Origin of the sequence: Vibrio sp. L3-7 (assembly GCF_963898195.1) — a bacterium.
GTDB lineage: Bacteria > Pseudomonadota > Gammaproteobacteria > Enterobacterales > Vibrionaceae > Vibrio > Vibrio echinoideorum.
Window position 1 is genome coordinate 115,343 of the sequence record NZ_CAWQUW010000006.1, and the last position, 57,671, is coordinate 173,013.

The 57,671-nt window shown below is 44.7% G+C and carries 29 protein-coding genes and 2 tRNA genes (1 of these 31 cut by a window edge); 7 read left to right on the forward strand and 24 right to left on the reverse strand.

What is annotated here, in order from left to right; genetic code table 11:
- Nucleotides 1–96: 96 nt before the first annotated feature.
- The gene (locus tag AACW75_RS06715; protein ID WP_017058966.1) at nt 97–1,260 is read right to left on the reverse strand and encodes a threonine/serine exporter family protein; all 1,164 of its coding nucleotides are present in this window, start codon (nt 1,258–1,260) and stop codon (nt 97–99) included.
- A gap of 520 nt (nt 1,261–1,780) precedes the next feature.
- On the opposite strand from AACW75_RS06715, the gene AACW75_RS06720 reads away from it, so the two are divergent.
- Nucleotides 1,781–1,855 (forward strand) — tRNA-Gly (locus AACW75_RS06720).
- 38 nt (nt 1,856–1,893) lie between these two features.
- Nucleotides 1,894–1,968 (forward strand) — tRNA-Gly (locus AACW75_RS06725).
- 170 nt (nt 1,969–2,138) lie between these two features.
- Here AACW75_RS06725 and AACW75_RS06730 read toward each other — a convergent pair.
- Entirely contained in the window at nt 2,139–4,424 is a 2,286-nt protein-coding gene (locus AACW75_RS06730; RefSeq protein ID WP_145570819.1) for a glycoside hydrolase family 9 protein, read from the reverse strand.
- Nucleotides 4,425–4,723: 299 nt separating this feature from the next.
- Between AACW75_RS06730 and AACW75_RS06735 the strand changes: the two genes are divergently transcribed.
- Nucleotides 4,724–4,981, forward strand: coding sequence for a hypothetical protein (locus AACW75_RS06735; RefSeq protein WP_016788617.1), 258 nt, complete (start codon nt 4,724–4,726; stop codon nt 4,979–4,981).
- Nucleotides 4,982–5,108: 127 nt separating this feature from the next.
- Here AACW75_RS06735 and copI read toward each other — a convergent pair whose 3' ends face one another.
- The 5 genes from copI to AACW75_RS06760 all read right to left on the reverse strand — a co-directional run bounded on the left by copI (nt 5,109) and on the right by AACW75_RS06760 (nt 12,658).
- Nucleotides 5,109–5,669 (reverse strand): copper-resistant cuproprotein CopI, encoded by a 561-nt coding sequence (copI, locus tag AACW75_RS06740; protein WP_145570703.1) that lies wholly within the window; start codon nt 5,667–5,669, stop codon nt 5,109–5,111.
- Between the two features lie 103 nt (nt 5,670–5,772).
- A complete protein-coding gene (locus AACW75_RS06745) occupies nt 5,773–8,916 on the reverse strand; it encodes an efflux RND transporter permease subunit (protein ID WP_145570701.1) in 3,144 nt (1,047 codons plus the stop codon).
- Nucleotides 8,913–10,640, reverse strand: a complete 1,728-nt coding sequence (locus AACW75_RS06750) for an efflux RND transporter periplasmic adaptor subunit (RefSeq protein WP_145570699.1) — start codon at nt 10,638–10,640, stop codon at nt 8,913–8,915. Before AACW75_RS06750 ends, AACW75_RS06745 begins: the two co-directional genes overlap by 4 nt.
- A gap of 11 nt (nt 10,641–10,651) precedes the next feature.
- Nucleotides 10,652–12,094 (reverse strand): TolC family protein, encoded by a 1,443-nt coding sequence (locus tag AACW75_RS06755; RefSeq protein ID WP_145570818.1) that lies wholly within the window; start codon nt 12,092–12,094, stop codon nt 10,652–10,654.
- 99 nt (nt 12,095–12,193) lie between these two features.
- Complete coding sequence (locus AACW75_RS06760; protein WP_145570697.1) at nt 12,194–12,658, reverse strand: hypothetical protein; 465 nt, start codon at nt 12,656–12,658, stop codon at nt 12,194–12,196.
- 233 nt (nt 12,659–12,891) lie between these two features.
- On the opposite strand from AACW75_RS06760, the gene AACW75_RS06765 reads away from it, so the two are divergent.
- Complete coding sequence (locus AACW75_RS06765; RefSeq protein WP_145570695.1) at nt 12,892–29,412, forward strand: VCBS domain-containing protein; 16,521 nt, start codon at nt 12,892–12,894, stop codon at nt 29,410–29,412.
- A 224-nt stretch (nt 29,413–29,636) separates the two neighbouring features.
- Here AACW75_RS06765 and AACW75_RS06770 read toward each other — a convergent pair whose 3' ends face one another.
- The 10 genes from AACW75_RS06770 to AACW75_RS06815 all read right to left on the reverse strand — a co-directional run bounded on the left by AACW75_RS06770 (nt 29,637) and on the right by AACW75_RS06815 (nt 44,455).
- Nucleotides 29,637–30,950: an HlyD family type I secretion periplasmic adaptor subunit gene (locus AACW75_RS06770; protein WP_048614198.1), complete on the reverse strand. Its 1,314-nt coding sequence runs from the start codon at nt 30,948–30,950 to the stop codon at nt 29,637–29,639.
- Entirely contained in the window at nt 30,943–33,195 is a 2,253-nt protein-coding gene (locus tag AACW75_RS06775; protein ID WP_145570693.1) for an ABC transporter transmembrane domain-containing protein, read from the reverse strand. The genes AACW75_RS06770 and AACW75_RS06775 overlap by 8 nt, the downstream gene beginning before the upstream one ends.
- Nucleotides 33,192–34,838, reverse strand: a complete 1,647-nt coding sequence (locus AACW75_RS06780; RefSeq protein ID WP_145570691.1) for an ABC transporter transmembrane domain-containing protein — start codon at nt 34,836–34,838, stop codon at nt 33,192–33,194. The genes AACW75_RS06775 and AACW75_RS06780 overlap by 4 nt, the downstream gene beginning before the upstream one ends.
- A gap of 139 nt (nt 34,839–34,977) precedes the next feature.
- Nucleotides 34,978–35,613: a CatB-related O-acetyltransferase gene (locus tag AACW75_RS06785; RefSeq protein ID WP_145570689.1), complete on the reverse strand. Its 636-nt coding sequence runs from the start codon at nt 35,611–35,613 to the stop codon at nt 34,978–34,980.
- A gap of 419 nt (nt 35,614–36,032) precedes the next feature.
- Nucleotides 36,033–37,145, reverse strand: a complete 1,113-nt coding sequence (locus tag AACW75_RS06790; RefSeq protein WP_145570687.1) for an NADH:flavin oxidoreductase — start codon at nt 37,143–37,145, stop codon at nt 36,033–36,035.
- A 263-nt stretch (nt 37,146–37,408) separates the two neighbouring features.
- On the reverse strand, nt 37,409–38,044 hold the full coding sequence (locus tag AACW75_RS06795; RefSeq protein WP_145570685.1) for an SDR family NAD(P)-dependent oxidoreductase: 636 nt from the start codon (nt 38,042–38,044) through the stop codon (nt 37,409–37,411).
- Nucleotides 38,045–38,283: 239 nt separating this feature from the next.
- Nucleotides 38,284–39,306, reverse strand: a complete 1,023-nt coding sequence (locus AACW75_RS06800; protein ID WP_237297694.1) for a phospholipase A — start codon at nt 39,304–39,306, stop codon at nt 38,284–38,286.
- A gap of 76 nt (nt 39,307–39,382) precedes the next feature.
- Nucleotides 39,383–40,063, reverse strand: coding sequence for a DUF3313 family protein (locus tag AACW75_RS06805; RefSeq protein WP_145570681.1), 681 nt, complete (start codon nt 40,061–40,063; stop codon nt 39,383–39,385).
- Between the two features lie 144 nt (nt 40,064–40,207).
- Complete coding sequence (locus AACW75_RS06810) at nt 40,208–43,255, reverse strand: efflux RND transporter permease subunit (RefSeq protein ID WP_145570679.1); 3,048 nt, start codon at nt 43,253–43,255, stop codon at nt 40,208–40,210.
- A gap of 9 nt (nt 43,256–43,264) precedes the next feature.
- Nucleotides 43,265–44,455 (reverse strand): efflux RND transporter periplasmic adaptor subunit, encoded by a 1,191-nt coding sequence (locus AACW75_RS06815; RefSeq protein WP_145570677.1) that lies wholly within the window; start codon nt 44,453–44,455, stop codon nt 43,265–43,267.
- A 245-nt stretch (nt 44,456–44,700) separates the two neighbouring features.
- On the opposite strand from AACW75_RS06815, the gene AACW75_RS06820 reads away from it, so the two are divergent.
- The 3 genes from AACW75_RS06820 to AACW75_RS06830 all read left to right on the forward strand — a co-directional run bounded on the left by AACW75_RS06820 (nt 44,701) and on the right by AACW75_RS06830 (nt 48,512).
- The gene (locus AACW75_RS06820; protein ID WP_145570675.1) at nt 44,701–44,973 is read left to right on the forward strand and encodes a hypothetical protein; all 273 of its coding nucleotides are present in this window, start codon (nt 44,701–44,703) and stop codon (nt 44,971–44,973) included.
- A gap of 94 nt (nt 44,974–45,067) precedes the next feature.
- Entirely contained in the window at nt 45,068–46,786 is a 1,719-nt protein-coding gene (gene aspT, locus AACW75_RS06825; protein ID WP_145570673.1) for an aspartate-alanine antiporter, read from the forward strand.
- Between the two features lie 127 nt (nt 46,787–46,913).
- The gene (locus tag AACW75_RS06830; RefSeq protein ID WP_145570671.1) at nt 46,914–48,512 is read left to right on the forward strand and encodes a bifunctional aspartate transaminase/aspartate 4-decarboxylase; all 1,599 of its coding nucleotides are present in this window, start codon (nt 46,914–46,916) and stop codon (nt 48,510–48,512) included.
- Nucleotides 48,513–48,624: 112 nt separating this feature from the next.
- On the opposite strand, the gene AACW75_RS06835 is transcribed toward AACW75_RS06830, so the two are convergent.
- The 7 genes from AACW75_RS06835 to AACW75_RS06865 all read right to left on the reverse strand — a co-directional run.
- Nucleotides 48,625–49,314, reverse strand: coding sequence for a hypothetical protein (locus tag AACW75_RS06835; RefSeq protein WP_145570669.1), 690 nt, complete (start codon nt 49,312–49,314; stop codon nt 48,625–48,627).
- The gene (locus tag AACW75_RS06840; protein WP_145570667.1) at nt 49,314–50,486 is read right to left on the reverse strand and encodes an OmpP1/FadL family transporter; all 1,173 of its coding nucleotides are present in this window, start codon (nt 50,484–50,486) and stop codon (nt 49,314–49,316) included. The genes AACW75_RS06835 and AACW75_RS06840 overlap by 1 nt, the downstream gene beginning before the upstream one ends.
- A gap of 93 nt (nt 50,487–50,579) precedes the next feature.
- Nucleotides 50,580–51,392 (reverse strand): crotonase/enoyl-CoA hydratase family protein, encoded by an 813-nt coding sequence (locus AACW75_RS06845; protein WP_145570663.1) that lies wholly within the window; start codon nt 51,390–51,392, stop codon nt 50,580–50,582.
- Between the two features lie 240 nt (nt 51,393–51,632).
- Nucleotides 51,633–53,627 carry a Fe(3+)-hydroxamate ABC transporter permease FhuB gene (gene fhuB / locus AACW75_RS06850; protein ID WP_145570662.1) on the reverse strand — a complete coding sequence of 665 codons (1,995 nt, stop codon included), beginning with the start codon at nt 53,625–53,627 and terminating at the stop codon, nt 51,633–51,635.
- Nucleotides 53,627–54,580: an iron-siderophore ABC transporter substrate-binding protein gene (locus AACW75_RS06855; protein WP_145570660.1), complete on the reverse strand. Its 954-nt coding sequence runs from the start codon at nt 54,578–54,580 to the stop codon at nt 53,627–53,629. Before AACW75_RS06855 ends, fhuB begins: the two co-directional genes overlap by 1 nt.
- A 90-nt stretch (nt 54,581–54,670) precedes the next feature.
- On the reverse strand, nt 54,671–56,794 hold the full coding sequence (locus tag AACW75_RS06860; RefSeq protein WP_145570657.1) for a TonB-dependent siderophore receptor: 2,124 nt from the start codon (nt 56,792–56,794) through the stop codon (nt 54,671–54,673).
- Nucleotides 56,795–56,999: 205 nt separating this feature from the next.
- Nucleotides 57,000–57,671: the 3' portion of an AraC family transcriptional regulator gene (locus AACW75_RS06865; RefSeq protein WP_017075458.1), read on the reverse strand. The gene runs 237 nt beyond the window's last position; the window shows 672 of its 909 coding nt (coding positions 238–909); the start codon falls outside the window, past its right edge; it ends in the stop codon at nt 57,000–57,002.

The window sequence follows — 57,671 nt, forward strand, 5'->3', positions numbered from 1 at the left end:
TTTAAGATGAATCTAACGAAGAAATGTGCAGCTCCCAAAACAAACAAACACAGCCATTAAGCTGTGTTTGTTTAAAGATTTGAGAACCGGACCGGATTAACGCTCTACTTTTGGCGAGTAAATCGAGTAAGCGGTGATTTGCCCTGCCACAATCGCGGAGAACATAAACAACGCAGATAAACCGATGCTAGGGATCGGCAAGATAGACTGCTCGAACACAGACTGACTGGCACTCACCAGCACGCGGCTACCCGGAACCAAAATGATGATCCCTTGCACGATATAAATAGAGCCTGTGAGCTCCATCTTCTTGGCAATCCAAGTTCCGTACAAAGTAATAAGAACCGTGGTTACCCAAGTACCCACAACCCAACCACTATCAAAACCGAGATAGAACGGCCCCCACATACCCAGAACCGCAACTGGCAAGCCAAGTAAGATGTCTTTAGGACGCGCATTGAACATCACACCGATAGATACAGAGATCAGCACCAAGCCAGATATGTGCATCCACATAGGTACCGCATTGGTATAGTCGATGGAGACCGCTTGTCCCCATATCGCTTCACCAATATTGAGCCCCATGATAATCCCAACAAATAGCTTAATCAGGGTTAAGGCACTCTGCCCTAGCAAGCTGGTACCAGAAACCAAGTCATTAAACGCCAAACATTCTAATGCGTTGGCTATGGATAACCCGGGGACAAACAAGACAATCGAGGCGATACACAATGCCCACACAGGGATCGGCAAACCTGTACTTGCCAAAAACGCCACGAAGATACCCGTTAACAATGCCGAGATGAACTCAACCGCGATAGCGCGACGTGAATGAAGAACTTGCTGGCATACCCAAACCATCAAACCCAGTAACGCAGAAAAGCCAACCGCTTCCAACGTACTGCCTACTAGCATCAAATACGCAGGCGGAATACCCATGTTGGCAAGTGCAGTCACAAACTTAGAATAACCGACAGGCTCTGGTACGGGCTCACTACTCGGTTGGTTAATACGAATGATCGTATTGGCCAACAAACTCAGGTTAATTGAAGCAGGCTTTAGACGCTTAAGAATCACAGCGTTGTTATCGTCTGGAAACTGATAATTGATCGCGGTTGGCGTTGCTTGGATCATCACATCCACACCATGCTTTTTAGCATAATATTGTGTATATTTTTCAAGCTTATACGGAGCGCAACCACTGCGGTGAAGAGTATCACCAATTTCAACAATTTTGTTAATTCGGAACTGAGAAGGCATGGGTATTTTAGCGGAGACAAAATGTGCGGCAAATGTACCAAACGATAGACGGAATGACGAGACTTTTGCGCGAATTATCAACTGAACTCGTTACTTTTTTCTGCAAAGGCTTAGAAGTCTCTATAACTCTACTCATTTGGGATTAGTTTACTGAATAATACGAATCGTTCGTAAGTTAAATCTATGCATCCCTATTGTTATCGAATTACTTGGATAGTCGGCTTAGATCACGATTGTATTAACACGTACAGTCGTAGATTTTGCTTACGTTTGTGGGGTAATAGCACTCTGTATTCGTATATAAATTCACCCGACGCACCTCTCCAAAAATAATAAATCAAATGTTACTTTGAATCGTGAGCTTAACGAGAGTTTAGTCACATTTTATTCACTCTAAAAACGCCAGATATGATTGAAAAACTAGCGGAGTGGTGGTTATGCGAGCACTTAGAATAAAAATGAAAGAAAAAGGTTTCGTTTTCAGTTAGATGTGGCATTATCAAACTCGTTAAGACGATGTGCGTACATCGTATAATGGCTATTACCTCAGCCTTCCAAGCTGATGATGCGGGTTCGATTCCCGCTGTACGCTCCAGTCTTCTTGATGCCTCAGTCTTACTCTTAAGACAGTGTGCGTGCATCGTATAATGGCTATTACCTCAGCCTTCCAAGCTGATGATGCGGGTTCGATTCCCGCTGCACGCTCCAACTTCTGTTTAGTTTCAAATTCTCTTTAGTTACAATACCCCCTTAGATGCACCATCTCCTCTTAGCTTCAAAACCTAAAACTGCGCACTTCATTGTGTGATTTTTTGTATTAAAAAAGAGCAATACCAAATGATATTACTCTTTGAATATTCTTAATTTAATTGATTACCTCAATCAAGCTTTCCTTCATCTAAAGCAGACGCGACCCAGACAAGCGGCGCATTCCAGTTGATGGTTATCTCGTTCAACGTCCAAGCTCCAATATTATCGCTGTAACACGTTTGTCCAACACACTTGCCTTTCATCACAGCGGCAATAGGATCACTAAAGCTTACAGAGTTCGGTCCTCCAATTAACGCGCCCGGTGCTGGTTTTGGTGAACTTTCATCAGCAGCGTAAGCCCAGAATCGATGATGAGGGTTCTCAGCAGGTTTCGTTCCATAACCAGTAACATAAGAGATATTCATCGGGTTACCTCCGAGGATATAATCCATCGCACTAGCCGCCGCTTTGATGTATCGAACATCATTAGAAAAATCGTGAGCGTAAATCAAAAAGATACTTCGGTTTACAAGGTTGGAGTTTGAGCCCCACGAGTACTCTTCGACGGTATAAGGAATGTTATAACCTTCATTGGCAACTTGCTTGGTATAAGATTCTGCCGTTTTAATGATGTTCTTACGTGCTTGTTCAATAACTTGGTTGTCTAATGAATTAGGTACCACGGCTAAACTCACGGTGCCCGCAGGCGCTATATACTGCCAATACATGTCACCATCTGCATTGATGTTCCCCTTCGGTACTTCAAGATAGTGCGGGGAATCAATCAATACTTTTTTGTAAACCTCATCATTGGTTGTGATAAAGAGCTCGGCCGCAGCCCAGTATCGCTCATCACTCAATTCGATATCATCATACGGCCCAGAACCGGTGAAGTTGTCGTAAGCATAGATATCTTGATGTTGATTTGCGGCGTTCCATGCTTTGGTCGCTGAATCCAAACATAACTGTGAGAAGTCGCTGTCGATATCTTTCCAAATACGTGCGCACTGAGCACCAATGGCGGCCAAATTCAATGAGGCCGCTGTCGTAGGGTAACCAACATAGCGTTTCTGAGTATCTTTGTGCGGTGGTAATGGCATGCCAGTCCAAGACTCATCTGCGATCTTGTGGAATGCCAGCCCTCTCGCGTTAATTTCGGTAAGTTTGAGGTTTTTACTCGCAGACTGATTACCAACAGGAACGGCGATAGGCGTGTCAGAATCAACTTGCATCGCTAACATGAACTCTATGTTCCAGCGAGCTTCAGACAACAGCGGGTTAACGCCATTGGTTGCTTCAGGGATTTTTACTTTGCTCTCTAAAAAAGGAAGCGATTTGTTTTCTAGGAACTGGCTTCGCTCGTATAAGTTCAGAAGTGTCCATGTTGAGATGCCACTGTTCACCGTATATTTACCATGATCGCCTGCATCATACCAACCACCAGTCGCATCAATCGTCAGGTCGCAGCCAGGCCATTTATTTCCCCAACTATCGACTTTATCAAAGCATGTTGCAGTATCGGACATGTGGCCACCGGGCCTCGCAAGATCCTCACGTTGAACGAACTCTGGCTTTATTTCAATGCCGCTACGATTTTGATAGAAGTAAGACAACGCATCGAGCTTCAACTTACTATAAACATCGTTTCGAATATCGAATGGATAGCTGACATCGTCGTCGACCTTGACCGTTAAACCTTTCATCGTGTCTGTATATTTTGAAAGGTTAACTCGGTGAATGTGCTCACCCGACGCTTTATTCAAACCGAATACTTCTGTTTTACCGAGATCAAGGCTGATCCCGGAATGAGATACTAATGTCCATTTCAAAGGTGTCGTCGACGTATTTTCAACGAAGATAAATTTATCGGATTGAGGTAAGAAGCCAACTTGATTAGCTCGAATTGGCATCTTAGTCGCTACTTTTACAAATGGCTTACCTACAACAGAAACGTTATCAATACAGATGACCCCCGTTTTCTGTGCGCCTAATTGAAACTGGAATTCTGTATCGGCGTCACTATCAAGTGCTTGTACAAAATCAAACGTATAGCTTTGCTTGTCTGTTGATACACCCACGTCACTTAGAAAATAATGCGTATAAGGAGGCCCTTCATGTTGGATCAAGGCTTTCATCTCAGTATCAATATTTGCATATGCATCGAACGATACCTGATATTTCTGACCTTGCTCTAAGCCAATACCGCTATGGCCTAAAATAATATCCCAAGAATTTTTCCCTGGGTTTTTAATATCAATACACGCTTCATTACTTTCTGTTGCTATGTTGGCGCCAGCATTCCACCAACCATCCATATTGCCTTTAAAGTGACTATTCCTAATCTGCTCTTCTGCATAAGTTACTCCAGAAGATAAAATCATGACAACCGCGAGAGATAACGTTCCTTTTTGCATCATTATTCCTTAAAGATGTTTCATATCTCCAAGGAAACTAGCGAAATAGATTCAATAATAGAGAGTTAACATTCGCAAAAAATAGACTCGTAAAAATAAATATTATGATTTCTTGTCATGTTTAACACTAAGGAACAAGCTCATGAATCAATTGCATGGATAGACAAAACGATATTGTGCTAGTGCTTCTCAATTAAACTCAGATTTCATAAAAGTGTGGGTTTAATAATCTTGGTCAATATCCGAAAAAACAGTTGTGTTAATGTGCGCGCATTAGCAACAACCAAAAATAATTAAAAATGTTTAAAAGCAATGAGTTAACAATAAACATCGAAGCAATCAATGTCGCACTGTCAAAAGTCGAAAATGCGAACAAAATTCAGCTTAATACGTTGAAAGGTTATGTGAGCAGCGAACCAGAACAGGCCGTGCTTGCGTTTCGTTCTTTGAATGAAGTGGAATCGATCGACGACAAACTTAAGAAAATCATGTCAGAGTTACCGCATCTGAGCGGCGAAGCTCACCATCTGCTGGAAACTTCTATCTTGCTACAGTGACTATGAATAAAGATAAGCCTCAACGAATCCCTCTCAGCAAAGCGCTTTGGGCATAAGTTAAGACTTATCTTTAATTTTCTTGCCCCCATTGAATTATCTAATTCAACAAAGCGCTATTAATTAACGTCTAAAGCGTTAACGACTTCACCATACCCGCTTCAGCGTGACCAGGAATATTGCACGCGAACTCTACGTTATTATCACCATGGAAATGCCAAAGCATCTGTTTCGCTTTGCCCGGCTTAACTGTCACTGTGCTGCCCGAGTCATGAGCGTGATTACCCATGTTTTTCATCATTTCACGGTGATCTAGCTGCTCTGAGGCAGAACCAATCGAGAATTCGTGGTCAATCTTGCCTGTGTTCATCACAACAAACTGCACTACGTCGTTTGGCTCAATATCGACCTTGTTCTTAAAGGTGATTTTCATGTCATCGCTCAGTAGGACATGAACCACTTTATCCGGTTTTGCGCCTTGAGCTGGCATCCCAACTTCTGACATACCTTCCATGTCCATCATTCCATCCATATTCATCATCTTCGAATGGTCCATCTTTCCACCCTTCATCATGCTGTGATTCATTTTTGAATGATCCATCTCTCCATTTTTCATCATTGAGTGATCCATTTCAGCAAAAGCCGTTGCAGTGGTCAGTGTTAGAGCGATAGCAATTAGTGTCTTTTTCATGGTCGTTCCTTAGATTAATTCTGTTTTATGTTAGTTTCACATATTCATGTGGTGCGCCCTTACCTACTCCTGTCTCGCAAGTAAGGGCTTCATAGTCAGTGCGTTATTTACTTGTCTCGTTTTGACTCTGAGTAATCTCTCGCTGTTTCCAGAGCTTAAAGATTGCAGGCAACACTAATAGGGTGAGCAACAGCGCAGAAGCCATACCGCCTATCATTGGTGCTGCGATTCGTTGCATCACTTCTGAGCCCGTACCCTCGCCATACATGATTGGAATTAGGCCGATAATCACCGTAAGTACCGTCATCATCACAGGGCGAACACGCAGTCCTGCGCCCTCACGGATCGCATCCGTTAAGTCTTCACTCTGAAGTGCTTGCTGGTTCTGCTCCGCATCCAATTTTTTGTAGTGCCATGCTTGGTTTAGGTAGACCAACATGATCACACCTATCTCAACAGCAACCCCGGCAAGCGCGATGAAGCCCACACCCACCGCAATGGAGAAGTTGTAATTGAGGACATGCATCAGCCATAGGCCGCCAACCATCGCGAGTGGCAATGTCAGCATGATCATCATCACCTCACCGACACGGCGGAAGCTCAGATAGAGCAACAACATGATGATGGCGATGGTGATTGGCACAACGACACTTAAACGGTCTTTGGCGCGCTCCATGTATTCGTATTGACCAGACCATGCCAGTGAATAACCAGCAGGCAAGACGATTTGATCGGTGACGACTTTTTGCGCCTCTGCCACGTAAGAACCAAGGTCGCGCCCTTCGATATCAACGAACACCCAACCATTAGGACGAGCGTTCTCCGTTTTAATCATCGGAGGGCCATCTTCATAACGAATATCAGCTACGTCCGATAGAGCGATACGAGCTCCGTTTGGTGTGACTAACGGTAGGTTCTGCAACTTAACGACAGAATCACGATAGCTTTGTGGATAACGAACATTGATTGGATAACGCTCTAACCCCTCAACGGTTTCGCCCACATTCATGCCACCAACCGCAGTAGAGATAACCTGTTGCACTTCTTTAATGCTCAAGCCATATCGCGCAGCCGAGCGACGTTTAATGTCTATCGTCACATAACGACCGCCCGCAACACGCTCGGCGTAGACAGAAGCCGTACCACTCACGCTGTTGAGGATGGGTTCAAGTTGAGAGCCAATATCCTCAATCACGCTCAGATCTGGGCCTGCGATTTTGATACCAATTGGCGTTTTGATACCGGTCGCTAACATGTCGATACGAGTTTTGATTGGCATAACCCACGCATTGGTTAAACCTGGGAACTGAATCAGATCATCAAACTCTTTACGCAGAGACTCCGTAGTGACACCGTCACGCCACTGCTCTCGCGGTTTAAGCTGAATCACGGTTTCAATCATGGTTAACGGTGCAGGATCGGTTGCTGTCTCTGCTCGACCAATTTTGCCCCACGTGGTTTCGACTTCTGGAATGGTTTTGATGAGCTTGTTGGTTTGTTGCAACAACTCACGAGCCTTACCTATTGAGATGCCCGGATACGTGGTTGGCATGTACATCAAATCCCCTTCGTCCAAAGGAGGGATGAACTCGCTGCCAAGCTTACTGGTTGGGTAATAAGCAGACGCCATTAAGCCAAGTGCGATAACAATCATCACCTTTGGATATTTTAGGCTGAGGTTCAGAAGCGGTTTGTACATCGCTACTAGGCTGCGGTTTACTGGGTTTTTGTGTTCAGGTAGCACGTTGCCGCGAATGAAGTAACCCATTAGCACAGGCACAAGCGTGATAGCCAAACCCGCCGCTGCCGCCATCGCATACGTCTTGGTAAACGCAAGTGGCGAGAACATCTTGCCCTCTTGCCCTTCTAGCGCGAACACAGGCACAAAACTCAAGGTAATGATAATCAGAGAGAAGAACAGCGGTGCGCCGACTTCTTCTGCTGCCTTACCAATCACCTGCCAACGGTTTTTGTCAGTGAGCGGAGTCCTTTCAATGTGTTTATGAACGTTCTCAATCATCACGATGGCACCATCCACCATGGCGCCAATCGCAATCGCGATCCCGCCAAGGGACATGATGTTGGCGTTAATACCCTGCCAATGCATCACGATGAATGCGCCTAAGATACCAACAGGTAAGCTTAATGCGATAACCAACGACGAGCGGATATGGAACAGGAACAGCGCACACACGATCGCAACCACGATGAACTCTTCAGCCAGCTTCTTCCAAAGGTTTTCAACGGCTGAATCAATCAAAGTCGAACGGTCATAAGTCGCGACAATCTCGACACCATCAGGTAGGCCAGCTTGCAGTTCAGCGAGCTTGGATTTGACCGAGTCGATCACTTCACTGGCATTTTCACCAAAGCGCATCACGATAACGCCGCCAACCGCCTCGCCCTCACCGTTGAGTTCCGAGATACCACGACGCATTTGTGGACCAAGGTTAATGTCAGCAATGTCGCCGAGCAGCAGTGGAGTCCCTTTGTCGGTCACTTTTAGCGGCAAAGATTGAATATCTTCGATGCTTGTCAGGTAACCGGTGGTACGAACCATGTGCTCGGCTTCGGCAATCTCAACAACAGACGCACCGGTTTCTTGGTTACCATCTTGGATTGCCTTATTGACTTGCTGAAGCGTTAAGTCGTAAGCACGTAACTTGGCAGGATCAATCTGTACTTGGTACTGCTTCACCATGCCGCCAACGGTCGCCACTTCAGACACGCCTTCTACGGTTTGCAATTCATACTTCAAGAACCAATCTTGCAAACTACGAAGTTCCGCTAAGTCGTGCTGACCGGTTTTATCTTGCAACACGTAGCTGTAAACCCAGCCCACACCGGTTGCATCTGGCCCTAGTGTTGGTTTGGCACTCGATGGCAAGTTAGGTGCAACTTGGCTTAAGTACTCCAACACTCGTGAACGCGCCCAGTACATATCAGTATCGTCATTGAAGATGATATAGACATAGGAATCACCAAAAAACGAGTAACCACGAACCGTTTCAGCTCCTGGTACGGCTAACATGGCGGTGGTCAATGGATAAGTCACCTGATCCTCAACCACTTGTGGCGCTTGCCCCGGATAACTGGTTTTGATGATCACCTGAACATCTGACAGATCTGGAATGGCATCGACAGGTGTATTTTTAACGCTGTATAAGCCGCCAAATACGATGGCTACAGTAGCAATCAGCACTAAGAAGCGGTTGCTAATAGACCAGCGAATGATTGCATTGATCATAGTTCACCCTCACCCACTTCTAAAGATTTGAGCACATAATCAGAACCCTGCTTCGCCACTAGAAACCGAATGGTTTGACCCTCGGCAAACTCCGATAAATCAAGGTCATCACTAGCTTGGAAATTCATTTCACCTGCTTTCCAATTCCACTCAGGGACTGGCTGATGTTTTACGGTGATCATGCCAAAATCTGCCATCAACATTGTAATGTCACCCGTTACCCAAATTTCGCCGGCGATCTTGTGTTTGTTGACCTTGTAGTCAACAACCTCGTACTGCCCTGACTCTGTCTTTCTCATCTCAAAATCAATCGCCTTACCACGTTGCACGTCACTCATGTCCAAGCCTTCCGCAAAGGTGAAATTCATCACCATGCCCGGCCAATCCCATTCTGGAACAGGCTGATGGTTAATCGTCACCATGCGACTGCCTTGCATAACATCGGAAATTTCACCGTTCGCCCATACGGTTTCAGCTTCTTCTTCAACACCATTGATGCGTGACAGATCAGCTGATTGGCTCGATTCAGAATCCAACATGAAGTGCGCAGAAGTGACAATGTTCTCACCTTGCTCTAGCCCTTGAAGCACCTCTATTTTTTCGCCAGCTTCACGACCAACCTCAATACGAGCAGAGCGATACTTGCCAGAACCTTCTGACATCACCACTCGAGTCATACCACCGGAGTGAATCACCGAAGATCTTGGGATAGTAAGAACAGCTGCATCACTGATGGGTTTCAGCGCAATATTGGCAAACATATTTGGCTTAAGCTCGCCATTTGGATTGGAGAACTTCAAACGAACGCGCAAAGTTCGAGTTTTTGGGTCAAGGATTGGGTAAACGTAATCGACATTACCCAACCACTCTTTGCCAGGAATGGCATCTAGCGTCATCACTGCATTGCTGCCTGACGAGATCCAGTGCGCTTGACGCTCAAACACCTCAGCATCAACCCATACTTCGCCTAATGGGCCTGCACTGATCACCGCTTGTGCAGGCGAAAGATAACCACCCTCACGAATATTGAGGCTAGCGATAACGCCATCTGCGGGTGCTTTAATTTTTATGGTTTGCGAGGCTTTACCTCGGCGAGTGATCGAACGAATCTGATCTTTATCGACACCCAAGGTGATCAAGCGTTCAGTGGATCCCTTGACCAACCCTTTGCGACCCGTTTTATAAGCACTAAGTAACTCTTCTTGTGCCTTAACCAGCTCTGGAGAATAAAGTGTGAACAACACATCGCCCTTATTCACCTTCTCACCGACAGCATTGATATAAAGCTTCTCAACCCAACCAGCTGCTCTTACGTTGGTTTGCCACAATGTACTTTCATCGAACGCCACATAACCCACGGTTTCAATCCGAGGAGATAGTGCTTCGAACTTAACTTTCGCTGTTTTGACACCCAGATTATTTTCTACCGACGAATCAATGAACACGGTACCGGGCTCATCTTTAACACCACTTGAGTCATCCGCGTAAACAGGGATTAAATCCATCCCCATAGGTGACTGACCCGGCTTGTCTCGCTGATAATTTGGATCCATCGGAGCCACCCAATACAGAGGTTCATCCTTGGCCTGTTTACTTACTTCGGCATCTGTACTCGTTGCCATTGCTGACATGTCATGTGCTGGATTAATTAGAAAATGGTTCACACCAAAACCCAATGCACCACCGACCAATAAAGCGATTGTTGCTACTTTTACTGTACTCATTGTCTATTCCCTTATTGATTGGCTGTGTGTTTAGTTGCGCTTGAGTTGAGTTGTGGTTGGTTTACTTGGTATTCAAAGCCACTGACTAACGCTGCCAGTTTGCTGTTAACGATGTTGAGATCGGTGATCAAACGTTGTTGCTCTAACTTAAGCGCCAGCTCATCGGTCGTTGCTAAAATGACATCGTTAAACTGAGCGGTATTGTTTTGATAGCCCCTCTCAACCGCGCTGATTCGCGCTGCGGTTTGAGGAAGCAAGGACGTTTGATAGCGATCTAATCGCTGGATCAGATTTGATCTGTCCACCAGCAATGCGTTGACTTGCGCGTTCATTTGGGAAAGTAAGGTGTCTTTTTGAGATTTAGCCGCACCAACTTGATACTGAGCAGCCGATAAGTTTTTATCTTGTCGGCTCCCTGTAAACAGCGGGATGTCGACTGTCAGATAAGCACTCACAAGATCAGAAGCTGGTTCACCCGCCATGTTATTGGCTTGACGGTGTGCATACATCACTTCCACCCCAAACTGCGGGGTATAAGCTTGCTCGGCTAACTCAACCTGAGTTTGATTGGAGGAAATACTGACATCGGAGATCTTAACCAAAGGATGGTCAGTCAGTAGCTGGTAGTGCTTAGTTGAATCGATATTGGTCGCTAATTTGCTTTCCAACAACGACCAATCGATTTGGTTAGTTGCATTCAGTGTGCCCTGAGAATCAAGAACCTGAGAGCCTAGCCAATCAGAACCCAACCATTCAGAAAGCTGAGAGATTAAGCGGCGCTGAACCTGCTGGTTTGCCTGAAGTTTCTCATCAAGCTTGCTCACTTGGAGCTGAGCATTAAGCAGATCTTGCGCTTCACTTTTACCAATCGAGTAGTTGGTTTGTACATAGTTTTCAAGCTCAACCAACAAACGACGATTTTGACGAATCACCGACTCAGCCTTTTGCTGATAACCTAACTCAAGCCAAAGCTGCGTCATGCTATTCGCAACCGTCAATTCTCTTGCTTGCACCTGCAAAGCTAAAGCATCTGCCTGTTGGCCTGCCTTTTTCTGTTGGAGGTTAAGCGTATCGCCACGCTCAAACTGCTGCATCAACCCTACCGATATATTGGTCATCGGGTCTTCGTCGAATTGAAAGCTATCGACAGGCAAACCGCCAAATCCAACTTTCAATTTCGGGTCCATTAAGGTCGAGCTGGCAATGCCCGTTTCTCGTATCGCTTGAGACTGAGCAAAGTACTGTTTGCGATTTCCATCTTCGCTTAAAGCAATCTCAATCAGTGTATTGAGTTGCTGCGTCGAGCTTGCTTGGTCATGTGCTGAAATGTGTTGAGCATTTGAAGCTGACGCCGTGTTAGCCGCGAGCGTAGCACTTGAAAACAAGGCCATAGGCAAGGTAGCAGCAACCACTAAGCTCGTGTTCATGACAAACACAGAGGTTGTTGGTTTCATATTCACAATGAATGTCCATATCTAGCGCTAATTAGCGCATAAAAAAGAATGGCTTATCAGATTTATCTAACTGATATAGCTGTATTTTTAGATATAGATTTATGCGGAAGGTGGGCGTAGCAAAGATTGTGCACGTGCGACTTTCTGGCCAATCGTGACCGATTGAAAACGAGCTAATGAAAAGGAAAGTTGATCAACGGCTTGAACAGCCTGAATTGGATAGGGACTTGCAGAACACATTGAGGCACAGCAATCGGCACTCGAACAATGGTTACCCATCATCGGACTGCCGTCTTCGCTCATTGAAGACATATCGAATTGAGCCATCAAAGAATGGGCACTCATGTTAGAGTCTTCAGCGTGTACTTCTTCACTCATCACATGACACCCTGCCATTGAATCATTAACCGAAGTATCGCTGTGGTAACAAGCCGACTTGCTCGACCCCATTTCCATCATCATTACTTCAGTCATCAAGGCTGAGGAGCTTGAGGCATAGCTAGACATCAACATCGCAATGATGCTGAAAACAATAATCCAAGTTTTTCGGAATGTGTTTGTCATAGCTTACCTTTGAATTTACAACGCAACTATAAACGTTCCCCTTAGGGTAAGGTCAATCCCATTGTGCCGATATTTACCTGACCGTTGAAAAAGTATTCATCCTCTCTTTCATCAAAATGAGATAATTCTTCGACTTTGCAGTTTTTTCTTTAAAAATTATCCAATTAGCTAGCGAAACCTCTATCTGTGTATTTTACTTAAGACAGTGCAACCACGATTCACGGATGAGAAAAATGGCTAACAAAAAAAACGTCGAAGCAAACAAGAAAAATACAGAAATCAAAAATAAGAAAAGTAACGAGCTAAAACAAAAGAAACCAACACAAAAAAAGAAGCGCAGACTGCATTCACATCTAAAAGTGAATATCCCACTTTTTCAGTCACTCATGATGATTTTGCCATCATTGGCTAAACACGCTGCAGCAGAAAGTATAGACAATTCCAGCGACGCTGCAGATCAAGTAACCGCAAATAACGGGACCGAAAAAGATGTCACCGATGACCATAGTAAGGCGGACTCATCAGCGGTTGTTCATCAAGAAGCTCAGACGAGTGACAGCGACGTAAACTCAACCTTAAGTGCAAGTCATGCCGCCCATGGTTCGAGCTCTCACTTGGTTCCTTCTCATCATTTATCGACGCTTTCTCACCCGCAAGTCCATTACATTCCTTCGGTATCGATGCCGACTATCTCCTCAGGGAGTAACGGTCAGCCGACTCATTCGAATGCGCCTACGACGCCCGCTTTACCCGTCACCTTTATGCCAGAAGTCATAAAAGGTACGTACGGAGAGCTTCATGTTGATGCAAATGGTCAATACACATTCGTATTGAATCCAAATTCTCCTCAATACATCCTGTTAAATCAGCACCAACCAGGTACTGACCATTTTGCATTACATCTATCTAATGGCTCGAGCATCATTGTCCAGATACCAGTAACAGGTAAGCAAGACACACCAAGTATTTCTGGAGACTTAACAGGTGTCGTAACAGAAGATCACAATATTGATTCACAAGGCTTGTTACATGCCAACGGCAAAATCGATGTCATAGACCCTGACCAAAATGAAAGTTCGGTTACACCGGAAGTTATCTCAGGTAAATATGGTTCATTAACTATCGATGCTGATGGACATTGGCAGTATCAAGTTGATAACTCGCTCTCTAATGTTCAAGCTTTAACCGCAGCCACTTCATTGCACGAAAGCTTCACTATTCACACCAAAGACGGCACACCGCAAACCATCGATATGACGATTGGTGGGAACGACGACAACGCCGTTATCACAGGTGTGGATACTGGCACGTTAACTGAAGATTTAACGACACAAGTTCAAGGGCAGCTTTCGGTAACAGATTCAGATCTTGGAGAAGATCATTTTCAGGCATCACAAGTAACTAGTAATTTCGGTACGCTAAGCATCACCAAAGACGGTGCGTGGACATACAATTTAGACAACAATAACCCAGTAGTTCAGGGACTTGGCCAAGGTTCGACTGCGACAGACATCGTCACTGTTCACTCTGCCGATGGCACAGCACATCAAGTTACGGTTACGATTAATGGCACCAACGACCATGCGGTAATCACGAGTAGTACAGCAAATTCACCAAGTTCGTTTTTCGCTATCGGGACAAGTAATGGCTCAAGCCAAGTTACTGAAGATAAAGATCTAACGGTTTCAGGCCAACTCAACATCACCGATATCGACTCAAAAGAGGCGCATTTTTCTAATTCCGACCTCAAGGGGACACTGGGTACTTTACACCTTAAAGACAATGGCGATTGGACCTACGATCTAGATAATAAAAATCCACAAGTTCAGGCTCTTGGTCAAGGTTCTTCGACAACAGATATCATAACCATCCATTCCGCCGACGGCACTCCTCATCAAATCACTATTACCGTTAACGGCACCAATGATAAAGCCGTGATAAGCGGAACCAGTGCCGGCGTGGTAACCGAAGAGTCCCAACTTCAGACCTCGGGCACACTTGCGGTAACGGATGTAGATACTGGCGAAGCGCATTTCTCTAATACCGATATCGTAGGCTCGTTTGGTACGCTACATCTAACCGATTCGGGTTCTTGGACGTACGATCTTGATAATAAAAACCCTGCCGTTCAAGCATTAGGTAAAGGAGCAACCGCTACCGACACCATTACAATTAGTTCTGCTGACGGTACACCGCACCAAGTGACTATCACAGTAAATGGCACCAATGATAAAGCTACTGTCAGCAGTGCGACCGTCGCCATTGATGAAACCGACAAAGCAGTAACTACCTCAGGCACGTTGACCAGTACCGATGTTGATAATCCAGACAATACCTTCACGCCAGATTCTATTTCAGGCACCAACGGTGACCTGACTATTGATGCCAATGGTCACTGGAGCTTCACCGCCAACAGCGCATTTAATCAATTAAATGTCGGCGATAAGGTCGAAGAAACCTTTACCGTCTCTTCCGTTGATGGTACATCGTCGACCATCAAAGTGACGATTAATGGCACCAATGACGCCGCTACTGTCAGCAGTGTAACCGTTGCTATCGATGAAACTAACAAAGCGGTCACTACCTCAGGTACGCTAACCAGTACTGACGTGGATAATCCAGATAACACTTTCACACCGGATTCTATTTCAGGCACCAATGGCGACCTTATTATTGATGCCAATGGTCACTGGAGCTTCACTGCCAACAGCGCATTTAATCAATTAAACGTCGGCGATAAGGTCGAAGAGACCTTTACGGTATCGTCCATCGATGGCACCCCTTCGACGGTCAAGGTCACGATTAATGGCACTAACGATGCAGCGACAGTCAGTACCGCAACAGTCAGTGTGGATGAGACTGATAAAGCGGTAACGACATCAGGAACGTTGACCAGTACTGACGTGGATAATCCAGATAATGCATTTACACCGGATTCCATTAGAGGCACCAACGGTAACCTGACTATTGACACTAATGGTCATTGGACATTCACCGCCAACAGCGCATTTAATCAATTAAACGTCGGCGATAAAGTTGAAGAGACCTTTACGGTATCGTCTGTTGATGGCACACCATCAACCATCAAGGTGACGATTAATGGCACTAACGACAAAGCCACTGTTAGCAGTGCGACCGTCGCCATCGATGAAACCGACAAAGCGGTCACTACTTCAGGAACATTGACCAGTATCGATGTTGATAATCCAGATAACGCATTTACGCCAGAATCCATTATTGGATCTAATGGTGATCTCGCCATTGATGCCAATGGCCACTGGGTATTCACCGCCAACAGCGCGTTTAATCAACTGAACGTTGGCGACAAAGTCGAAGAAACCTTTACGGTGTCGTCTGTTGATGGCACACCGTCGACCATCAAGGTAACGATTAACGGTACTAACGACACCGCTACTGTCAGCAGTGCGACCGTCGCCATCGATGAAACCGACAAAGCAGTAACGACATCAGGTACGCTAACCAGTACTGACGTGGATAACCCAGACAATACCTTCACACCCGACTCGATTACTGGATCTAACGGCGACCTGACTATTGATGCTAATGGCCAATGGACCTTCACCGCCAACAGCGCGTTTAATCAACTAAACGTTGGCGATAAAGTAGAAGAAACATTCACTGTGTCGTCTGTTGATGGCACACCGTCGACCATCAAGGTGACGATTAACGGCACTAATGACGCCGCTACTGTCAGCAGTGCGACCGTCGCCATCGATGAGACTGACAAAGCAGTAACGACATCAGGAACATTGACCAGTACCGATGTAGACAACCCAGACAATACGTTTACTCCGGATTCGATTGTTGGAGCTAATGGTGACCTGACTATTGATGCTAATGGCCAATGGACCTTCACCGCCAACAGCGCGTTTAATCAATTGAACGTCGGCGATAAAGTCGAAGAGACCTTCACTGTCTCGTCTATTGATGGCACACCTTCCACCATAAAAGTCACGATTAACGGTACTAACGACACCGCTACTGTCAGCAGTGCGACCGTTGCTATCGATGAGACCGACAAAGCGGTAACGACATCAGGAACGTTGACAAGTACTGACGTGGATAATCCAGATAATGCATTTACGCCGGATTCTATTTCAGGCACCAACGGTGACCTGACTATTGATGCTAATGGTCATTGGACATTCACCGCCAACAGCGCATTTAATCAATTAAACGTCGGCGATAAAGTCGAAGAAACCTTCACTGTATCGTCGATTGATGGCACACCCTCGACCATCAAGGTCACGATTAACGGCACTAACGACGCCGCTACTGTCAGCAGTGCGACCGTTGCCATCGATGAAACCGACAAAGCGGTAACGACATCAGGAACATTGACCAGTATCGACGTCGATAACCCAGATAACGCATTCACACCGGATTCGATTACTGGCACCAACGGCAACCTCACCATTGGTGCTAATGGCCAATGGACCTTCACCGCCAACAGCGTGTTTAATCAACTAAACGTTGGCGATAAAGTAGAAGAAACATTCACTGTGTCGTCTGTTGATGGCACACCGTCGACCATCAAGGTGACGATTAACGGCACTAACGACGACGCTACTATCAGCAGTGCGACCGTCGCCATCGATGAAACCGACAAAGCAGTCACGACATCAGGAACCTTGACCAGCACCGATGTCGATAATCCAGACAATGCGTTCACGCCGGATTCTATTTCAGGCACCAACGGTGACCTGACTATTGATACTAATGGTCATTGGGTCTTCACCGCCAACAGCGCGTTTAATCAATTGAACGTCGGCGATAAAGTCGAAGAGACCTTCACTGTCTCGTCTATTGATGGCACAGCGTCAACGATCAAAGTCACGATTAATGGCACTAACGATGCCGCTTCTGTCAGCAGTGCGACCGTTGCCATCGATGAGACTGACAAAGCAGTAACGACATCAGGAACGTTGACCAGTACCGATGTAGACAACCCAGACAATGCGTTCACACCAGATTCGATTACTGGCACCAACGGCAACCTGACTATTGACGCTAATGGTCATTGGACATTCACTGCCGACAGCGCGTTTAATCAATTGAACGTCGGCGATAAGGTCGAAGAGATCTTCACGGTGTCGTCCATCGATGGCACCCCTTCGACGATCAAGGTCACGATTAATGGCACTAACGATGCAGCGACAGTCAGTACCGCAACAGTCAGTGTGGATGAGACTGATAAAGCGGTAACGACATCAGGAACGTTGACCAGTACTGACGTGGATAACCCTGACAACACATTCACTCCGGTTTCGCTCACAGGAACCCACGGCAGCTTAACCATTGATGCCAATGGTCACTGGAGCTTCACTGCCAACAGCGCATTTAATCAATTAAACGTCGGCGATAAGGTCGAAGAGACCTTTACGGTATCGTCCATCGATGGCACCCCTTCGACGGTCAAGGTCACGATTAATGGCACTAACGATGCAGCGACAGTCAGTACCGCAACAGTCAGTGTGGATGAGACTGATAAAGCGGTAACGACATCAGGAACGTTGACCAGTACTGACGTGGATAATCCAGATAATGCATTTACACCGGATTCCATTAGAGGCACAAATGGCGACCTGACTATTGATGCTAATGGGCATTGGGTGTTCACCGCCAACAGTGTGTTTAATCAATTGAACGTCGGCGATAAAGTCGAAGAGACCTTCACTGTATCGTCTATTGATGGCACACCGTCCACCATCAAAGTGACGATTAATGGCACCAATGATAAAGCGACAGTCAGTACCGCAACGGTAAGTGTGGACGAGACTGACAAAGCGGCAACCACATCAGGCACGCTAACCAGTACCGATGTTGATAATCCAGATAATGCATTTACACCGGATTCCATTGCAGGCACCAACGGTAACCTGACTATTGACACTAATGGTCATTGGACATTCACAGCAAACAGCGCGTTTAACCAATTAAACGTCGGCGATAAGGTCGAAGAGACTTTCACAGTGTCCTCTGTTGATGGCACACCGTCCAATATCAAGGTGACGATTAACGGTACTAACGACACCGCTACTGTCAGCAGTGCGACCGTCGCCATCGATGAGACTGACAAAGCAGTAACAACCTCAGGCACCCTAACCAGTATCGACGTCGATAATCCAGACAATGCGTTTACGCCGGATTCTATTTCAGGCACCAACGGTGACCTGACTATTGATGCTAATGGTCATTGGGCGTTCACCGCGAACAGTGCGTTTAACCAATTAAACGTCGGCGATAAGGTCGAAGAAACCTTCACGGTGTCGTCCGTTGATGGCACACCCTCGACCATAAAAGTCACGATTAATGGCACCAATGATGCTGCAACGGTGAGCTCAGCTACTGTTGCAGTAGATGAAACCGATACGGCTATTTCAACCTCGGGCACGCTCACTAGTACCGATGTGGATAATACCGATAATGCGTTTACGCCAAATAGTGTTGCAGGCGCTAACGGCGACTTTAACATTGATGCAAACGGTCATTGGACGTTTACCGCGAACAGTGCGTTTAACAGTTTAAATGTCGGCGATAAAGTCGAAGAGACCTTCACTGTATCGTCAGTAGACGGCACGCAATCAACCGTCAAAGTGACCATCAATGGCACTAATGACAGTGCAACGGTGAGTTCAGCTACTGTTGCGGTAGATGAAACCGATACGGCTATTTCAACCTCGGGTACGCTCACTAGTACCGATGTGGATAATACCGATAATGCGTTTACGCCAAGTAGTGTTGCAGGCGCTAACGGCGACTTTAACATTGATGCAAACGGTCATTGGACGTTTACCGCGAACAGTGCGTTTAACAGTTTAAATGTCGGCGATAAAGTCGAAGAGACCTTCACTGTATCGTCAGTAGACGGCACGCAATCAACCGTCAAAGTGACCATCAATGGCACTAATGACAGTGCAACGGTGAGTTCAGCTACTGTTGCGGTAGATGAAACCGATACGGCTATTTCAACCTCGGGTACGCTGACTAGTACCGATGTCGATAATACTGATAATGCGTTTACGCTAAGCACAATCTCAGGCACCAATGGTGACTTTAACATTGATGCAAACGGCCATTGGACGTTTACCGCGAACAGCGCCTTTAACAGTTTAAATGTCGGCGATAAAGTCACTGAAACATTTAATGTTACCTCAACAGATGGTACGCCATCGACGGTAACGGTCACCATTAACGGGACTAATGACAGTGCAACGGTGAGCTCTGCAAGCGTTGCAGTTGATGAAACCGATGCGGCTATTTCAACCTCGGGCACACTCACTAGTACCGATGTCGATAATACTGATAATGCGTTTACGCTAAGCACAATCTCAGGCACCAATGGTGACTTTAACATTGATGTAAACGGCCATTGGACGTTTACCGCGAACAGCGCCTTTAACAGTTTAAATGTCGGCGATAAAGTCACTGAAACGTTTAATGTTACCTCAACAGATGGCACGCCTTCGACGGTGACGGTCACCATCAACGGTACTAATGATAAAGCCGTTATTGGTGGGACAAGCGCTGGACAAGTAACAGAAGAATCAAATCTTCAAACATCAGGCAAGTTGACGGTCACGGACGTAGATACTGGCGAGCAACACTTTTCAAATACAGATATCGTGGGTACTTTAGGAACTTTGCACCTAACCGATAAAGGCGATTGGACTTACGATTTAGACAATACCAATCCAACCGTGCAAGCATTAGGTAAAGGCGCAACAGCAACTGATAATGTCACAGTTCACTCTGCAGATGGTACGCCACATCAAGTCTCGATTACAGTTAACGGCACCAATGATAAAGCGATTATTGCAGGAACAAACACAGGCCAAGTGACTGAAGAATCAGCCCTTCAAACATCCGGTAAATTGACGGTTACTGATATCGATACGGGCGAGCAACATTTCTCCAATACCGATATTGTGGGCACATTGGGTACTTTACATCTTACCGATTCAGGAAGTTGGACTTACGATTTAGACAATACTAATCCGACAGTGCAAGCATTAGGACAAGGTTCAAATACCACTGATATTATTACCGTTAATTCTGCAGATGGTACGCCTCATCAGATTTCTATTACTATAAATGGCACTGATGACAAAGCCGTTATAGCAGGTACTTCAACAGCGAGTATCACCGAGGATAAAGACATTCATGCAGGATTGCTTCGCGTAGATGGTTCACTAACGGTTACCGACGTTGATAATGGTCAGGCACAATTTCAAGGCGAATCGTTGCAAGGTCAATTTGGTACTTTATCCATTAATCACCAAGGTCATTGGACGTATACCGCTGATAACTCACAGCCGATGATTCAAGGGTTAAAAACAGGTGAATCCGTTACCGATACTGTATTAGTTCACTCTGTTGATGGGACTTCACAACAAGTATCAGTAACTATTAATGGTACCGATGACAAAGCTATCATCGGCGGTGTTGATACTGGCGATATTACTGAAAATTCAGCAGGCATCAATATGTCGCCCGACCAGGCTCATGCAGGCATGGCAACCCTAAGGCAAAAAGTATTATATGCTTCGGGTCAACTAACAATATTTGACCCTGATAAAGACGAATCTGAATTTGGCGGGCAAAGTTCAAGCGGATATAACTATCATGGTAGCTATGGCGATCTCATTCTCAACAAAGATGGAAGTTGGAATTATCATGCCGATCTAGGTCATGTTAGCCACATCGGCGGCCGACCAACCACTCGCGGTACTGCCATTGATAAACTTGGCGAGGGACAAAGCCTTACCGACACTATCACAATTCATTCTAAAGATGGCACCACCCATGACATAGTTATTACCATTCATGGTAGTAATGACCGCCCATATTGTTCGTCTGAAGTACAGCTTAATTCAGGAAAAGAAGATACAGCACAAACGTTAACCACTTCCGATTTACTAACGAATACGGTTGATGTGGACGCTAATGATGCCGGTAAACTTACTATTGAAAACTTAGTTTCCGACCATGGATCACTCTTAGATAACAAAGACGGCACATTCACTTTCACACCTGAAAAAGACTACAACGGTGCTGTTCACTTTGATTATGATGTTAAAGATGCTCATAGTGGCGTAACACATACCGGTGCAACCACCACACTATCGGCTGTTAATGATGCGGCAATAGTCAGCGGAGACGTCACTGGCGATGTTTTCGAAGATCATAATATTTATTCTCAAAATCATATTGAAGTAACAGGCCATCTGCTTGTTACCGACCCTGACGCAGGGCAACAAGGCTTCCAATATACTCGTTCCACCACCGTAAGTGATCCCTTTGGCGGATCTTTGCACATAAGTGCTTCAGGTAATTGGGTCTATGACGTAGATAACGCCAAGCTTCAGCATTTAGGGGCTAATCAGGAGGTATTGGTTACTCATCGTGTTTATACGACCGACGGCATAGCACAAGATATCATTATTAAAGTAACAGGTACCAATGATGCACCCGAAGTTTCATCTGAAGTGGTATTACAAACAGGTACTGAAGACACCGATATTATTTTCACTCAGGCTCAATTATTAGCCAACTCGACTGATGTAGATGACAATGATGTAAACCAAATGCATGTCGATTCAGTGATAGCCAATCATGGTTTAGTGACAAAAAATGCCGACGGATCATTCACTTTCACACCAGAGAAAGACTATAACGGTGCTGTTCATTTTAGTTATGATGTTAAAGACGCCCATGGTGGCGTAACACATACAGGTGCAACTACCACACTGTCAGCAGTGAATGACAACCCAGATACACAACCAGTTATTGATAGCATTACAGAAGATACCGATACACATCATGCGGTTAATTTATTAAGTGGTGCTACCGACGTTGACGGTGACTCACTGTCAATAAGCCAAGTGCAAGTTAGTTTTGAAGGAAAAACAGGTCCATTACCAAAAGGGGTCAGTTTTGCAAGTGATGGCCATACCCTCGTTATAGATAGTCACAACCCTACTTTCCAACACCTTAGTGCAGGTCAAAATTCTGATATTGTTGTGCATTACATGGTAGATGATAACCATGGTGGACAAACTGCGGCTGTAGCAACCATCACCATGGTCGGTACGGACGATAAAGCCACCCTCGCTTCCAACATCATTCAGATGACTGAAACACAAGCGATTGATAGCCAACATAATACATTCAGAGGAACACTTCAGCTTATCGACCCAGATAGTGGCGATAACACACAATTTCTCCATAGTGGTAAATATTTGGGTCAAGGTTTTTCTCCAGGTTATTTTGATGTTTTTCCAGACGGTTCTTATCAATTTAGTTTACAAGGAGCCAACAATCGCTATGCGGATGATCGCATTGCTAGTTTGCGAACTGGCGAATCGATGCAGATCCCCTATGAAGTTGAAACCAGTGACGGTCAGAAGCTGACAATAATGGTTAAAGTGATTGGAGAAGATAACCAAGCAAGAATTGAAGTTGCCCCCGGCTCAAGTTTCACTGAACATGCCTTTGAAGATCGCACTTCAGTAAGCACTCCTAATCAAATATGGAGTGGCGGAAATTTACATGTGATCGATCCCGACCATGATCAAGCAGGTTTTATTGCACAAAATATAGCGACACCAGAAGGAGGGAATTTTTACATCAACCCTCGCGGTAACTGGGCTTACACTATCGACAACGCAAAAGTTCAGCATTTGGGCCAAGGCGAATCTTACCAAAAAACATTTTCTGTTGAGTCTATCGACGGCAGCGCACATCAAGATATTACCGTAACGGTACATGGCACCAATGATGTGCCAGTTGTTTCCGCCGAAGTACGCATAGCTTTGGGCATTGAAGACACTAGCATGCAATTGAGCACTGTTGAGTTACTCGCCAACGCAACTGATGTTGACCACAATGATATTGGCCAATTAAGTATTGCAAATTTAGTCGCTGATCACGGCGTCATTATTGACAATAATGACGGCACCTTTAGCTTCAGCCCTGAGAAAGATTATAACGGCCAAGTACATTTCAGCTATGACGTAAAAGATGCACATGGCGGTGTTACGCATACTGGCGCAACGACCACATTAAGCGCAGTTCAAGATAACGCAGTCATTACAGGACAAGATTCAGGCGCTGTGACTGAAGATTTAAACGTTCATTCCGGCAACTTACTCACTCAGGGAACACTGCAAAGCACTGATGTTGATAATCCTGATAATAGTTTTAGTGCTGAAAATATCCATCAACTGGCCGATGGTTCTACCGCACAAGGACAGCTGATGATTGGCGCCGATGGACGTTGGGTCTATCGTATTGATAACGCTTCTGTTCAACATCTTGGCAGTGGTGCAACCCTAACCGAAACGTTTACAGTGCATAGTATCGATGGCACAGAACAGGCAATTGCAGTCACGGTGGTCGGCACCAATGACGCACCAACGTTAAGCGTACAATTATCAGGTCATAGTGCGGGGCAATTACACGGCAGTGATATTGATACTGGTGATCAGATGCAGTACGACACCTTGCAACCTCACGGGCAGTTTGGTCAACTACAGGTTGATTCAACAACAGGGGCATTTAGCTATCAGCAAGCAGCTTCTGTCACGGGCATGAACTTTGACTCAACAACGGGCACTTATAGCGCTAAAGAAGTGTTTGAAGTACGAGTGTCTGATGGCCATGGTGGAGAGTCTCATCAGTTTGTTAGCTTTGATGTCACGGCAACCGTATCTTCGCCAGCAATCACAGGTGGAGTCCCAACGATTACTACACAAATAGCTAACGTTCCGGTCGTCACCGCCACCCAACCTCAACAAATATCCACGACGCCACCGGTTAATAATGTAAACCTCACATTAGCGACAAGTAGCGATAGTGGCACTTCTAGTACTGATCATATTACTAACGATAATACACCTATGGTAACGGGTACGACCGATATTCCATTTTCACAGGTGACGATTTACGAAGGTTCGACGCCGGTTGGGCATGCAATATCTGATGCTAATGGCGATTACAACACTGACCTGACAACCCTGACAGACGGTTTACATAATTTATCAGCAAAAGCGTTGGCGCCTTCATCTGTGTTACCCGCTGTATCGGGGGTGTTAAGTGTAAATGTCGATACAGACACCGTTGCACCTTCTGTTGATTTAGCAGCAACCTCTGATTCTGGTATTTCTAACCATGATGACTTAACCAATCAACATACGCCTGTTATTACAGGTCTTGCAGAAGCAAATGCTGCGATAAGTATTACCGATGAACACGGTAACGTCGTTGCATCAGGAACAACGAACGCAAGCGGGCTGTATCAATTAACCACCAGCAATTTAGCGGAAGGGGATCATACCTTAACCGTTGAAGCAACGGACACTGCTGGTAACCAGCAATCAGCTACGCTGGCGCTGCAAGTCGATTACACTGCACCGACGATATCCAATGTGTATTTATCGACATCCACCACACACCAAACGACTTTTGCGGGCAGTGTCGATATTGATACCGCTCAAGTTGATATTGTCATCAAGCATGGCAACCAAATAGTGGAAACTCTACACGCCACCTTGGATGGAAAAGGCGGTTATAGTGTTGACGCGACTAACTTGCCTGACCAAACGTATACCGCTTATATTCAAGCAACGGATAAAGCCGGTAATCAAACCCCTAGCAAGTTTGATCGCTTTAGCGTTGATACAAAAGCCGATGCCCCGAGTATTAGTTTTGAAAGTACCGGCAGTGATAACCAATATAACGCTGCAGAAGTAGCCGTTGGTGGCGCGGGCACAATCACCGCAATGATTAACATACCCGCTGATGCTGACAAAAGTGATACGTTGTTTATTAATGGCCAAGCGCATGTGATAACCGATGCAGAAATATTAGCAAAACATGTGCTAGTAGAAATAGCACCGGGAGCACAAATCAGCGCTAGCATTACCGACGCTAATGGCAATGCATCAACATTGGCACAGGCAATAGCGCCAACTGCTGACTTAAGTGCAGCCCCATTAACAATCTCACTGGCGCATGATACGGGTGTAGCTAACGATCTGATCACGAACGATGGGCTACTCACCATCAATGGACAAGAAACCGGTGCAACTATTGAGTACTCAATCGATAATGGGAAAACATGGGCATCAAGCTTTACGCCACAACAAGGTAGCAATACCGTGTCGGTGCGACAAACGGATTTTGCGGGCAATGTGTCACCCTCTACCACAGTAACCTATGTGCTGGACACGCAAATTTCAGCCACTGATGATCATAATACAGCCACGGAAGATCAAAATGCCACAGCAACCTCAGGTAATGTCCTTACCAATGATGCTTCTGGAACAACTGTAACGTCAACTGATGTTGCGGGTACCTATGGAACCTATCACTTTCAAACTGATGGCTCTTATACCTATGAGCTTGATAACAGCAAAGTGCAAGATCTTGCTCAAGGCCAAACTCATGACGATCACGCTCAGTATGAGATTACCGATGCTGCGGGTAACGTAACCCATGCTGAAGTTACGACCATCATTACTGGTACTAATGATGCTGCTATTATTTCAGGTCCAGATTCAGGAAGTGTTACGGAAGATGTGACGAATCCACAAGGAAAAATGGTCACTCAAGGCATCTTGACAAGCCAAGATGTAGACAATCAAGACAACAGCTTTCAGTTAGGTGTGATTCATACTCAATCAGATGGAACTCCTAGCTGGGGAGGGCTCTTAATCTCTAAGGGGGGGCATTGGGCCTTTACTGCAGATAATGCTCAAGCACAATCCTTAGGAGCGAATGAAACTCGTGTAGAGCATTTTACGGTACACAGTGAAGATGGAACCGCTCATGATATTGAAATTACCATTAAGGGAACCAATGATGCCCCTGTTGTTTCATCCTCTGTTACGCTTACTGCAGGAACCGAGGATACAGATGTCACCATTCAAGCGACAGACCTTCTCGCAAACACTACCGATATTGATCATAACGATGCCGGGCAGTTAACAATAGGCACAATTACCGCTGACCACGGAACGATTACAGATAATAACGATGGGACCTATACGCTCCATCCCGACGCCAATTATAATGGACAGGTAGCACTTACATATAATGTGGTTGATGGTCATGGTGGCTCAACGGCGACGGGTGCTAATATTAATTTAGCGGCCACTAGTGATAGTGCTACATTTACCGGAACTGATACGGGAGCTATTACAGAAGATATACATGTTTCATCAAGTAATTCTCTCAGTGTCTCTGGAACTATGAGGGTTGTCGACCCCGACGCCGGTGAAAATCACTTTCAATACAGTCAATTTGGTGAGACCCCTATATCTGATCCCTTTTCTGGTACACTGAGAATATCTAGTGTCGGTTCTTGGGGCTATAGTGTTGATAATGCGAATCCTGCATTACAAGCACTGGGAGCAGGAGAGACAAAAGATGTTATCTATGAGGTTCGCTCAGTAGATGGTACCACGCATCAAATAACGATTACTGTTCACGGCACTAACGATACTCCAACACTTTCAGCTCAAACTCAAGCGGTGACAGAAGATGGTTCAGCTCTTCATGGACAGATGGCTGCTACTGATGTAGATCACGGTGCGAAACTTACTTTTTCAGCGCCTAGCTCCGTTGATGGCTTAACTTTCAACCAAGATGGTAGTTACTCCTTTGATCCTTCCCACGCATCGTATCAGGCGCTTGGAGCAGGTCAAGATCAGACATTAACAGTTCCAATCACCGTGACAGATGAACAGGGTGCACATAGTACGCAAGATTTGACTATCGTTGTTCATGGAACCGATGATGGAGCTGTGATTGCCGGTCAAGATAAAGCTAGTATCGTAGAGGATACTAATACTAATTTACAAGATGCAATTGTTGTTTCGGGTAAGCTTACAGTTTCTGATCCTGACACTGGTGAAGATCATTTTCAGTATCATGGATTTAATAGAACAGCCCTTACAGGTACATACGGAAAATTGAATATTGATGCCGATGGCACGTGGGGGTATACCACTGATAATGCGCAACTGCAGTCGTTGTCAGAAGGTGAGCATGTAACGGATAGGATAACAGTTCACAGTGCTGATGGAACAGCTCACGATATCGTTATAGAAATCGAGGGAACCAATGATGCCCCTGTTGTTTCATCCTCTGTTACGCTTACTGCAGGAACCGAGGATACAGATGTCATCATTCAAGCGACAGACCTTCTCGCAAACGCTACTGATATTGATCATAACAATGCCGGGCAGTTAACAATAGGCACAATTACCGCTGACCACGGAACGATTACCGATAATCACGATGGCACCTATACCCTTCATTCCGATGCGAACTATAATGGCCAGGTGTCACTTTCCTATGATATTCAAGATGCTCACTCTGGTTCAGTGACAACTTCGGCTTCTGTGACCTTAGCCGCAGTGACACCACAACTCACTATTGCCCTTGCCAATGATACGGGTTCAAGTAGTTCGGACCACGTTACACAGGATGGTACCCTTGTTATTGGGGGGCAAGAAGCGGGATCTAGTGTTGAGTACTCTATTGATGCTGGCCAGAATTGGACAAACTCCTTTGCTCCTCAAGAGGGAAGTAATATGGTGACGGTACGACAAACCGACAGCCATGGCAATAGTTCAATACCCAGTACACTCTTCTTTACGCTTGATACTCACGCCGGTAATCCTACGGTTTCCTTTGAATCGTCCGGAGCAGATCACCTCTACAGTCAATCAGAAATTGGAGCCGACGGTACCATTACCGGCACTATTGATCTTCCCACAACCGCGAAGATTGGTGATACGCTACACATTAATGGTGTTGATCATGTCATCTCACAAACTGACTTGACCGCAGGTAAGGTAGACCATGAAGTGCACCCCGGTGACCCTCTTATGGTAATCCTTACCGATACTGCTGGTAATAGCTCTCACTTTCTTGCGTTAAGCGCCGATGGTGAAATGCAAACCAGTGTTCCCTCGTCACCTATTGGAACAGGAACAGGTACAGTGCCTATGTCTCCGGTGGTGCAAGCTCAGCATGTCTCTGGTAGTAATGGAGTGACTATTCATTCCACAGATACTCACGGAGGATTTGCCCTCACCCAATATGGTGGAGCGGATATCCGTTCACCCTATGGAACAGCTCATATTGACCCGCAATCAGGGCACGTTGGTTTTCAGCCCATAGGAACAGGAAACCCCCATACCGCTCATCAAGGACATTTTGAGATCTTCCAACATGGACAACATGTAGCTGATGTGGATGTGACCAGTTATAACCACAATCACCAACCATCGCAGATTCAAGTCACGCCAGTAGTCGCACCACCGCCTCCACCACCTGTACCAGTGCAGCATGATGAACCTGATTTCAGCCATGATACCAATGCAGACTTATCTTTCACCGTTGATGATCATAGTATTGTTGTATCCGATAGTTTGCATCAACAAGCGAGTGAACATGTTCATCAACCTACCGGTGCAGCCGCTTACCTGGATGCATTGGGCATTAAACCCGATGCGACATCGACAACGGTTCACGATCAACCTGCGGATATGGATATCGTACTAGCGCAAGTTGACCATCAAGATGCAACGACACATGACCAAGCGCACTTGGATATGTCAGACGCGCTGGAACACCATGATGCAAACATCAACCATAACCAAGATGATGAGCATCACCACCACGATATAGATGGGTTACCGGACATAGATCCTAACTCATAACTTCAAGTGTAAGGTGCCTAATGCTTAGTGCCTAGTGCTAGTGCTAGTAACTTACCACTTAAACTCTAGGCAAACACAATCGGGAGCATTAATTGCTCCCGATTGTTTCTCTCTAAAGAACATAAAAACTTGAAAAAACGACAATCAAAAAGGGAGCACATAATGTGCTCCCTTTTTATTATTTGCTGTTGTTATTCGTTTACTCTCAACACTCTATATAACGATTACCTTTCACCAAATGCGACACTGACATTGGTGTAGATCGGTTTCCATAAATACTGGAAAACGGACTTCTCACCAGTTGTAATATCTACCTCGCCCGTCATACCTGGCAAGATAGAAAAGCTCTCCGGATTATCACGGAAATAAGGAACATCCACCGAGACGACGACTTCATAATAGATCTCGCCACGTTCACTTTGACTTGTGGTCGGTGAAATACTCTCAACCGCCCCTTTTAGCGCCCCAAAGCGGCTGTAATCAAACGCATCAATCTTGATACGAGTCGGCTGCCCTACACTCACAAAACCAATATCTCTTGGTGACAAACGAGCTTTAAAGTCGGCTTTCCCGCCAACAGGAACAATTTCAACCACTGTCCCACCCGGCTGAATAACACCTCCGTTCTGTGTACTTGGCAGGCTTTGCACCAAACCTTGTAGCGGCGACACTAACATGGTGTTGGTCAGTTTCGCTTGGCTTGAACGTACTCTGGCGTTCAGGGCTGACAAGTCAGAGACGGCTTTAGAACGATCATCGCTCACTTTAGCTTTCGCCTCCGCCAGAAGCTGTATAATTTTTTGGTCATTACTGTCAGCTTGTCTAATCAATACCGACTTCTTGCCACGAGCTTCTTCAATTTTCTGCTCAATACTGGCCAGTTTTTGACGCATTTCAAGCACACGTAAGCGTGAAATGTTACCCGACTTATAACCCTTTTCTAGTATGTTCAACTCTTGCTTAGTCGCATTTAACTCTTTCTCATAACTAGGCAAGGCCTTTTCTACGCTACGAAGCTGCTCTGCAATTTGCTCGCTCTCTTTCTCAAGCACCACACGCTTTTGGAAGTAGAGGGCTTTTTGCGCGTTTAGCTGCGCTTTTTGTTGGCTGACGATCTCTGGGTAATCGACCTCAAACTCAGCAAGGTTAGGCTCACGTTGCTCAAGCAGCGCATTCATACGTTCCACACTGGCTAGAAGCGTCACTTGTTGGGACTTTAGCTCTTCAAGGGCGGTACGCTGGAAAGTGGCATCAAACTCAACAAGCGGCTGGCCTTTCTCAACCAACTGCCCTTCTTTAACGAGAATTTGCTTTAACTTCCCGCCAATCGCGCTTTGTAATACTTGCTTCTCGCCTTCTGGAATCACAGCACCTTTGGCTTTGGCGATTTCATCAACTTGAGTGACTACAGACCAAGTGGCAAAAGCAATAACACATAAGGCAACCGACCATGTGGCCAGCGCCAATGTACGAGCCGTATTTTGTGATTCAACAAGTTCACCGTAGCGCTTGCCCTTCTCGATAGATTGTTTAGTCATTAGCGACTCCTTGCTTAGACTCTGATTGTTCTTGTTGGGCTGCATTTTGTTGAGCAGAAGCCTCTTGAGTTGACGGCTGTAGCTCTTGAGATAACGGTTGCTCAGATAACTGCGGTTCTTGAGAAGCTTGAGGCTCTGAAGGCTGTCCCTGCTTCGAAGACTGTTCCGGCTCTAATGGGCCTGCATAAACCACTGCACCTTCATTTAATACCACCACTTTATCGGCAAGCTTGATTAAATCCGGATCGTGGGACGTGTAAATCACCGTTGCTTTTCCTTTTTTCGATTGCACAAACTCACCAAATATACGTTTAGCATTTGGGTGAGCATCAGGCACAGGGTTATCCATTAAGAACATGGGGTAGTCATAAACCAGCGCTTTCGCGTCAATGAGGATCTGAGCGACGCTGCCAGACAACATGTCAAAAAGGCTGTCCGGCTGAATACTGCTGATGGAAGTATCGAGCCCACCGGATAATGTCTCGAACCAACGCTTTCCGCCCACCATTTCAATTGCAGAGATCATTTTCTGATCTTCGACTTTGTGACCGTCGTTTAGCCACTCTCGAATACTCAGCGTAAGCAAATCAGGATATGCGGCTCGAATGAAACACCAGTGGCGATAAAGCTGCGGATCGTATTGAACGAGGTTAACGCCTTCAAGCTCGACCATGCCGTTTTGGATAGGCTGTAAGCCAGACAGCACTTCAATTAATGTTGATTTACCGCTCCCAGAAGGGCCGGTAATCGCGACAATTTCACCGGCTTCAATATCAAAACTCACACCATTCAAGGCCGGGCGACTCTGTTTGGGATAGCGCAGTGTCACTTGCTCTAATTTCAAATTAGGCGCTACCACAGGTAACGGGTGATGCTGGTAACTGAATTCACGCTCAGACGGCTGAGACAAAATACGGTTCACTTGCAGCTTGGATTGATTAAAGCTATTAAAACGCATCGCACTGTTTGCCAACACCTGAGCAGGACCCGTCACCTTAGATATCAACATCATTGAAGCAATCAAACCACCAGGGGTCATCACTTGTTCAAAAATAAGTCCTATTCCTAACCCCATCACGGCGAGTGTCGAGCCCACACCAATGAAATAGTAAATCGAGGTGTACCGACTCTGGAGAACCGATTGATTAAAGGTCACTGTTGAAGCAAGAAGATTGGCCTTTTTGAAGCGTTGAATCCAGTGCTCTGAGAATCCAGCACTGCGAATAAAGGCAAGCTTGGATGACAGCTCATTAGTCATGTTTTGACGATTCGTACCTGCCACTGTCGATTGCATAGAGCGCTTGCTGCTAGAGCGTATCGAGCGTTTTGCTAGCAAGTAATAAAGGATTAAAGAGACGACTGGAACCAGAACCAACCATCCGCCTAAAAGACCTATCGCAAGTACAAAAATAAGAATGAATGGCAGATCAAACAGCGCATTTCCTAATGGCCCCGATAGCACACCTGAAATACGCTCTGACAGCATCACTTGGTTTTGCTGACTAGAAGAAGCTGTTTGCTGATTTTGAGCATAGCTATTACGAAGCAGACGCTGCACGAGGGATTGAGAAATCTCACGACTTACTCGGTTGGAAACTGAAGCAAACACTCGGCTACGTAATGTTCTCAACCAACCCATCATCACAAACAACAACGCCGCGCCAATGGCGATACCTTGCAACTCATGCCCTGCATCACCACCAATCACATGGTCATAAACCGACATCGTGATGAAGGGAACAGCAAGCGCAAATAAGTTAGTGATAAAGCTGACCAGCAGCAATTTAGGAATGATGGGACGAAACGCATGTAACCGTTCGCCAACCCAATCAGGAGAGGCCTTCTCTAATGGTGGCCCTTCGATAACGATGCAAAACTGTGGGATCTGGGTAATGTCGTCATTGGCATTAAAGGCAACAAATTGCTTGGATTCTAAATGACCAGAGACCAGCTCATGTTCACCAAGTACCAGTAAGACCAATTTATGTTCACCAACTTCATCTAGGTTGGCAACCAAGCGATAAGGCAGTGCAAGCCTGTCGAACAAGGCAAACATATCGTCGATTGATTCAATGCCATTTTCATCGACCCATTGATGTGCGAACAACTGGATATTAGCATTAACTTCCAACTGCTTAAGAACGGAAAGGCTCTCGGTTTCTAAATGATTCATCACCTCTTGTCGACCATTCGTACCTGCACGGTTGTTCGTACCTGAAGGGTTACCAATATCTAAACGATTCATACGACGGCCTCCTGATTGCTCTCGCTGTCGACCGTAATAGCTCGACTTTCCACTGTAATGATTCGATTAGCCAATTCGCGAAGCTTCGAATGGTAGCTCACCATCAGTATCGTGCGTCCTGCCGTTACTTCTTCTTCCAACACCTTAGCTAGATTCCCAAGGGAGTCTAAATCAAGTGAAGAATCCGGCCTTTCCAACATGATTATGGGTTTATCACTTGCCAATTGAGCCGCGATATTGAGCATTTTCACGTTACCCATACTCAACAAAGAAGCACTCGTATGGCCAATTTGTGTCTCTAGTCCATCGGGTAATCGAGTAATCTCTTTGGTTAAACCCAAACGCTTTGCATAGTCACTGGCGCTTTGCGTTTTCTCAGGGTCAAACCCGCACAAGTTGTCGAGAATAGTACCCGACACCAACTGCCCTTTAACGCCACAGTAGGCCGCAATATTGGTTACGGATGCGATTGAAACTGCAGCTCCGTTAATGAAGCACTCCCCCGCTTTTAGATCATCAATACCTGCAATCGACGACAATAAATGACTGTTGGTGTGGCGATCCTCACTCTCTAACAATACCAACTCACCTTTATTCAAGGTGACATCTGGATGAGAGAGTTCACCGTATCTTTCAACGGTCGCTTGCTGAATTTCCAACGTCTCAAAGTCAGATAAGTGGTTCTCAGCTTGCTCAGAATCTGAAGAGTCCGATAGTGATAAGTCACTCAATTTTTCTATTGCCTGATTGGCACTGTGTATTGAATTAAGCTTGATTCTAACCCCAACTAGAGCACTCAAAGGCGCAACCGCTCTGCCAGATAAGATAGAACATGCCGCCAATCCACCAGTGGTTAACTGGCCATCCAACACCCATAAGCTGCCAGTAATCACGAGTAAAACTGACGTCGCTAATGCGGCAAGTTGAATACATTCTTGGGCGAAGGCGTTCTGTTCTTCTTCTCTCGCTTTAGACTGAGAGCGAACATTATTGAGGGATTTAAATTGATTGAAGATTCGAGACTCAACAGCCTGACGTTTGATTCCTTGAATGGTTTGGCTTAGCAAAATTAAAAACGCTTTTCGCTCCTGCTCATCTTGGGAAGCTTCTTCACTTAGGCTTTTAACGCGAATAGAAGATAACCAAACAATTCCGAGAGTAATCAGCCAAACTGCCAAAGGTATCGCCACCAGCTCACCGCCGATGTAAGCCACCAAACCCAAGAAGATCAATGCGAAAGGCAAATCAATAAAGCCTGCAATCACACCACCGGAATACCAATCTTTGACTTTGGATACAGAGCCGAGTCCTTCTTCTACACCGCCAACACCTAAATGACGAAGATGACTTGATGAAGCATTAGTCACCCTTTCAACCATGGTTTGATAGGTCGCTTTCTCGGTATTACTGGCCGCAGCAGACAAAAGCCAAGTTCGCACAAACCGAATTAGCGCTTCCATAGCGACAGCCAACGTCGCACCCGCTAATAACAGAGTGGCAGTCCCATAACTCTGGTTAGGTAAGATACGATCGTAAATTTGTAAAACCGTTAGCGGAACGGCGAGAGAAAGAAGATTTATGAGCAAAGAAGGCAGTAGGACTTTCCCCACCACCCCTTTGTTTTTCATTGAACTTGCGGGCATACACAATCCTTATCCATGCTTATGAAATAAGATTGGTACACCATGTTGAGTATTGCAAGGTAACGGACTGATTTAACGTGTTTTTCAATATAACTATGACGCAGATCTTCTTACACAAATCTTCCGTTCTATTCGTGCTCTACAATCTGTTGTCATAATCCTCAATCGCCTGCTTTAACTTTGAAAAGTCTGAGTTACATAAATACGGTTTCAGCGCTTCAAATTTATCTGAGGGCCACTCGTATATTTTGAATGAAATGAGCTCGTCAATAACAGACTCATCAAAGCGGTATTTGACGACTTTAGCTGGTGAACAACCGACAATGCTGTATGGAGCGACGTCTTTAGTCACCACACTATTCGCTGCAACTACAGCGCATTCGCCAATCGTCACACCGGGCATCACCATCGCTCTCATGCCTAACCACACCCCATCGTCAATGTGAGTATCGCCTTTGTCAATGTAGGCGTCGTCGATGACATCCATAAATGGATACAGTGAAAACCAATCAACTCTGTGGGTATGGTTGCCACCCATCAAAATCACGACCTCTGCGCCAATACAGACATAATCACCAATATAGAGTTCGTCGATTTCCCATCGAGGCTCCCACTGGCGGCTGACTTCGTCGCCGTGTAAATAACGCACTACCGATTGTTCAAAACCGTTATCCCAGCAATCGCTGTAATAACTGTGTTGACCTTTTACATGAATATTGGGGTTGGTTACGACTTCATGCAACAACTCGAATTTGGACCAATGCTTCTTTTGCATTTTTACCTCTGAATGATCTATTTAGTTTTATTCGTTAACTATCAAAATGTTCGACGATGCAAATCCAAGGTGCACAAACTAACGCCCTATAAACACAGGGTTCACTGGGATGAATAGTGAGTATCACGCTTAAATCATAGCAATGTCGCTAAAACTAAAGAGACGTCAGTGGATTCGAGGTTGCTTAACAAGAGGAAGTAGTTTCAAAGTTTGCTCAGTTTTTATCGATAACTTGGTTGGATAATTTACAGGCGTAGTGTATCTGTTTAGTCGCACCAATTTGACAGGAAGATGTGATTAATAAGGTTTCAAATTTCGTTTCGTGGAATACGGAATGAACAAGAGCCTGCGCGATTACACAGGCTCAAACTTAGACTCTGCTATAAACTTCGGAGCTCGCTTGGAGCTAGGGTCAGCGACTACATGCGAGCAAGCTGTGCTTTTCTGTCTTTATTCACCACACAAAAGTTACCGCGCTTAGTACGACATTTAGAGCATCGTTCGCATTCAACAGGGCTTCTATCCCCTTCCTTCCAACGCTTAACTAAATGGGGTTCAGAAAGCAGCGGTCTTGAAAGCGCGAAGTACTCAATGCCCGTGTTGTTTGCAATCGCTTCGATAGCATCAAAATCCGTTAGGCCGCCAACCGTGATCACTGGGATATTAACGTCTTGGCTGATCGCGTGACCATACTCATGGAAGTAACCTTCAGCTTGAATGGTAAAACCATCGTGCGACTCACCAATCATAGTGTCTGCTTTGCCATGAATATTACCTGACACGACAATGCCATCAACGCCCACTTGTTCAAGCTTTTTACAAACTAAGCGCGTTTCGTCGAAGGTCACGCCACCTTCAAAAAACTCCGAAGCTGTAAGCTTAACCAAGATAGGGAAATCATCTCCCACCAACTTACGCGTCGCGATATAGATCTCTAGCAAGAATCTCATGCGGTTTTCTAAACTACCGCCGTACTCATCTTCACGTTGGTTGTAGTAAGGGCTTAAGAACTGATTAATCAGGTAAGTGTGAGCAGCATGAATTTCAACGCCATCAAAGCCTGATTTTTGTGCTCTCAAAGACGCTTGAGCAAACGCATCAACAATGTAGTCGATCTCGTCTTTGGTCATCGCTTTGCCTAGTGTTTGAGTGCCTTTTTCTGGAACCTCACTTGGTGCGTAGATCACTCGTTCGCCAAGATCATGCGTGGTTTTCGTGCCACCATAAGCCAATTGCATCACGATTTTAGAATCGTTGTTATGAACCAGTTGAGTCAGCTTTTTGTATTCCTCGATAAACGAGTCGTTATACATGCCCATCATGCCCGCGTTAGGCTTTTCTTCTTCAACGATGTTCGCGTAACCCGTGACGATCAAGCCAACCTCACCTTGAGCCAACTCTTCATAGATAGCGTAAAGTTTATCTGTCATATGGCCATCTTCTGTCGCCATATTTTCCCACGTCGCACTTCTCATGAAGCGGTTCTTTAGTGTCATCTTGCCAATGTGGGTTTCTGTAAACAAAGTACTCAAATCTAATCCTCATAAAAATCGTGCAAGCGACCCATCTAGCATGGGCACTGATTGACGCGGATAGTACAGAGAATATGGCAGGTAAAACTTAATCTAGATTAAGAGAGCGGCACTCTCACATAAGAAATAAACAACGATTACCCAAAAAGAGAGGAAATAGAGAGACAATTCAGGACAGAAAACAAAAAGCCGTTCAGTCTCGCTAAACGGCTTTACTAGTTTATAACTAGGTGGGGATATTTCAGGACAACGCTATAAAGGCATTACCCATATTTAGCCGTCGGATCGACACACTGATACACCTGTCCGATACTCGCTTCGTTCGCCAATAAAGTTTCGATAAGACGTGCGACCTCTTGTCTGTAAATCACACCATGAACCTCTACCTGTTGGGAAAGTTCACCGTTACCCGTCACCTCACCATCTAGCAAGCCGCCAGGGCGTAAAATAGTGTAATCCAGAGAGCTCGATGTTAACCAAGCTTCAGCCAAAGATTTTTCTCGAACCGCTGCGCCAAACCCTTTTCTTGATCGTTCTGATAGGTACTGCCATGAATCACCACAACCTAATGAAGTAACAAGCACGAACCGCGCAATATCATTATTTTCCAAAGCATCAATTACATGTCGGTGCCCTATGTAGTCAACCGGAACATCCGCTCTAAAACTGCCCATGCTTGAAACAACCAATGCCGATTTCGGTAACTCAGCAACCGTCTTCTCCACTTGTTGTTTGTTGGTCGCATCGCAGCTAAGTGAAGTTACGCCAAGAATTGCCAAGCGCGGGTTCTTTTCTGGGTTTCTAGCAATCGCAATCACTTCAAAACCTTGCTGATGAAAGTGCTCGACCATTGCAGCACCCAAACCACTGCCCGCTCCCCATACAACGACTGTCTTCATAACTACCTCATAAAATCATGTTCTTAGTGATATTAACTGGGCAAGCTAAACGATTCTTTTATTAAGATCAATAAATGATAATAAGTCTCAATATTATTTTCAATTGAGAGAGCCAAATACAAACCCATCGATCTCTCCTAATGAATTGAAAACCTAACTGAAACGCTCGACTTATCCTGTTCGGGTAACAGCAACTATAGGTGTAATTTGTTGTCAACTCGTGTATCTAGACATAAGCCTTACAAAGCGTTTGTTAGCAAAATACCGACGCCAATTCGTTCGCTGTTATAGTCATAATCGATCAAGCTCTCCCCATAACCTTTGTAGTACTGAACATAGCCGTTAAGTCGTCCATAGAGTGGGAAACTCAATGAGGTTTGGACACCTCCATAACCCGTTTGGAAGTTATAACGTCCGACTGCCGACACTTCAAAATCATCCCACTTATAAGCACCCGACAATTCGTAATGCCCTAGATAATCTTGGATGTCGGGGTTGTCGTCACTGCTGCTCGACTCAGGTATGCGATACCAAGGCTGAAAGTACACCGCGAAGTCATCTTCCATATAGCCCAATCCAGCATAAACGCGGTTCCAACTGCGACTTAGTTCGGCAGTTCGACCATTCGATAAATGTTCAAGCCCTAAACGAGAAAACCACACGCCGTCAGCCGATTCTATGTTCAAAGGTGTCTCATAGAACACTTCAGGGCGATAGTTTGTCTCTCTAAACGGTGCCGAGATATCTGAAGAATACGCCTGCCAAAAAGACTTCAGCGTGAAACCAAAATAGATTTTATCCTCTTGATTGAACACACCATCGTCGACCACGGGGATCTTCAAACTTATTTGCAGCTTTATCTCTTCGTCACTAAGATCATCCGCTTTACCGCCGAATCGCTCATCGCCATAAGGTTGTGTATTTACGTTTGTCATATGAGTGACTGGCAAAATATAGTTCAAGCGGTAAGGCGTAATCACAAATGGGTTGTCTTCCGTCGTGTATTCCAATTTCAAGCGCGAAATTTTTTGTTCAGGTGACAGTTCAGTAGTTCGAACTTTTGTGCTGTTCTCACTTTCCTTAGTCGCAGTCTTAGTCTTTGCCTTAGTTTCACCTTCTGAATCAGCGACTGCGTAACTACACTGTTGCTTGAGCCACTCAACACTTTGCTGGTTTTTCGCGCTCGCTAGTGAATTCAGAATACATTGTTCGTAGCTGCTCTCACTCGCAAATGCAGACGCGCTTAAACCGCTGCCAAGCATTAACAGAGCAAGCTGACGGTAGATTTTATGACTACCGCTTTTATTGATGATCGCTTCATTGTCGCCGTACACGAGCTTAACCTTGCTTCTTATTTAAGTAGGTTGCTTCAAAAGCAAAATCAACAGCTTGCTGAGTAATTTGCTCAACGTTTTTATCTAGCATATCAATAGTGATTTCTGATTTATCGTTCTCAAGTACGCCATTATCGTTCACCACGAAGATACGGCGGCCGATGAGTCGAGATGAATCATGATCTTTCAGGTCCACGCTTGCCAATATACGAATCGAACGGTCACGAGTACCTGCCGCATATTTTATGGCACCGATCACTGAACCTACTGGGATAAACTCAGTTACACGCATATCTTCGGGAATATCGTTGATGTCATATAACGTCACGCTAATATCAAGCTCCTTATTCTCCAAGATAACGTTCGAATAGCCCTGTAATTTTTCAGCTAACTTCTCTTCCATTTTCTTGTGGAGCTGTGTTTTAAATTGAGACTGAACCTTCTTTGATACTCGCTGGTCAATGCCGGAACTTTTTATGCCAACGGTTGTAAATTCAAACTCATTAAAGTGAAGTACGCTGCTGTCTTTTACTATCCACGACACCCCTGCCATGTCGTCATCAAACTGACTATCGATGAAATAATGATTTGAGTCGACACTTTGGATTTCTTGCTTATTTGGCATGTTGCTTGAACAACCTGCAGTGAATAAAACGGCTAATGGCAATAGATAATGTAATTTCATGTGAATCTCTAATTTCCTGAATTTTGAGTGCACGAATCCCCAAGCGGTCAGGCTCATAATTTGGGATTCGTGTAGATTAAGTTTTCGTGTTAGTTAATTGTTTGTACTGATTCGCTTTTCGTGATGTCGAAATTTTCGCGCTGATTAAGCTTCTTTCTCCTGACCCGTATGGTCCGCCGCTAAGTAGGTGTAAACGGTTGGTACGACAAACAACGTAAACAACGTGCCGATCGACATACCAACAGTAATCACCAAGCCAATCGAGAAGCGACTTTGTGCCCCTGCTCCGCTTGCAATCAATAGCGGTACAACACCAACTACCATGGCAGCGGTTGTCATCAATACAGGGCGCATTCGTACAGTAGCTGAACGGATTGCCGCTTCACGACGGCTGCATTTCAGCTCTTGTTGCATCTGGTTGGCGAACTCAACAATCAAGATGCCGTGTTTACTGATCAGTCCGATTAAGGTTACCAATCCAACTTCGGTGTATATGTTGAGCGTATCAATGCCCAAATACAGTGGCATTAAGGCACCAAAGATCGACAATGGAACACTGGTTAGTACCACTAACGGATCTCGCAGGCTTTCGAACTGCGCTGCCAGTACCAAGTAGATAATCACCAAGGCTAGGAAGAACGTCGTTACTAATGACGAACCTTCTTGCAAGAACTGACGTAACTGGCCTGATGTATCCGTGCTGTAAGACTTAGGCAATATCTGCGCTGCACCCTCTTCCATCACTTGGTAAGCTTCACCAATACTAATTCCCGGCATCATTTTCGCTTCAATCATGGCACTGTTTAGCTGTTGGAACTGATCCACTTTCGAAGGTTGTACCGATTGGCTAATCTCGATTAAAGACGCCAGTGGAACCATTTCACCCGTATTCGAACGCACATGGTAATTCTTCAAATCATCCCAAGAGTTACGGTTCTCGTTCGGCACTTGCGTGATAACCTGATAGCTGCGTTGATCCATCGAAAAGTAGTTCACGAAGCCTTCACTAATAAAGCGAGATAACACGGTACCGATGTCTTGCGCACTCACGTTCATTTGCGCCGCTTTATCACGGTCAATTTGGATCTCAACCTGCGGTTTATTGAAGTTAAGATCGTTCTGCACATAGATAAACTTACCGCTCTTCTGTGCGTATTCTTTCAACTTTTCAGCGTACTGATACAGATCCTGATACGAGCCTGTTGGCGTCTTCAATACCATTTGGAATGGCAAGCCTTGCGGTGTACCTGGTAAATCGGGTGGCGAGAAGGTGTACACCTGCAAACCTGGTAATACGGAACTCTCTTTTTCGAAACGTTGCATCACTTCTTTCGCTGTCGCTTCGCGAGAATCCCAATCTTTCAATACGCCCAGGCCAAAGAAAGCGTTGTTGTGCATATAACCGTTATCCAACATGGTCATTTCTACTTCATCATTTTTAGCAATGGCATCGACCAACGCTGGAGTAAAGTGACGAATATAATCGGTATTGGCTTGTGCTGGCCCTTGTCCCATAACAATCATTACACCTTGATCTTCTTCTGGTGCTAGCTCTGATGCGGTATTCATAAACATGAACACTAAGCTGACTAACAAGGTGCCGATCAAAGGCCAAATGTAAACACGGTTGTTAAGTACATGTTCAAGTACCTTTCGGTAACGTTCCGTTACTCCTGCAATAACCGCATCAATCTTCTTAACCAGTTTCCCATCCAGTACCGACTTGTTGAGTAGCTTTGAACACATCATTGGTGTCAGTGTGAGTGCAATAAAACCAGAAATCAGAACAGAACCTGCCAAGGTGAAAGCAAACTCAGTAAACAACTTACCGGTCAAACCGCCCATAAAACCAATTGGCGCATACACCGCAGCCAACGTAATCGTCATCGCAATGACAGAACCTGCAATTTCACGCGCACTGTCAATCGCAGCCTTGATTGGACTCGTGCCGTCTTCTAAGTGGCGGAAAGTGTTTTCTACGACCACAATCGCATCATCAACCACCAAAGAGATCGCAAGAACCATCGCCAATAACGTCAATAAGTTAATGCTGAAACCCATGCTCAACATGAAAAACATCGAACCAATTAGAGACAACGGAATCGTCACCAATGGGATTAACATTGCACGCATAGAACCGAGGAACGCGAAAATAACGATCACAACAATCAGTGCGGCTTCCATCAGCGTTTTTGCTACTTCGTCAATCGATGTCTCAATGAACTTGGTTGAGTCGTACACCACGTCAGCTTTAATACCATCAGGCAAGCCCGCTTTTATCTGAGGCAGTAATTCATAAATGTCCTCAACCACTGTTAACGGGTTAGATGTCGCTGTATTGCTGATCGCGGTTGCAACCGTTGTTACACCGTTGAACTGAACATCCGAGTCATAGTTTGCCGCGCCTAATTCTACTGTCGCGACATCTTTCAAATGCACCAGTTGACCATCATGAGCCTTAAGTGACATGTTCTTAAAGTCATCTACAGAGCTAGAATCCGTGTGGGCATTAATGTCGACTTCGATGTAAGGGTTTTGTAACTTACCCGCGGCGCTCACAATGTTGTTTGCACGCAGCGCGTTTTGCACATCCAGTGCAGTCAAGCCATAAGACGCGAGCCTTTGAGGCTTCAACCAAATGCGCATGGCAAAGTCTTCTTGGCCTAACATATCAACCTTGGATACGCCCTCTACGGTTGAAAAGGTCGGCTTCACGACTCGACTTACATAGTCGGATACCTGTTCAGTTTTCAGCGTGTCACTTGAAAAAGAGACATATAAAATCGGCGATTGAGATGTCGATTTAAGAATACTTGGGTCTAAAACACCCGATGGCAGCTTGTACTTCACTTGCTGCACCAGAGATAAAATCTCCGTCAACGCGCCATCGGATGGGTAACCCAGCTTCAAATAAACCGTAATGATCGATTTACCCAAGGCACTGTCTGATGTCATGTAATCAATGCCCGCTGTTTGCGCGATCTCCGCCTGCAGTGGTTGTGTTACATAGCCTTGTACACTCGATGCACTAGCCCCTGGGTAACTGGTAGTAATGGTGATAACACCGGTTTCAATCTCCGGGTATTGGCGTATTTGCAATGAGGTAAAGGCTTTAAGACCCAATACCAATAGCACCAAGCTCAATACCGTCGCTAAAACTGGGCGTTTGATAAATACATCAGTAAATGTCATGGGAATATCCTAGTTGGTTTGCTTGGTGTCAGTAACAAGCGGTCGTTGGTTATTAACCAGTACCGAGCCACCGTTTTTGAGTTGATGTTGATTCGACGTCACTACAACATCCCCTTCATTCAACCCCGAAACAATACCGACATACCCACCCTGTTTAGGGCCGATTTCAACTGTGCGTTGCACCACTTTGTATTCGTAAAATGGTGTCTCTGCTTTCTCTGAACCTTGGCTGCTTGAATCTTTGTCGGCAGAGCTTGCGCTGCCTGAATTCGTACTCACTTGTTTCGTTGATGTATCAAGAACAAACACAGTATCGCCAGACAAGGTGTAGCTAATCGCTACTGACGGAACACTAATAACCGAATTTGAATCTGAAGTGGTTAACGTAGCATCGACATACATTCCAGATTCCAGCGGTACTGGCTGAGTCGTTACAGCGCGCAATTCGATGTTGTGTGTATTCGCGTCTGAGCTAGGTTCAATCGCAGTAATCGTTGCGTGATACTCAGCATCGTTAATCGCGTCAGATTCAAATTTCAAATCCTGGCCTACTTTTACACTGTGGAGATAAAGCTCAGAGATAGAAAAATCGACATACTGTTGAGAGCTATCTTCAAGGTCTACAATCGCAGTGCTTGAGTTGATAAAGTCACCCACATCAATATTTCTAATTCCAACATTGCCAGAGAAAGGCGCTTTGACTTTCATGTATTCAACCTGAGTAGATATATATTCGAGCTTCGCTGATTCAGCGTTAAATTGAGCAGAAATTTTATCTACCGAATTCTGAGAAACACTATTACTTCTAAGCAATTTTTTATTTCTTCTTAATTCAATTTTTGCCAATTCAACTTTTGCCAGTTGGCTTTTGTAATTAGACTTTAATAGCGCATCATCAAGCTGAACTAAGATGTCACCTTTATTTACATATTGACCAGAACTAAAAAGCACTTCTTTTACTTGTCCTGACATTTGACTTGTTACATTTACCGACTGATTTGCACGAATATTACCAATAACTTGCAACCTTTCATTCCAAATTTCTTTATTTACTTGTTCTGTTGTTACTGATGTTGCGGGTAATTTAAACTCCGACAATTTCTCTTTTATTATTTCGCCCTTCACATAGTGAAAGCCAAATACAAAAGACAATAATATAAATAATGCTGACCCGACGATAACGCCTTTATACTTACTCATGTGTTCACCTTGATTTTAAAGTCCGGTTATTTTACCTGCCAGGAATATCAATAAATCAAACTCACATAACATCGCAATCAATCTATATAAAATAAAAATAAAACCTATAAATACAATGACTTGATAGGTGACTATCAAGTAAAAATCATTTTAAATATTTATGTGTATTTTATTTAGACATGATTTATATTCCTCCACGATAGATATAATTCTCATCGTCCCTTAAACAACTAACTGAGATTAATATGTCTAATCAAGCACACCACACTAAGGTCGCCATCAAAGAAAAAATGAAACATGTATATGGAGAAGAAGTCGAACATAAACATAATAAAGACCACCTAGAATATAGAGCGCATCAGCCTTCTCATTCTGGTCAGCCACATGGCGGTGAGCCAGAAGGACATAAGCATTTAGTTAATCACCATCCAGATGGTCATCATGATAAGCACCATAAAGATAAAGTTCATGCTCATAAAAAATCATCACGACTACACCATAAGAAGTCAATCTCTTAGGTTCGAATAACGACAGAGAACAAAAGCACTCTGTAATTTAAAGTAATCACATTATTAACAATAAAAAATAAAAATATTTCATCAAAGGTTTATCATGTCATTTATTATTGAACAATTAAGAGACTATCCATTTATAGCTCTATTCCTATCATTAGGACTCGGTTACTTAATCGGTAAAATTAAAATCGGTAAGTTTGAATTGGGCGGAATCGCAGGTTCACTTTTGGTTGCGGTTGGGCTTGGTCAAATTGGCGGAATCGCGATTTCCAACGAAGTAAAAAGCATCTTCTTTGCACTATTTATATTCATGGTGGGTTACAACGGTGGTCCACAGTTTTTCTCATCATTCCGTCTTTCATCGCTAACACGCTTATTCGCTTCATTCGTGATGACGTTTGTAGGATTAGTCACGGTTGTATTGCTCTCTAAGTGGGCAGGATTAGACAAGGGTTTAGCGGCAGGCCTTGCAGCTGGCGGCTTAACGCAATCAGCAATTATCGGTACGGCAGGTAACGCGATAGATCAACTCAACCTTGCTCCCGATGTGACTTCAACACTTAAGACAAACGTGGCTGTAGGTTACTCGATCACCTACATCTTTGGTTCTCTTGGCCCAATATTAATGATGTCTCTTATTCCTATGGTGATGGGTTGGAACATTACTAAAGAAGCGAAAAAACTCGCAGAAAAAATGGGCGCTGGCAACAAGCAGTTAAACGAGGGTGAATTTTCAGCGTTGAGCCGCGTATCTTCACGAGCTTACCAAGTAACAGCAAACTCTATCTTTATTGGTAAAAGCGTTGCTGAACTTGAAGAAGCATTCGACGCAGACTTAACGATTGAAACGATTTACCGCACCAAAGGCGAGACAGAATCGACTTTAGATATCGCTAAGAACCCTATCTTAGCGGCTGGAGACAAGGTTTATCTTACAGGCCTTACTCATGCCTTCCCGAGAGTCACTGCGCTTGGCATAGAACTCGGTGAATTCAACTCAGAAAACAACGTTATTCATACTCAGCAAAAGATTGTACTCACCAACAAAAAACTCGCAGGTATCACACTGCGTAAGCTTCACGATGAAACAAACGCACGCATTCGCCGTGGTGTTTATATCGCTCAGCTATCTCGTATGGGTCACGATATCTCAACACTACCAGAAACCGAATTACACCTTGGCGACGAAATTACGTTAGTGGGGCAAAAAGAAGACCTTGCCAAAGTCGTCAAGAAAATCGGCTACAACAGCCCACTCCCAAGCGTGACTGACTTTGTAACGATGTCTTTCGGTATGGTTCTTGGTTATCTGATTGGTGAGATTGGGTTCACCATTGGCGGTTCTCATATTGCTCTTGGTTCAGGTTTAGGTTGTCTAGTATCAGGCCTACTTGTTGGGTACTTAAGAATGCGTACCCCGCGTTTAGGAAGCGTTAACCATGGCGCTGCCAACTTTATGCAGACATTTGGCCTTGCAGTATTTGTTGCGGTTGTTGGTATCAACGCAGGCGCTCCAGCACTGACTGCAATCAAAGAGAATGGCATAACGCTATTACTACTCGGTGTATTGGTGACTCTGATTCCTCAAGTACTCACGTTCCTATTTAACTACTACGTACTCAAAATCAAAAACCCAGTGGAAGCACTTGCTGTTGTCGCGGGTAGCCGCAGCGCTAACCCAGCATTCGCTTCGCTGCTAGAAAAAACACAAAACAGTACACCAGTACCAAGTTTCACGATGACTTACGCGGTTGCCAATATCTTCCTCACTTTATGGGGGCCAGTAATCATCAACTTAATTACAAAAATTTCTTAGAAAACAGCTTAATCAAGAGCCTACCTCTAAACCTAGAAATCATTAATCAAAGGTTAGCTATTCACTCCAAACAATAGCTAACCAATAAACAATAGATAACCAACAAATAATTTAAAGAGAAAACACTATGAAACGCACAGACGAAAAACGCCTAGAAACACTGAGCCCATTTGAAGTAAAAAACACACTGATCGACCTAGCTCAACATTCACATGAAAAAACGATGATCAACGCTGGACGCGGCAACCCTAACTGGGTAGCGACAGCACCACGTGAAGCTTTCTTTCAACTAGGCATGTTCGCTCTTGAAGAGTCAAAAGCCACGTTCTCCGGCTACCAAGGTTTTGGCGGCATGGGCCTTAAACAAGACGCAAGCCTGCGCTTTCTTCAATTTTGTGAAAAACACGAAGAACAAGAAGGGGTTCAATTCCTAATTGAGGCTTTCCAGTTTATTACTGATAAATATCAAGTAGATGGTGATGAACTCATTGATGAATGGGTCGCTGGTATCCTAGGTAACAATTACCCAGTTCCCGACCGTATGCTCAAGTACTCTGAACTTATCGCTCGTAAGTACATTGAACAAGAGATGGCAGGCTCACAACCGGTGCCTGCAGGAAAATTTGACTTGTTTGCTGTGGAGGGTGGGACAGCAGCAATGGTATATATTTTCAATACTTTGAAGAGCAACCGTTTATTAAACAAAGGCGATACAATAGCGATTGGCGCGCCAATTTTCACCCCTTATATCGAGATGCCAGAACTTGAAGACTACTCGCTAAATAAAGTAGAAATAATGGCAACGGAAGCTTCTGCTTGGCAGATCCCTGATTCTGAATTAGATAAGCTCAATGATCCGAGCGTGAAAGCTTTCTTCTTAGTGAATCCAAGCAATCCAGCATCGGTAAGACTGAGTGATGAAACACTCTACAAAATCGCAGAAATCGCCAACCGTCGCCCTGAGCTTATTCTACTGACTGATGACGTTTACGGCACTTTTGCGGATAACTTCACTTCATTGGCGATGCTTGCTCCGAAGAATACGATTCTAGTGTATTCATACTCTAAGTACTTTGGTGCAACAGGTTGGCGTTTAGGGGTAATTGGCGTACATGAAGACAACAACTTCGACCGTATGATTGCTGATCTTCCTGAGGAAATCAGAGGTACACTAACGGCAAGATACCAAGGTATTTCACTTGAACCGAGTAAGATTAAATTTATTGATCGCTTAGTTGCTGACAGCCGCGCAGTGGCACTGAATCATACTGCGGGCCTTTCAACGCCTCAGCAAATCCAAATGACGATGTTTTCGTTGTTGTCTCTGATGCAAGGTGGTGAAGAATATAAACGCTTAGCTAAGCAGATTGTGCGTCGTCGTTACCACACTTTGATGCAGAAGAACTTGGCAGCTCCAATCATTACAGAGGGCGATCAAACAGGTGCGTTTTACTATGTAGAGATTGATCTTAAGGAAATTGCTCAAACAATTCATAGTAATGGTTTCTTCTCTTGGTTAGAAGAAACGTATGAGCCGCTCGACTTCTTGGTTCGCCTTGCAGAAGAGCATGGCGTAATTGTAATGCCGGGCGCAGGATTTGACGCTCCAACGTGGTCGTTACGTGTTTCTCTCGCTAACTTAGAAGAAGAGCAATATGCAAATATCACTCATGCGATGAATGCTGTAATGCAAAGCTATGTAGAACGTTACGAAGCTATTTGTTAACTCTACTCAACAGCTGAAAAGCTGATAGAGAAGTAATAAGTGCTGAGTGTAATTTCACCTAAACTGGTGGTCATACACTCAGCTCTTTATTTATGAAGAAGCTGGATAAAAACTAGTTAAACTCGTAGGTATAAGAAGCGCCGACACTGTTATTTTCGCCATAATCATCTTCGGCAAAAATACTAAAGAAGTTAAACGACTGAGCATCACTCAACTTATAACTAGCACCTACCCCAGCCCAATAACCAGAATAGTCATCAGAACCCATTGAACCGCCACCAAAACTCATAATCGACCACTCGTCCGTTATCGTTTTTAAGGCAAAGGCACCGATATAACCGCCATGTGTCGAGCTTGGCATTAGTACATAATCAGAACCCACATTCTCATCATCGAATACTGCCACTTCACCATCGTTATAGCTGTATCCCGCCATCGGGAAGATTTGCCACCCAAAAGGTTCAATATCGAAATAACTCAATGGTATAAAGGTACCGATGCTGTAGTTATTCTTGTAAGCATCATTATCGTATTCAGATCGACTAAAGTTAAAGTTAACAATGCCTAATGGCAACAGCCAAGAACCACCAAGTCGCCACTCTTCACCGTCTGCATTGACACGAGCATTTATCATGCGTGCTTCATCAAGCCCAATAGAGCCCGAAAACTTCAATTCTTCGTTATAAGCAATGCCGGCTTTGGTTACGATCTTCGTGGGATCATCAGGGTGCTTCTCTTCAGCCAAAACACACGTTGAACACCATGTTACTGCTGCAACAATTAGTAAGTTAAGTTTTGTCATTAGAAGGTAGCGCTAACGCCGACGAAGTGAATACGACCGTCAAACGAACCGTCTATCATAAATCGATCCATATCAACTGAACCTAAGTCTGCATACTCGTAAAACACATCAATTAAGATATCATCCCAGTAGGTAGATGCGCCTACTGAGTAGCGGTATTGCTCACCTACTGGCAGGTCAACATACTGCATTGTTGGATCGTCTTGTGGTGAAGTTTCGTAAGAGAAGCCCGCTTTTAAGCGCCAGTCTGAGTTCAATTGATAGTCAGCACCAACAGCAAATTTCCAAACGTCATCCCAGTCTCGTTCAAGAGTTTGATTAATCGGGAGACCACCATTTTGATTTGTACCTAGGTCTAAAACCGTACTATCCCATTGGCTCCAACGATGAAACTGAATGCTTGCCAATAAATCTAATTGAGAATTCAATGCGTAGCTTGCACTGACATCAACTAGTTCAGGAACATCAATACCAGTGTTCAACGAACGCTGCCCACCAGTAAACACATTTACGTCATTGTTAAATTCATGTTCGAGCTTAGAACGATAGCTCGCACCCAACTTAAGTTTTTCTGTTGGTGTATACATCACACCAAGATTATATCCGTAGGCCCAGTCTGTATCTTGCTTAGCTGTAAAAAGAGAAGATGACTGTTGTAATGCAGCCCAACTCAATTGAACGCCCGCACCAACTGACCACTGTTCATTAAGCTGATAACTCAGTGACGGGTTCACTTGCATCGCAGTAAGAGTAATATCTTGAAGTAAAAGATGACCAGCCCATTCACTGCCGTAATCTAAGCTTGAGCCACCGACAGCGCCAAGCGCAATACCAAGGTGTAATTTATCGGTGACTTGATGCGCATGAAACGCGCCAAATGAAGGCAACACTGAATGGCCTTTACCATCTCCACTTGAATCTTGGTTATCTTGATATTTCATCTCAAGATCAAACGCCATAGTATTAATGGTCGTCTTGCTTTCGCCCATATGAGACATAGTAGCAGGGTTCGTCCACATTGCAGCAGCAGAACGAGTATAAACACCATCACCAGCACCAGTAGTACCAGCGTTAGCAACAACAGCCTCTTGTAAAAAAAGGCCACTTGCAAATGCATTTAAGCTAGTAAAGATTGCGGTGGCAGCTAGAGAGTAAGTAAAAGTTTTGTTCATTAGATTGCTCATTTAGCCTCAGACATAAAATTGCTCTAAGGTTACCGCAAAGCCCCATAAACAAAGGTAATAACGATTATTCCTTTACAAGTCCTACTTAAAGGTTCGGGGGAGGTATTCCCGTGGTTTATCGTTATGAATTTCACGCTGCACGGCTATCGCTCTGTTCTTCCTTGCTCCGACTTTAATTTGGTACCAAGTCTCGTAAAATAAGGCAAAACCAGGGCTAGACCACCAAGTTTTATTGTAGAGTTTCTTATTGGCTGCAACGACATCTGGCGAACGATTCGCGCACTCAAGTGCCAAGGAATAAGCTTCAGTGTAAGGGTCTTCAGCAATTTTTGTCACCAAGCCGTACTCTTTGGCGGTTTGGCAATCAATCACCTTAGCTGTCATCGCCATTTCCAAAGTATGATCCTTCCGCATCAGTTCACGAAATGCGATAGCGCCCCCCATGTCAGGAATCAAACCCCATTTCGCTTCTAATATCGAGAAGTTGGCGTCTGGACTAGCAATTCTAAAATCACCACCGCTGACTAGTTGTAGACCTCCTCCCCAGCAGCGTCCATGTATCGCGAAAATCACCGGGCATGGAATATCTCGCCAACCAATAGAGAAGTATTGCGCAGCATTCGGTAACGTTGGCCACCATTTAAATAAAAGCTTCAATGCCCCGGCTTTACTATTCAATAAAGACTTAACATCCAGCCCTGAACAAAAATCCGCACCATTGCCCTTGACGATCACAGCTCGAATCTCGGTATTCTTTTTGAGTTCCTTGATCATCTTAATTACATCCTGAAACATCGCCATATCAATAGCATTCAGCTTATCTGGGCGATTCAATGCTACGGTCGCGATTTGGTTTTCATCGATGGAACAAGTGATACGAGAGAGGTCGGTCATGTGGGCTACTCAACTAAGTGGTCAGACCTTTAGATTATACATCTTGTTAACATATGCAAAGTTTGCGTATGAGAAGCGAGAGCTGTGTTGTTCATTTTCTCGCCGAGTTAACCAAGAGACGCAAATAAAAAAGCAGTGATGAATCACTCCAATCACTGCTTTTCATTAGTCGCTTTTATTGCCAATAGCTTTTATTGACGATAGCTTTGATGTCCAAGAACTTTCAGTTAGTCGCTAAACCTAGGTTCTTCGAGACTTCAATAACAGGAAGATAAAGTAGCTACCACCGATAATCGAGACCAAAGTACCTGCAGCTAATTGTGCAGGAAACACCACCACTTGCCCTAGCCAATCGGCAAATAGCATCAGTGCTGCACCAATCCAAAAAGACAAGATGATCTGCTCTCGAACCAAGCGAGCGCCAACCATAGCAGCGATATGTGGTGCCAATAAGCCGACAAAAGCGACAGGCCCCATAGTGGTTGTCACGACCGAGCATAAGATCGCCACGATGCACAACAATGCAACATAGGCGATGTTGATATGCAGCCCTCTTGCACTCGCAAATTGGCGGCCAGTCGCAATTAACGTCACCCAGCGGCTCAGCAATAAAGCAACACCAATACAAGCCGTTATTACGATAGCCATTATCGAGGCTGACTCAGGTTCAACACGGTAAGTAGACCCGGCTAACCAAGCTAATAAGGTGTATTTCCCCTCACCCACTCTCGTTAAAGAGAATTGCACCAAGGCTTCCAGTACTGCGGTCAGCGAGATGCCTGTCAGGATTAGAATAGAAGGAGCAAACTGATGCTTCTTGCCAAGAAAAAGCAATAAACAAAGTGCAATCGCACTGCCTAAGAAAGCAATCCAAGGGCTCAATGAGTGAATCGAATAGCCCATAAACAGACTACTGAAAATCAAAGCTAGAACCGCACCCGCCGACACACCAAGAATATCTGGGCTCGCGAGGGGGTTGTAGACCAATCTTTGTAAAATCACACCAGCAACCGCTAAGCCGCCACCAGCGAATATCGCCGTTAACATTCTCGGCCAACGAATAGACCACTCAAATGCATCTGGGATAACAAAGTAGCCCATATCTGAAGAAGGCTGTGACAATGTACTCAACGCCAACAACCCGAAGATCATCGTGCCCAACAAGAAATAAGCCAAAGGTGAAATAAACTTCGGCCCTTTAGGCATTGAGAAAAACAGCTGATCTTGAGCAGACATTTGCTTTCGAGCAATAATGATCAAAGCTGGTGCGCCAATCACCGCAGTCGCTGTCCCTGTAGGAATCATATCCAAAGACCACTGCGCCAAGAAAATAGCCAAGCTGTCGGTGACACAGAGTAGTAGCGCACCTAATACACAACTTGCGATGAGTTCAGATTTCGCCTTTAAGAAACCTAAGTGCCTTGCGATATTTGGAGCAATCAGACCAATAAAGCTAATCACGCCCACCGAGGTAATCGACACTGAAACTAACCACACACCTACTGCCATCAATACAAAGAAAGTCGTTCCGATGTTAAGACCACGCGCTGCCGCACCTTCAGTACCGATCGAAAGCAAAGTCAGGACTCTTGGCGCCAATAAGAAGATGGCGAAGACCGGCAGCAGCTTAGGCATTAACCAAAGCACTTGTTCCCAGCCATTTTGTCCTAGGTCACCCGCTCCCCACACAAACAAATTTTGTGCGTACTGATCGTTGAGCAGAATAATCGCCGTCGCAAATGCCCCTAGCAACAAGTTGACCGCCATACCCGCCAATACAATTGGCAAACCGCTCATGTTTTTGATTCCAACAATCGAAACAATCAGCCCCATCGCAAGCAGCGCTCCAATCAGCGCAAACCAAACTGAATATTGAGCGACCAACATCGGCGCGACCACATTCAGAATAACCAGACCAAGCCAAGCACCTGACGATGTACCTAAGGTAAGAGGAGACATCATGCGATTCTGAGTCAGTTGTTGAAATAGGCTACCGATAGTCCCGAGTGTTCCTCCGACCAAAATCGCCATCACTAAACGAGGTAAGTTGACATAAATTAACGCCATCAGCTCAAATGAATCATCAACCATTCTATTGAACTCAGAGATGTCGTTGATCTGTGAGACTTGCTGGAACAACTCACCAATAGGGCCAAATTCAGACTGCCCTAACCATAAATGAACAAGGGCAGCACAAAACAGCGCAGCCCCCATCATTAAACCACTGGATTTCATTACTGCTCCGCTAACGTCAACAACGATTGCGCCATCGCTTCTGCGTTATACAAGATCGATATTGCACCACCGTAGCTCCAACTTGCCGCTACTGGACTAAATTGACCATTGCGTACGAAAGGCATGCTCTTCCAGACAGGTGAACGATCTAGTTTTTCTTGATATGGAAAAGGTTCAAAGTAAAGCGCAATGCCCTTCTTTACGTTCTTAAGCTCAGTCATTCGTTTTTGGCTGATGCCCCATTGGCTCGCAGGAAGCTCCATCGCATTTTCAAAACCAAGCTTTTCGAGTGCATATTGTGGAATCGAGTTATCGCCGTAGATAAACACCGATGTAGTACTCGCAAAACGGAATGAGGTGACTTTCGGCTTGTCGCCAGGATACGCTTTATCCAGTTCGGCTTTTAAAACCGCGAGACGCTCATCCATTGCAGCCAGTTTGTTGTTCGCTTGCTCTTCTTTACCAAGTAACTGACCTATCTTCTTAAAGTTCTCGATAGCAGCCGCAGCATTGCTGTGTTGTTCACTGTACGTTTGGTAATAAAGCACGGGCGCAATTTCAGAAAGACGACCCTGAAGATCTTTCTGAGGAGAAGCGATAAGAATTACATCAGGATTTAGCTTCTTAAGCGCCGAAAAGTTAGGCTCAGTTCGAGTACCAATATCCGCCACGCCTTCTGGAATCGCAGGTTGAACAACCCAATCGCTATAACCTGCAATATCAGGCACTGCGACTGGCGTAACGCCGAGTTCGATAACTTGCTCTGCAATGTCCCAGTTCAACGCTGCAACTCGAACAGGTTGAGCCTCAAGGATTTTAATACCCTCACTGTCTTCGACTTTATAATCGGCCATCGCATTAAACGATAAAACACTCGCTAAGATCGATAATGCTAGTTTGGTATTCAAACTTGTTACTATAGAAAAATGGGAAGCTATTCGTTTCAAACTCATACTTTACCTACTCAATCTAAATTCTATATTTCTTCAAACGACAAAAGCAGCCTAGTGAAGGCTGCTTTAAAATGGATAACCCTGACCTAATTAGAATTCATAGTTGACGCTTAGCTCTACAGACTGCTCAGCACCGAACCAGCAGTTCGATTGGTCGTAACACGCGTAATATTCTTCATTGAAAATATTGTTCACCGCTAGGTTGGCAGTCGCACCAGATAAGGTCTCGCTTGCGGCACCTAAGTCATAGCCTACAGACAGATCAACCACGGTATAAGACGGTACTTTACCTTGTGTATTACTCGCATCCATTTGCATTTCGCCAACGTAACGAGCGCCTGCACTTAATCGAGAACCCGCTAACATTCCTGAGAATACGTTGTAATTTGCCCATAAATTAGCAGTGTGTTCCGGTACATAGATTGGCGTGGTGCCCTCTAGACCATTACTCGTGTCTTCCGTTATTTCCATATCTACGTAGGTATAAGCTGCAGCAATATCAAAGTTTTCAGTAGCAAACCAGCGACCAGACACTTCAGCACCTTGCGATACCACTTCACCCACTTGAATTCTTGGCCCATAAACATTACTAGGGTCAGTCATTAGCATGTCTTGCTTAGTGATATGGAAGAGAGAAATTGTTGCTTCTTTCGACATATCACCAGACAGGTACTTCACACCAATCTCAGCTTGTTGAGCCATTTCAGGATCAAATTCATTACCACTCTTGTCAACACCCGGAGCTGGTTCGAAACTGGTCGCGTAGCTCGCAAATGGAGATAGCCCATTATCAAGTTCGTATAAGCCGCCTATACGATAAGTAAATTGCTTATGATCGGATTCATGAGCGTAGTAATCGCTTTCTGATTTGTAGTGATCAAAACGAGCACCTGCAATTAAGACAAGAGCATCTAAACGAACTTGGTCCTGAAGGTATAAACCAAGCTGACTTGATGTGGTGTCATCAAGATATTCACCCGTTTTTGTTACATCGCTGCGATCGAGGAGATCATTATTAGGATTCAACGGATCGAAGCTATTGAAACCACTTCCGTTCGCACTATAAGACGAGTAATTAACGTCTCCATCCATATTTTGGTAATCAACACCAACTAACACATTGTGCTCTAACGAACCGGCTTTAATAACACCACTCAGCTGGTTATCAATAACAAAACCTTTAAAGCTCTCGTCCGTTGAGTACAACGCACGAGATAATTGATTTGGTGTGCTCGGATCATAACTAAGATGGTAGGTATTCTCTTGGTACAGAGATGCATCGGTATAACGAGCATTTTGTAAGAAGGTCCAATTATCATTGAAGTCATGGTTAATTTTATAACCAACCATCAACACTTCACGTTCAAATTTACTCCAGTTCTTATCTCCCATAGAAACCGATGGATCACTCGCTTTTAACACATCTAAAGGCATTGCTGAGTTAATGCCCATTGAAGGATCATTTTGGTAGTAAAGGTTGAAATTGATTAGTGTTTTGTCGCTTACTTGCCAATCTACAGAAGGAGCAATTAAGTAACGCTCTTCTTCAGCGTTATCAACTTGGCTATCTTGTTTACGAGCAAGTGCTATTAAGCGGTATGAGAAATCGCTGTCACCAAATTGTCCCGTCGTATCAATAGAAGCTTCTTGTAGGTTTCGAGAACCCGTTGCAACGCCAACCTTCGTTGACTGCTCAGTTTGTGGAGTTTTAGCGATCATATTCACCATACCGCCTGGTGGCATTGCACCGTACAGAACTGATGTTGGACCTTTAAAAATTTCAACTTGTTGCATTGCGATAGGGTCAATCTGTGGCTGCAAGTTCCAACCATTCAAGAACTGAAGCGAAAGGCCATCGTAGTAGTTAACGTTGTTCGTGTTAAAACCACGGATAGAGTAAGAATCAAACATGGCTACAGAACCACCACGGTTTTCAGTTACAACACCCGGTGCATAACGAAGGGCTTGGTTCAAAGATTGAACACCTCGTTGCTCTAACTGTTCTTCATCAATAACCGTAATACCTTGAGGCGTCTCTTCTGGCTCAAGTGCCGACTTGGTTGCTGTATTACGATAGGCTTTACCCATGATAGTGACAGTCTCGATGTTCGAGTCTGCCGCTGTAACGGTTTCTTCCGCCAACGCTTGCGCTGAAAACGCAGTGAGCAACGCTACTGCAAGTGATGAATACTTAAAACGAGTGTGAGTGGTCATGATTCCCTCGGTACCAATGCTTAATATAAATAATAATAAATCTCATTTGCATTGTATGTATCTATGAGCGGGATAATTAACAATTTGGTGCAAATTCCAAAAGAACTTGGCCTATTTTTAGTTTAAATCGGTCAATTGCTGATTAAAAACACAATTGACCTTATTTTAAGAGGGGTTTACAGAAAGAGATTTCGTGGGGATATGATTACGATTTGATAATAGGAACCCAGTACTCCATTTCAGCATCAGAGGCATGCGCTTGGTAGCCAAATGGGTAAACTTCAAGTTCGTAGCCATCGACACCACGGTAACCAGAACTTGGGAGCCAATTAAGCACAAACCAGCTTAAAGTATGTCGAAGATTCTCAATAGGTCCACAATGTTTGACCACCGCGTAGGTTTGTTTCGGTATAGTCAACACCTCTAACTTATCAGAGATAATGCTAGGCAATTGCGGGATTGAAATACCGTCATGCAGTTCAACGCTAGCCCAATAATGAATATTCGTTCCATCAAAACAAGACTGAGTCAGGTCAACTACCCCAATAAACTGAAGAACGTTGTCGTCTGGAATGGTGACTTCATGCTCTAAACGAGACCAAAGCTGAGGAACTTTTTGCGCGAAGTCTTGCGTGAGTGAAAATAGGCCGCTGATTTCTGATGTCATGCCCTTAACAAGGAATGACTCTCTCTCATCAATACGTACTTTCACAAAACTGAAAGCTCCATTATCAGAAGCACTTGTGGTTTCAGACACTTGAATCGGTTTTCTTAGCCCTACCCTTTTGCCCGCTTTTCGATATTGGCTGGGGCTAGCACCAAACATCTGCTTAAACGAACGACTAAAGCTAATCTCTGAATTAAATCCGAGACCAAG

Bases quoted from the DNA above. Each gene is read 5' to 3' on its own strand.
- aspT (WP_145570673.1), top strand. From the start codon at position 45,068: ATGTCATTTATTATTGAACAATTAAGAGACTATCCATTTATAGCTCTA.
- AACW75_RS06845 (WP_145570663.1), bottom strand. From the start codon at position 51,392: ATGACCGACCTCTCTCGTATCACTTGTTCCATCGATGAAAACCAAATC.
- AACW75_RS06820 (WP_145570675.1), top strand. From the start codon at position 44,701: ATGTCTAATCAAGCACACCACACTAAGGTCGCCATCAAAGAAAAAATG.
- AACW75_RS06855 (WP_145570660.1), bottom strand. From the start codon at position 54,580: ATGAGTTTGAAACGAATAGCTTCCCATTTTTCTATAGTAACAAGTTTG.
- AACW75_RS06760 (WP_145570697.1), bottom strand. From the start codon at position 12,658: ATGACAAACACATTCCGAAAAACTTGGATTATTGTTTTCAGCATCATT.
- fhuB (WP_145570662.1), bottom strand. From the start codon at position 53,627: ATGAAATCCAGTGGTTTAATGATGGGGGCTGCGCTGTTTTGTGCTGCC.
- AACW75_RS06805 (WP_145570681.1), bottom strand. From the start codon at position 40,063: ATGAAATTACATTATCTATTGCCATTAGCCGTTTTATTCACTGCAGGT.
- AACW75_RS06780 (WP_145570691.1), bottom strand. From the start codon at position 34,838: ATGCCCGCAAGTTCAATGAAAAACAAAGGGGTGGTGGGGAAAGTCCTA.
- AACW75_RS06810 (WP_145570679.1), bottom strand. From the start codon at position 43,255: ATGACATTTACTGATGTATTTATCAAACGCCCAGTTTTAGCGACGGTA.
- AACW75_RS06745 (WP_145570701.1), bottom strand. From the start codon at position 8,916: ATGATCAATGCAATCATTCGCTGGTCTATTAGCAACCGCTTCTTAGTG.
- AACW75_RS06815 (WP_145570677.1), bottom strand. From the start codon at position 44,455: ATGAGTAAGTATAAAGGCGTTATCGTCGGGTCAGCATTATTTATATTA.
- AACW75_RS06860 (WP_145570657.1), bottom strand. From the start codon at position 56,794: ATGACCACTCACACTCGTTTTAAGTATTCATCACTTGCAGTAGCGTTG.
- AACW75_RS06715 (WP_017058966.1), bottom strand. From the start codon at position 1,260: ATGCCTTCTCAGTTCCGAATTAACAAAATTGTTGAAATTGGTGATACT.
- AACW75_RS06795 (WP_145570685.1), bottom strand. From the start codon at position 38,044: ATGAAGACAGTCGTTGTATGGGGAGCGGGCAGTGGTTTGGGTGCTGCA.
- AACW75_RS06800 (WP_237297694.1), bottom strand. From the start codon at position 39,306: ATGCTTGGCAGCGGTTTAAGCGCGTCTGCATTTGCGAGTGAGAGCAGC.
- AACW75_RS06785 (WP_145570689.1), bottom strand. From the start codon at position 35,613: ATGCAAAAGAAGCATTGGTCCAAATTCGAGTTGTTGCATGAAGTCGTA.
- AACW75_RS06730 (WP_145570819.1), bottom strand. From the start codon at position 4,424: ATGCAAAAAGGAACGTTATCTCTCGCGGTTGTCATGATTTTATCTTCT.
- AACW75_RS06765 (WP_145570695.1), top strand. From the start codon at position 12,892: ATGGCTAACAAAAAAAACGTCGAAGCAAACAAGAAAAATACAGAAATC.
- copI (WP_145570703.1), bottom strand. From the start codon at position 5,669: ATGAAAAAGACACTAATTGCTATCGCTCTAACACTGACCACTGCAACG.
- AACW75_RS06775 (WP_145570693.1), bottom strand. From the start codon at position 33,195: ATGAATCGTTTAGATATTGGTAACCCTTCAGGTACGAACAACCGTGCA.
- AACW75_RS06830 (WP_145570671.1), top strand. From the start codon at position 46,914: ATGAAACGCACAGACGAAAAACGCCTAGAAACACTGAGCCCATTTGAA.
- AACW75_RS06835 (WP_145570669.1), bottom strand. From the start codon at position 49,314: ATGACAAAACTTAACTTACTAATTGTTGCAGCAGTAACATGGTGTTCA.
- AACW75_RS06735 (WP_016788617.1), top strand. From the start codon at position 4,724: ATGTTTAAAAGCAATGAGTTAACAATAAACATCGAAGCAATCAATGTC.
- AACW75_RS06750 (WP_145570699.1), bottom strand. From the start codon at position 10,640: ATGAGTACAGTAAAAGTAGCAACAATCGCTTTATTGGTCGGTGGTGCA.
- AACW75_RS06840 (WP_145570667.1), bottom strand. From the start codon at position 50,486: ATGAACAAAACTTTTACTTACTCTCTAGCTGCCACCGCAATCTTTACT.
- AACW75_RS06770 (WP_048614198.1), bottom strand. From the start codon at position 30,950: ATGACTAAACAATCTATCGAGAAGGGCAAGCGCTACGGTGAACTTGTT.
- AACW75_RS06755 (WP_145570818.1), bottom strand. From the start codon at position 12,094: ATGAAACCAACAACCTCTGTGTTTGTCATGAACACGAGCTTAGTGGTT.